Raw genomic sequence first — 56,526 nt, 5'->3', positions numbered from 1 at the left:
GCTGTCGCTGTGCGACACGCTGGCGGTGATCAACGAGGGGCGGCTGTCGCGACCGATAGAGGTCGCCGGCGCCGATATCGAGGAGATCGGCCTGCTGATGGGCGGCATCCACGGCGAGGCGCCGACCACCCCGACTGTTGAACTGGAGCTGGCCGATGCGCATTAAGCTAGAAAAGCGCCAGGAGCCGAGCAAACTGATGCAGGTGGTGACGCCCATCGCCTCGGTGCTGCTCACCATGTTGGTCGGCGTCGTGGTGTTCGACCTGCTCGGTATCGACGGGCAGCGGGCGGTGATCGATATCTTCCTGACGCCGCTGCTCGCCTCCTACAAATGGCAGGACGTGGCGGTGAAGGCCGCGCCGCTGATCATCATCGCGCTTGGCCTGTCCATCGGCAATCGCGCCAATGTCTGGAACATCGGCGCCGAGGGCCAGTACATCATCGGCGCGCTTTGCGCCGCCGGCGTCGGCATCGCCGCCGGCACGGCCGGCGGGCCGATCATCATCGTCACCATGATCCTTGCCGGCATGGTCGGCGGCAGCGCCTGGGCCGCGGTTCCGGCGGCGCTGAGGACGCGCTTCGGGGTCAACGAAATTCTCTCGAGCCTGATGCTCACCTATGTTGCGCTGCAGGTGTTGAGCTACCTGGTCGGCGGCCCCTGGAAGGACCCGAACGGCCGCAATTTTCCGGCCACGGCGCCGCTGCAGCCGGACCAGACGCTACCGATCCTCTTCTCCGGAACCACGGTTCACCTCGGTGTCGCCATCGCCGTCGTGCTGCCCTTCGTGTTCTGGCTGCTGATGTCGCGCTCGGTGTTCGGCTACCAGATCCGTGTCGTCGGCTCGGCGCCCAACGCGGCGCGCCATGGCGGGTTCGACGGCAACCAGACGGTCTGGCTCGCCATGCTGATCGGCGGCGGCATGGCCGGGCTCGCCGGCGCACTGGAGTTCGCCGGGTCGCTGAAGGCGATCAATCTCGGCTTTCCCTCCGGCTACGGCTTCACGGCGATTATCGTGTCGTTCCTCGGCCGGCTGCATCCCATCGGCTGCCTGATCGCCGGCATCGTGCTCGCCGTCACCTATGTGGGCGGGCAGGTGGCGCAGACCACGGTGCATATCCCTAACGCCACCGCCGGCATCTTCCAGGCGATGATGCTGTTCTTCATCCTCGCGAGCGACATTTTCGTGCGCTATCGCGTGCGCTTCATCCGGTCGGCCAAGGCCGTCGTGCAGCCGGCACCGGGGGAGTAGGCCATGGATTTCCTCATCGCCGCCATCATCACCATCGTCGGCATCTCCACCCCGATCCTGTTGGCCGGGCTTGGCGAGCTGGTGGTCGAGAAGTCCGGCGTGCTAAACCTCGGCGTCGAAGGCATGATGCTGGTCGGCGCCATTGCCGGCTTTGCCGCTACCGTCCTCACCGGTAACCCGTGGCTGGGGGTGATCGGCGCCGCCGTTGCCGGCGCGCTCGCCGCGTCGCTGTTCGGGTTTTTCGTCCTGACGCTCAATTCGAACCAGGTGGCGACCGGGCTGGCGCTGACCATTTTCGGCACCGGGCTCAGCTCGTTGATCGGGCTCAGCTTCGTCGGCCGGATCGTGCCGCAGTTCGGCTCGGTGTTTCCGCCCGAGCTGGCGCGCGACCCGCTCCTCAAGGTGCTCTTCGGCTATTCGCCGGTGGTGTATTTCGCGCTGATCATGGTGTTCGCGGTCGGCTGGTTCCTCAAGTCGACCCGCGCCGGGCTGATCCTCAGGGCCGTCGGCGAGAACGACCTCAGCGCCCATTCGATCGGCTATTCGGTGATCGGGGTGCGCTACGCCGCCGTGGCCTTCGGTGGGGCCATGGCAGGGATCGGCGGGGCCTATTTCTCCATGGTGATCACCCCGATGTGGGCTGAGCGGATGACCGCCGGGCGGGGCTGGATCGCGCTGGCGCTGGTGGTGTTCGCCGGCTGGCGGGCCGGACGGCTGCTGGTCGGCGCGATCTTTTTCGGCGTGCTGATGTGGATGGAGCTCAACGCCAAGGCCGGCGGGCTGTCGTTCCTGTCGTTCGCCCAGTACATCCCGTCGCAATTCTGGGCGGCCATGCCCTACCTGATGACCGTTGTGGTGCTGACGCTGATCTCCATGCGGGATCGGGTCGGCCTCAACGCGCCTGCTTGCCTCGGCAAGCCCTTTCTTCCCGCAACGTAGAAACGCCAACAACGTAACAGGAGACGTCCATGGCAAATCTCAATCGCCGCCACTTCATTGCCGCAGCAGGTGCCGCCGCCGCGGCCGTGCCGCTCGCCGGCAGCGCTGCCTTCGCGCAGGAAAAGATCAAGATCGGCTTCATCTTCCTCGGGCCGATCGGCGACTATGGCTGGACCTGGGCCCATAACAAGGGCCGCGAGGCGGTCGACGCGGCGCTCGGTGACAAGGTCGAGACGATCTATGTCGAGAACGTCGCCGAGGACGCTTCGGCCATTCCGCTGATCCGCGACCTGGCCCAGCAGGGCTGCAAGCTGATCTTCACCACCTCGTACGGCTATATGGACCAGACCATCACGGTGGCGGCCGAGTTCCCGGATGTGAAGTTCGAGCACTGCACGGGCTTCAAGCGCGCCGACAATGTCGCGACCTACAACTCCAAGTTCCACGAAGGCCGGGCCGTGCTCGGCACCATCTCGGGCAAGATGAGCAAGTCGGGCACGCTCGGCTATCTCGGCTCGTACAAAGTGCCGGAAGTGGTGCTGGGCGTGAACTCGTTCCTGCTCTCGGCGCAGAAGCAGAACCCCGATGCCAAGCTGAAGCTGGTGTTCATCGACAGCTGGTTCGATCCGCCGAAGGAGGCCGCGGCCACCGAGACGCTGATCAACCTCGGCTGCGATATCGTCACCACCCACACCGACAGCCCGGCGGCGCTGCAGATTCTCGAGCAGAAGGGCCTCTACGGTTTCGGCCAGGGCGCCGACATGTCGTCGTTCGCGCCGAACGCCCACCTCACGGCGATCGAGGACATCTGGGGGCCGTATTATGTCGAGCGCGTGCAGGCGATCGTCGACGGCACCTGGGCATCGGCCGACACGTGGGACGGCATGAAAGAAGGCACCGTGGTGATCTCGCCCTACAACAAGGCGGTTCCCGCCGACGTCGTGGCGCTCGCCGATGGCGTGCAGGCCGGCTACAAGGACGGCACTTTCGACATCTTCACCGGCCCGATCTACGACCAGGACGGCAACCTCAAGGTCGAGGAAGGCAAGGTCATGACCATGGCCGAACTCGCCGTCATCGACTGGTTCGTCAAGGGCGTCGAAAGCGCCGCCTGATATTGTCGTGAGCTGACAGGAGGCGGGCGCGAGTCCGCCTCTTTTGACGGCTGGTGTGCTTGGCGCCCCTCACCCGTCCCTCTCCCCCCCGGGGGCGCCTATTGCGCCCCCTAGGAGGGGCGAGGGGGCGTTGTGGCACTGCCGGTGCAAAAGTGCGTCTCCTCGCCCCTCCTGGGGGAGCGCGAAAGCGCCCCCGAGGGGAGAGGGCCAGGGTGAGGGGCGCCAAGCGAGTGGCGTGACCGGAAGGACGGACGAGCTTTCCCGCGACGCCAGTCGCGTGTCGAGCGAAGTTAAGTTAAGGACGACCAAAGCGATGACCGACTACGCAATCTTCTGGGAGTGGCTGAGTTTCGCGGTGCGCTGGACGCATGTGATCACCGCCATCGCCTGGATCGGCTCCAGCTTCTACTTCATCGCGCTGGACCTGGGGTTGCGCAAGACACCGAGCCTGCCGCCCTTGGCGCATGGCGAGGAGTGGCAGGTGCATGGCGGCGGCTTCTACCACATCCAGAAGTACCTGGTGGCGCCGGATTTCCTCCCCGAGCACCTGACCTGGTTCAAGTGGGAGAGCTATTTCACCTGGATTTCCGGGTTCATGCTGCTGGTGGTCGTCTACTATTTCGGCGCCGACCTGTTCCTCGTCGACCGGCATGTGCTGGATCTGCAGGCCTGGCAGGCGATCCTGATTTCGCTCGGCTCGATCGTTCTCGGTTGGGTGCTCTACGACACGCTCTGCAAATCGCCGATCGGCAACTCGACCGGCGGGCTGATGGTGGTGCTGTTCGCCATCCTCACGGCGATGAGCTGGGCCTATACGCAGGTGTTCACCGGCCGCGCCGCCATGCTGCATATGGGCGCCTTCACCGCGACCATCATGGCGGCCAATGTCGCGATGATCATCATCCCCAACCAGAAGATCGTCGTGGCGGATCTCAAGGCCGGCCGGGTGCCGGACGCCAAATACGGCAAGATCGCCAAGCAGCGCTCGCTGCACAACAATTACCTCACCCTGCCGGTGATCTTCTTCATGCTGTCGAGCCATTACCCGCTGGCCTTCGCCACGCCGTGGAACTGGCTGATCGCTTCGCTGATCTTCCTCGAGGGCGTGCTGATCCGGCACTTCTTCAACACAAGACATGGCCGCAAGGGCAACCCGACCTGGGTGTGGCCGCTGGTGATCGTGATTTTCCTGCTCTGCGCCTGGCTGTCGAGCGGGCCGAAGCTGCCGTCCGGGGCCGAGACCGTGGCGTCGCCGCAGGCAACGCTCTTGATGCAGTCGCCGCATTTCAAGGCGGCGTCCGAGGTGGTGCAGGGCCGCTGCAGCATGTGCCACACCGCTGAGCCGGTCTGGGAGGGCATTGCCGAGGCGCCCAAGAACGTCATTCTCGACAATGACATTGCCATCGCCAACCACGCCGAACAGGTGGCGATCCAGGCCGGCTATTCTCACGCCATGCCGCCGGGCAATGTCACCGACATGACCGACGACGAGCGGGCGCTGCTGGTGGCGTGGTTCCGCGGGGACGGGCAGTGAAGATCACTATCCTCCGTGGGCGCGTACTGAGCTTCGTTGCGGAGCCGCAGGGCCGCGACGACCACAGCTCCTATCGCTACCTCGAAGACGGCGCGGTGGTGATCGGCGACGGCAAGATCCTGATGGTCGGGGAGTGGAACGAGCGCGCCGCGTCGCACCACGACGCCGCCCAGATCATCGATCACCGCCCGAACCTGATCCTGCCCGGGTTCATCGACCCGCATATCCATTTCCCGCAGATGCAGGTGATCGGCGCCTATGCGGCGGCGCTGCTCGAGTGGCTCAACACCTACACCTTCGTCGAGGAGCAGCGGTTCGGCGACGATGCGCATGCGACCCGCATCGCCTCGCGCTTCTTCGACGAACTGGTCCGGCACGGCACCACCACGGCGGCGGTTTATTGCTCGGTGCATCCGCAATCGGTTGATGCGTTTTTCGGCGAGGCCGAAAAGCGCAACATGCTGATGGTGGGCGGCAAGGTGATGATGGACCGCAACGCGCCGCCCGGGCTGCTCGATACGCCGCAATCCGGCTACGACGACACCAAGGCCGGGATCGCCAAGTGGCATGGGCGGGGCAGGGCGCACTATGCCATCACGCCGCGCTTCGCCATCACCTCGACGCATGAGCAGATGGCGATGGCCGAGGCGCTGGCGCGGGAGTTTCCCGACCTCCACATCCAGACGCATGTCTCGGAGAACCTCGCCGAGATCGCCTATGCCAACGAGCTGTTCCCGAACTATGGTGACTATGTCGGGATCTACGAGAAGTTCCACCTGCTCGGGCCGAAAACCCTGCTCGGCCACTGCATTCACCTGAGCCATCGCGAAACCGAGGTGATTTCCGAGACCCGTTCGGTGGCGGTGTTCTGCCCGACCTCGAACCTGTTTATCGGTTCGGGCCTGTTCGACTATGAGCGCCAGCATGAGCGCGGCGTGCGCATCGCCACCGCCACCGATGTCGGCGGTGGCAGCTCCTATTCGATGCTCCGCACCATGGACGAAGGCTATAAAGTGATGCAGCTGCGCGGCCAGCGGCTGACCCCGTTCCGCTCGTTCTTCCACATGACGCTGGGCAATGCCCGGGCGATGAGCCTCGAGGGCCGCGTCGGCTCGCTCGAGCCGGGCAAGGAAGCCGATATCGTGGTGCTCAACTCCAGCGCCACGCCGCAGATGGCGCTCCGCATGGAGACCTGCGGCTCGCTCGAGCAAGAGTTGTTCCTCCTGCAGACCTGCGGCGACGACCGGGCGGTGGTCGAAACCTACGTGATGGGCAAGCCGATGAAATCGGCACTCGCCGCTTGATCCGAAGGTGACGCCGATTGCGCTGTTTGGGGGATTGCGCTGGGGTGCTGCGGTGGGCATGACGGTTACCCGGATGCGAGCCGACCCCCACCCCTGTCCCCTCCCCCTAAGAATGGGGAGGGAGACGCTCACACCGGCGTCAGTGTTTTGGTCTCCCTCCCCCCTTGCGGGGAGGGGTGGGGGTCGACGCGCGCTGGCGCGGCGGTATATCCCACTGGTTCCCGCCTGCGCGGGGAATGAACGAAGGAACTGACATGGCTGACTACATCGAGAAATCCGGCCTGAAGGTCGATCGGCTGCTGGTGGATTTCGTCGAGCAGGAAGCCATTCCCGGCACCGCCGTATCGGCCGAGCAGTTCTGGGCTGGGCTCGCCGGGTTGGTGCGGGATTTCGCGCCGCGCAACCGCGAGCTCTTGGCGATCCGCGACCGGATCCAGACCGAGGTTGATGACTGGCACAAGGCCAACGGGCCGGTCGGCGCTGACCCGGCGAAATACCAGGCGTTCCTCAAGCAGATCGGCTACCTCGTTGCCGAACCGGCCGATTTCACCATCGAGACCAGCGGGCTCGACCCGGAGATTTCCTCGATCTGCGGCCCGCAACTGGTGGTGCCGGTGTCGAACGCGCGCTATGCGCTGAACGCCGCCAATGCCCGCTGGGGCAGCCTCTATGACGCGCTCTACGGCACCGATGCGATCTCGCGCGAGGGCGAGCTGGCGCCCGGTAAGGGGCTGAACCCGGCGCGTGCTGCAGCGGTGGTGGCGCGGGCGGCCGAGTTCCTCGATGCCTCATTCCCGCTGGCTTCGGCCAGCCATAGCGACGTCACCGGCTATCATGTGGTCAAGGACGGCGAGCGTCGCGTGTTCGTCGTCGATACCGCGGCCGGCCGTGTGAACCTCAAAGACCCCGCGCAATTCGTCGGCTATGGCGGGACGCAGGAGCGCGGCGAGCTGGTGCTGCGCCACCATGGCCTGCACGTCATCCTGATTATCGATCCCAAGAGCCCGATCGGGGCGACGCACAAGGCGGGCCTGAGCGACCTGATCGTCGAGTCTGCGCTGACCACCATCCAGGACTGCGAGGATTCGGTGGCGGCGGTGGATGCCGAGGACAAGGTCGGGGTCTATCGCAACTGGCTCGGGCTGATGAACGGTACGCTGAGCGAGACCTTCGAAAAGGGCGGCAAACCGCTCACCCGCAAGCTCAATGCCGACCGGCAGTACAAGGATGTCAGCGGCCAGCCGCTCACGCTGAAGGGCAGGGCGCTGCTGCTGGTGCGCAATGTCGGGCACCTGATGACCACCAAAGCCGTGCTCGACCCTCAGGGACAGCCGATCGGCGAAGGGCTGATGGATGCGGCGATCACCGCGCTCTGCGCGCTCAGTGACAAGGTCAACTCAACCACCGGCGCCATCTATGTGGTGAAGCCCAAGATGCACGGGCCGGACGAGGTCGCCTTCGCCTGCGAGATATTCGGTGCGGTCGAGAAGGTGTTGGGGCTGAAGCCCGAGACCATCAAGATCGGCATCATGGACGAGGAGCGCCGCACCTCGGCTAACCTCAAGGCCGCCATCCATGCCGCCCGCAAGCGGGTGTTCTTCATCAATACCGGCTTCCTCGATCGCACCGGCGATGAGATCCACACCTCGATGCTGGCTGGCCCCGTTCTCCGCAAGGACGACGTCAAGGCCGAGAAGTGGATCCAGTCCTATGAGGATCGCAACGTGCTGATCGGGCTTGCCGCCGGCTTCTCCGGCAAGGCGCAGATCGGCAAGGGCATGTGGGCGCGGCCCGACGACATGGCGGCGATGCTGGCGAGTAAGGCCGCGCACCCCAATGCCGGCGCCAACACCGCCTGGGTGCCGTCGCCGACCGCGGCGACGCTGCATGCGCTGCACTACCACCAGATCGATGTGTTCGAGGCGCAGAAGCGCCGGCACAACCAGGCGACACCCGGCCTTGGCGAGTTGTTCTCGATGCCGGTGCTGGATGCCTCGACGCTCGACAAGGCAGCGGTGCTGCGCGAGCTCGGCAATAATGCGCAGGGCATTCTGGGCTATGTGGTGCGCTGGGTCGACCAGGGCGTCGGCTGCTCCAAGGTGCCCGATATCAACAATGTCGGGCTGATGGAGGATCGCGCCACCTGCCGCATCTCCTCGCAGGCCGTGGCCAACTGGCTGAAGCACGGGCTGGTCAGCGAAGCCGAGGTGCGCGCCTCCTTCGAGAAGATGGCAGCGGTGGTCGATGGCCAGAACGCCGGCGACCCGCTGTACCAGCCGATGGCTGGGCATTTTGGCACGTCGATAGCCTATCAGGCGGCGCTCGACCTGGCGCTCGAGGGCGCGGTGCAGCCGTCGGGGTATACCGAGCCGATCCTCCATGCAGCGCGGGAGCGGGTTAAGGCGGGGGTGTAGTTTCGGCTACCTCTACCTCTGAGAAGAGGCTGATGGCCCACCGCCGTTTCATCACACTCGGTGTCATCCCAGCGAAAGCTGGGACCCATTCATCCACTTGCGCTGCGGCGAGTTGGGTCCCAGCTTTCGCTGGGATGACAGCCGGTGGGTGTGGGGAGTTTGGTGGTTGAACCCACTTCCCTTCTCCCCTCAGGGGAGAAGGTGGCGCGAAGCGCCGGTTGAGGGGTGAAGCGGCTCAACAAGCGCTCTCTGAAAAGCTGAACCCCTCACCCAAGTTCCGCTACGGACCTTCGGTCCTAGCTCCACTACCCTCTCCCCTCAGGGGCGAGGGGTCTGACTGCGGGCCTTAGCGACCTAAACCCGATCCAACTCCACCACCGGCAGATGAATGGCGCTCGGGTGCGCCGGGTCGTGAAATATCTCGATATCCGCTGAGGCGAGGTGGGAGGCTTCGCCGAGCGCCTCGTCGGTGCCGGTGTTGCGGGCGTAGCGGGGGTGGGCGCCGCTGGCGACGATGACGCGCAGCCGGTGGTTGCGGTTGAAGCGGTGGGCGGCGGCGTGCATGCGGAAGTTCAGCTTCCAGATATCGTCGGCGACCGCCGGATCGGCCGAGGTCTTGCGGATGATGCCGTCGCAGATATTGGTCGACAGGCCCTTTTCGTCGACATCGCAGAGCCGCACGAAGAAATCGGTGTTGGGGAGGGTCGAGCGCGCATGGAGCGCGATCCGCACCTGGCCGAGGATGGTGATCGGGTTGAACAGCGGCTCGGAGGTATAGACCAGCACGTCGTCGCGCTTTTCGAGCGGCGCGTTGTCGACCGGCCCGGCGCCGTTGAAGGCGAACATGGCGCCGCCGACCGACGGGGTCGGATGGGCGGGATCATAGGTGTAGGTATCGGGCGCCGAGGCGCGGACCGGGCGCTGCGACAGCACTTTTTCGGGGTGGATGTGCCAGATCTGGTTGTCCGCCTGCACCGGCGGGTAGCTGTCGAACTCGCGCCATTCGCCGAGCCCGGAAATGTAGAGCCGCACCGGCTTGGCGCGGAGGCTCGTGGCGTCGCCGAGCAGCTTGGCGTTCATCCACTCGAGCGTCTGCTTGACGCTCTCCATCTGCAGGTCCGGGCTGACGTGGAACCAGGGGCCAACCGTCAGCTGCGGGGTGTGGCCGGCATCGACGAGCGTGGCGTAATCGCGCAGCAGTTGGTCGAGCATGAAATCGTACCAGCCCGAGGTAAAGCTCACCGGCGGGGTGCGGGCGCCGATGCGGTGGGTGTGGTCGAGCGGCTGCCAGAAGGCGTCGTTGCCGATCGCCTCGTCCATCCAGCGGCGCCAGAACGGCACCTCGCGGCCGGTGACGCGCTTATCGGCATCGCGCAACGGCAGCTTCATGGTGGCGCGGAGCGTGGTGCGTTCGATGCCGCCGGTGAACATGCGCTGCGCGGTGCGCATGGGGTTGCCGCGGAGGCCCTCGACCGTCTGGATCCAGCTCAGCCACAGCCCGACCGCCAACCCGCCGCCGGGAAAGACGATGGAGCGGAATTCGGCGCTGGTGACCTTGATCGCCATGGCGGATTGCTTGGGCAGCGCGTCGCAGATCGCCCATTGCGCATAGCCGAGATAGCTCGGGCCAGAGGTGCCGAGGCGGCCATCGAACCAGGGCTGCGCCTTGATCCAGTCGATGGTGGCGAGCCCGTCGTCGCGCTCGTGCCCGAACGGGTCGAACTGGCCTTCCGACTTGTCGGTGCCGCGGCAGGCCTGCAGCACGACATGGAAGCCGCGCTCGGCATAGACTTCGCCGATGGTGGCAAAGCCGGAGAGCCCATAGGGCTCGCGCATCAGGATGGTGGGGTGCTTGCCGGGCAGCTTGGGCGCGAAATGCTCGGTCGCCAGCGCCACGCCGTCATACATCGGCACCCGGATGTTGCGGGTGCGGACGATGCCGCATTTGCGCCTGGGCAGCTTATAGAGGTCGGCAAGAAACCGGCTGGCAAAGCTCATTTGACGAAGTCGAACTTGTCCACGTCGAACAGCCCCCGGTCGGTCATCTTCAGATGCGGGATCACCGGCAGGGCGAGGAAGGCCACCTGCAGGAACGGCTCGGGCAGGGTGCAGCCGAGGTCGTAGGCGGCCTGGCGCAGGTGATGCAGCTTATCGGCCACCGTCTCGAAGTTGAGCAGACTCATCAGCCCGGCAATCGGCAGCGCCAGCTCGGCGGTGACGCGGCCGCCATCGGCGACGGCGAAACCGCCGCCCAGCTCGATCAGCCGGTTCACCGCCACGGCCATGTCTTCGTCATCGGCGCCGACCACGGTGATGTTGTGGCTGTCGTGGCCGACCGACGAGGCAATGGCGCCGCGCTTCAGCCCGAACCCCTTGGTGAAGCTCAGCGCCACGTTGCCGTTGATGCCGTGCCGTTCGATCACGCCGATTTTGATCACGTCGTTCTCGATGTCGGGCAGGGTGCCCTTGTCGGAGACTTCCAGCGTCGCCGTCTCGCGATAGGTGAGGATCAGCCCCGGCCGCACCGCGATAACCGGGGTTTCGTTCTGCCGCGGATTGGGCGGCACGATGAAGGTCGAGGGGCCGACCCGCTGCGCCTTCATCGAGGCGAGGCCGACCGGCGGCACCGGCTGGCGAGCCTCGAACAGCGCGGGGCGCACCAGCCGCCCGGCGGTGATCACCTCGGCGACCCGGCAGCCCTCGAGATCGTCGAGCAGCGCGATATCGGCGCGATAGCCGGGGGCGACGAGGCCGCGGTCTTTCAGTCCGAAGATGCGGGCGGCCGAATGCGAGGCAGCGCGATAGACGTGATGCAGCGGTCGGCCGCGGCCGATCAGCCGGCGGATCGAGGAATCGAGATGGCCTTCTTCGAGCGTATCGAGCGGGTTGCGATCATCGGTGCAGAGCGCGACATAGGCCGAGGTATTGGCATCGAGGATTTCGGCCAGGGCTTCGAGGTCCTTCGAGACCGAGCCCTCGCGGATCAGGATCGCCATGCCTTTGCTGAGCTTCTCGCGCGCCTCCACGGCGGTGGTCGACTCGTGGTCGGTGCGGATGCCGGCGGCGAGGTAGCCGTTGAGCGCGAGGTCGGTGACCAGCGGGGCGTGGCCATCGATATGCTCACCCTGGAACGCCACGAGCTTGGCGATGATCCCCGGATCGGCCGCGAGGACTCCCGGATAGTTCATCATCTCGGCGAGGCCGATGACCTGGCGGTGGTGGCGGAACTTCTCGAGGTCGGCGATTTCGAGCCGCGCCCCTGAGGTTTCGTGCGGCGTTGCCGGCACGCAGGAGCTGAGGTTGACCCGGATATCCATCACGGTGCGCTCGGCGCACTCGAGGAAATAGCGGATGCCATCGGCGCCGAGCACGTTGGCGATCTCGTGCGGATCGCAGATCACCGTGGTGACGCCATGCGGCAAGACGCAGCGATCGAACTCGAACGGCGTCACCAGCGAGGATTCGATGTGCAGGTGCGTATCGATGAAGCCGGGCACCGCGAAGCGGTTCTCGCCCTCGATCAGCGTCTTGCCGTTGTAATAGCCGTAAGTGCCGACGATGCGGTCGGCGACGATGGCGATGTCGGTGTGGGTGACCGAACCGGAGATCACGTCGAGGAGCCGGACGTTCTTGATCACCACATCGGCCGGAATCTCGCCGGCTCCCGCCTTGATCATGCGGGTGAGAAGTTCGGGGGAAATGGTCATGACGCGGCCGTGATCTGCATGTCCCAACGTCTGCGCTCAGCCCGTCACGGTCAAGTGGGGACGGAACGGCTGTGCTCGCGACGCGTTGATTTTCACATTCATCTGCAAGCGAGTAGCGCGATGCGAACCTATGATGCACATAAATCCACGAATGAAGTTCGCCAGGGCAGCGGGCGGCTGATGAATTTCCGCGTGCTGATCTGGTCGATCCTCGGCATTGTCCTCGCCTTCGGCCTGATCTACCTGGTGTTCTACGTCATGGCCCCGCCGCCCAACACCACGACGGGCGTGTAAGCGGACCGTGGTGCGACTGAAGCGGGTCAGCCGCGACGAGCTGACGATCCGCCGCCGGCGGCATGGCCGCAGCTTCGGCTATATCGACGAGACCGGTGAGTTGATCCGCGACGCCGATATTCGCGAACGCGTCCGTGGTCTGGGTATTCCACCGGCCTGGACGGAAGTGCGGATCGCCGCCAACCCGCGGGCCCATATCCAGGCGTTCGGCACCGATGCCGCGGGGCGGCTGCAGTACATCTATCACCCGGATTGGGAGGCACGCCGCGTCCGGCACAAGCAGCAGCAGCTGGGCCTGCTCACTGCGGCCTTGCCGCGCATCCGGCGACGGGTGCGCGACGACCTCGAGGCCGAGGCGGGCAGCAAGCAACTGGCCCTGGGGCTCGGCGTGGCGCTGATCGACCGCACGGCGATGCGGGTCGGGCGCGAACGCTATCTCGATGCGCACGGCACGCGCGGCGCCGGCACGCTCTACAGCCGCGACGTGGTTGTCGCGGGCGACGAGGTGCAGGTGAGGTTTCCTGCCAAGAGCGGCAAGCGGGCGAGCTACAGTTTCGCCGATGCACGGCTCGCGGCGGCGATCGACAAGGTGAAGTCGATCCCCGGGCGCCGGCTGCTGATGTATCGCGACGAGGACGGCAAGCCGAAGGCGCTGCGCACCGACGACCTCAACCGCTACCTGCGCGAGGTGGCGGGCGTGACGGTGACGGCCAAGGATTTTCGCACCCTCCATGCCAGCGCCATGGCGGCGGAAGCCCTGGCCAAGCTGGAGCCGGGGGAATCGGTGACGGCGCGAAAGCGCCAGATGGCCGAGGTGACGAGGCAAGTCGCGGCGTTCCTGCAGAACACGCCGGCGATCAGCCGGGCGAGCTATGTGGCGCCGTGCCTTTACGCGCTGTTCGACAAGGGGCGGCTGGCAGCGCTGTGGGCCGCCGGCGGCGACGGCGCCAACGGCGTCCGGCAGCGTGAGGTGCGGCTGGCGGCAGTGCTGGAGGCGGCGGGGTAGGGTTTCATCGGAGCTGGAGTTCTTGGGTCCCCTCTCCCCTAGGAGGGGCGAGGGGGCGGTGTGGCGCTGCCCGTGGTCCCCAGCCCGCTGCCCGCTCAAGCCACCCTTGGCAACGGCTCGGCGAAGCGGGCGTTGATGTCGTCCAGCGCCAGCGGCTGCGAGAACAGGTAGCCCTGGAAGGTGTTGCAGCCCATGCGGATGAGCGCCCGGAACTGCTCCTCGGTCTCGACGCCCTCGGCGGTGACCTCGATATCCAGCGCATGGGCCAGCGTCACCATGGCCTGGACGATGGCGTCCGACGCATTGGCGGTCGACAACTGGGCGATGAAGGAGCGGTCGATCTTGATGCGATCGACCGGATAGCGCTTCAAATAGCTGAGCGAGGAATAGCCGGTGCCGAAATCGTCGAGCGCGATGCGGATCCCCGCGGTGCGGAAGCTGCGGATGGTGTTGGCGGCAGTCGACTCGTCGTCGAGCAGGATGCCCTCGGTGATCTCGATCTCGAGATCGGCCGGCCGCATGCCGGTTTCGGCCAGCAGCGTGAAGACGCGCTCGGCAAAGGTCGGGTTACGCAGCTGCGCCGGCGAGATATTGACCGCAATGGTGCGGCCGGGCCAGCGCGCGCCGAACTCGGCGGCGCGGCGCAGCACGAACTCGCCCAACTGCTCGATCAGCCCGGTGCTCTCGGCAATGGCGATGAAGCGCGACGGTGGGATCATGCCGATCTGCGGATGGGTCCAGCGCAGCAAGGCCTCGGCGCCGACGATCTCCTCGGCATCGCCGCAGAGCGGCTGGAACGCCACCCAGAGCTGACCGGGGTTGCTCAGCGCCTCGCGCAATTCGGCTTCGATGACGTGCCGGTTCTGCACCTGCTCGTCCATCGCCTCCTCGTAGAAGGCGGCACGGTTGCGCCCGGCGGATTTGGCTTCGTAGAGCGCAATGTCGGCTTTACGGCTCAGCTCGTGGCTGTCGCGCTGGCCTGATGTGGCCACCACGATGCCGATCGAAACCCCGACAAAGGCGTCGCTGCCCTGCACCCGGAACGGTTTGGCGATGGTGTCGACGATGCGCTGCGCCAGCGCCGCGACCTCGACCGTGCCGGCATAGCAGGTGTGGAGAATGGCGAACTCGTCGCCGCCCAGCCGCGCCAGCACGTCGGTGGGGCCGAGTACGGCACGCAGGCGGTCGGCCACGGCGCGGATCAGCTCGTCGCCGGCATGATGCCCCAGCGTATCGTTGACCTGCTTGAAGCGGTCGAGGTCGAGCATCAGCAGCGCCGTCGGCGGATCGCGCAGCTTGATGGCGTCGAGCCGGCCGTTGAACTGGCGGTCGAAGCTCAACCGGTTGGGCAGCCCGGTCAGTGCGTCCTCGGTGGCCTGCCGTTCGGCGTCGATGCGCTTGAACTCGAGGGCCCTGAGCGCCCGCCGCAGCCGATAGAGCAGCAGCGAGACCAGGAGCGAGACGAAGACGAAGGCCAGGATCAGCACCGGCGCGGTGCGCTGCAGCAGCTCCTGGCCCGGCCGATAGGGCAGCCATTCGAAGAAGGCGACGATCCGGCCGGCACGATTGGTGACCGGGAAGGCCTCGATATCGGCGGCCGCAGAGGTGACGGTGGTGAAGCGGCCCACCTCGGTCATGTAGCGGTCGATCATCCTGAGCTCGAAATCGATGTCGAGCCTGACGATGGTGATGAGAACCGCCTCGCGACCGGCCGACTGCGCCAGGTTGCCGGAATCGGAGACCAGCGGCATGACGCTGGCGATGGCCGGGCGGCCATCGACCAGTACGTAGTCGGCGACATGCGGCGGCACATCCAGGTAGCCGGCGGCAGTGAGTTTTCGCAGGTCGTCGACCAGCGGCTGCAACGCGGCGCGCCGGCTGTCGAAGCTGGCGGTGCCACGGGTCCGCCCATCGATCGCGGCATAGATCGGAGCGTCGTCCGGGGCGAGCACATAGCTCTCGTCGTGGCCGAAATACTCGAACATCCACTTGCCGATATTGCTCTCAAGCCAGTTTTCGTCGTGGTCGCGCGCGGCGAGCACCGCGTCGTCCCAGATCGCAACGCTCTGCTGTTCGCGGGGCGTGAAGGTGCGCTGCGCCTGGACTGCGTGGATGACGCGCTGCGCCTGGCGGCTGACGGCGTTGTCGTCGATCTCGGCGGCCGACCACAAGAGGAAGCCGCCCAGCAGCGTCGCGGCAATGGCGAAAACCACGACGAACGCGGCCAGCACCAGCATCGAGAATGTGCGTCTGAACTTGGCGCGACGAGTATTGAGCATCGGGTCTTGCGGGGCAGGGACTATGTCACTGTGCCCGGCAAGCTTTTCGAACTCGTTACCCGTTTGACGTCGCGGCGAGATTTGATCGGATCAAGTCACCGCCGGCTTCGCTATTTCAAGCATTGTCCTTGAACAGCACTTCACGATCCTGGGTGAAGTTGGCGAGTAACGGCAGCGAGGCGCCGCCCATGGCGCGCGCCGCATTGCCGATGCTGCCCGGCAGCAGGCGGAACGGCGACAGGCCCTGCCGGTTGATCCGGCCCACAGCCGCCTCGGTGCGGGCGATGATGCGGCTGCGCACATGAGTGGGGAAGGCGCCATCGATCAGCACGGTTTCGACGTCGATCACCGCGATGGCGGCGACGATCGAATAGGCAAGGCTTTCGGCCACCTCGTCGATCCAGCGGTCCAGCGCCTCGCCCAGATCGTCGCCCCAATCATCGGGCGATTGCCAGAGGATCTCGGGGTTGCGGCCGATGGCCAGCAGCTCGCGCTCCAGCACGTAGATCGAGGCGACGTTCATCAGCTGTGGGGTGCGTCCCGGCGGCACGACGTGCCCCGGGTCGGGCGCCGGCATCGAGCCGAGCGCTCCGGCATTCTGGGTGCGCCCGGGGAACAGATGCCCGTTCAGCACCAGGCCGCCACCGATGAACGAGCCGATGAAGACATAGAGGTAGTCGATGTGGTCGGCGCCGCTGCCGAACATCAGTTCGGCGGCGCAGGCAGCGGTGATGTCGTTGGCGAAATACACCGGCCAGGGACAGATCTCGGCCATCATGGCGCGCACATCGACCTGTCGCCAGGCATCGATCTCGGGCTTGGGCGCGCCGATCTCCTCGTGCCAGGTCCACATCTCGTAGGGGGCGGCGATGCCGAGGCCGGCGATGCGGGCGGTCAGCGCAGCCGGCAGCCCGCTGAGCAGTTCGTCGATGCCGGCGCGGGCGAACTCGCGAACGCTGTCGGGGGTAGGGTAGGGGTAGGTCTTGTGCAGGAGCTTGAGGATCTGGCCGGTGAAGTTGATCAGGTAGAGATCGACGCTGCGCCGGCCGATCTTCAACCCGAAACTCAGCGCCCCCTCGGGGTTCAGCGAATAGGGCACCAGCGGCTGGCCCACCTTGCCGCGCAGCGGCTTGCCACGCAGCAGCAGCCCGTCGGCTTCGAGCGCATTGGTGATGATCGAGATGGTCTGCGGCGAGAGCCCGGTCATGCGCGCGATGTCGGCCTTGGGCAGGTCGCCGTGGCGACGGATCAGCGACAGCACCAGGCGCTCGTTGTAGAGCCGTACGCCGGTCTGATTGGTGCCGCGACTGGCGGCGCCCGGCTTGCGGGCGGCTTCCCTGCTTGTCGGCCCGGTGACCACGACTCCCGACCTCGCAACTGCATTTGTTGACAATTCGTCCGTTCTCCGTCGTGGGCACAAAAGCCACGCCGGAGCCGAAACGGCAATCGATTACATGGGGTTCTCACCCCCTCCCGAACGAAAGGATTATCCCTCATGCCCCCTCTGTCAATTAATAAATCAAGTGGATTAATTTATTGACAGGCCGCAAAGGTTGCGCTGAATATCGCCTCCGGTTCGGGGAGGAGCGTCTCGCGGAGGCGGCTCGACGACCCTGTTCCAACGGTCCTGAGGAGCGGCGAAACGCCGGTGGACCGGAATGACAATTATCGAACTCTTGGGAGGACTACATGGGACTTAGCTATCTGAAGCTGGCGCTTGCCAGCGCTGTCGTCGCCGGCGGCCTGATGAGCGGCGCCGCGCTGGCTCAGGACGTTACCGTTGGCCTGATCACCAAGACCGAGACCAACCCGTTCTTCGTCAAGATGCGTGAAGGCGCCGAGGCCAAGGCCAAGGAGCTTGGAGTGAAGCTTATCGCCTGCGCGGGCAAGTTCGACGGCGACAATGACGGGCAGGTCGCCTGCATCGAGAACCAGATCTCGGCAGGCTCCAAGGGCTTCGCCATCGTGCCTTCGGATTCGAAGGCCATCGTGCCGACCATCCAGAAGGCGCGTGACGCCGGTCTCAAGGTGATCGTGCTCGATACTCCGCTCGATCCGATGGACGCCGCCGACGCGACGTTCGCCACCGACAACCGTAAGGCCGGCATGCTGATCGGCCAATGGGCCGCCGGAACGCTGGGCGACAAGGCCAAGGATGCAGTGATCGTGGCGCTCGACCTCGCCACCAACCAGCCGACTGTCGACTACCTGCGCGACCAGGGCTTCATGGCCGGCTTCGGCATCGACGTGAAGGACCCCAACAAGTACGGCGACGAGGACGACGCGCGCATTTGCACGCACGAAATCAGCCAGGGCGACCAGGAAAAGGGTCGTACCGCGATGGAGAACGCGCTGCAGAAGTGCCCGAACGTCAACGTCGTCTACACCATCAACGAACCGGCGGCAGCGGGCGCTTACGAAGCGCTCAAGGCAGTTGGCAAGGATGACGGCTCAGTGCTGATCGTCTCGGTCGACGGCGGGTGCCCGGGCGTCGCCAACGTCAAGTCGGGCGTGATCGGCGCCACCAGCCAGCAATATCCGTTGAAGATGGCCTCGATGGCTCTCGACGCGATCGTCAGCGGCACCATTCCGGCGATCGACCCGAATATGGGCTTCCTCGACACCGGCGCGACACTGGTGACCGACAAGCCGGTGGCAGGCGTCGAGTCGATCGACACCACCAAGGGCGCCGAGCTTTGCTGGGGCTGATCGGCCTGGTTTGAAGCAACGGGTTCCCGCACCGGCGTTTGTCGCCGGCGCGGGAACCGACGGTTCCGACAACTTGTCCTTAGGGGAGAGGGGACACGATGAGCGACGACGCCGCCGGCTCGGCAACGGCTGAAACTGGTCTGAAGGGGGGAGCAACCGAAGTTGCGGCCTTCGAGGAAGACCGCAAGGGCATCATCCGGACCATCCAGGGGATACTGCACGAATACCCCACCTTGATCCCACTGATCGTGCTGCTGGTCAGCAGCGTGATCTTCGCCATCGCCGCCCCCGGCAAGTTCCTCTCGCCGCTCAACCTTTCGGTGGTGCTGCAGCAGGTGACCATTGTCGCCATTCTGGGCATGGCGCAGACGCTGGTGATCCTCACGGCGGGCATCGACCTCAGCGTCGGCCTGATCATGATCCTCTGCTCGGTGGTGATGGGCCGCACGGCTGTCTATTTCGGCGTGCCGGTCTGGATCGCCTTTCCGCTCGGCCTCCTCGCCGGCCTCGCCTGCGGCTACCTGAACGGGCTGCTGGTCACGATGCTGAGGCTGCCACCGTTCATCGTGACGCTCGGCACCTGGAGCATTTTCGGGGCGCTCAACACCTTCTATTCGAACAGCGAGACTATCCGCTCGCAGGACATGGAAGCGGCAGCGCCGTTCCTGCTCTGGCTGGGGAAACTATTCAAGCTCTACGATATCGGGCTGTTCTTCGGGCTCGACCTGCCATGGCTGCGCGGCTGGGTGGTCACCTATGGCTCGGTACTGATGATCGTCCTCGCCATCGTGCTCAGCTATATCCTGGGGCGCACCGCCTTCGGCCGGCATGTCTATGCCACCGGCGACGACCCCGACGCGGCGCGCCTCTCCGGTATCAACACCAATCGCGTGCTGCTGGCCGTCTATGCGCTGGCGGGTCTCATCTGCGCCATCGCGGCCTGGGTGCTGATCGGCCGCATCGGCGGCGTCAGCCCGCAGGCCGGGCAGACCGCCAATCTGGACTCGATCACCGCCGTGGTGATCGGCGGCACGAGCCTGTTCGGTGGGCGCGGCTCGATTGTCGGCACGCTGTTCGGCGCGCTGATCGTGGGGGTGTTCCGCAACGGCCTGGCGCTCTCCGGCCTTGCCTTGCTGTGGCAGGATTTCGCGGTTGGCGTCTTGATCATCGTCGCCGTCACCATCGACCAGTGGATCAGGAAGATCTCGGCATGAGCGAATTGACCAGTATGAGCCTGCCGACCGGCAATGCCGGGGATATCGTGCTCGAGGGCAGAGGTCTCAACAAGCGCTATGGCCGGGTGGTGGCGCTCGACAACGCCGATTTCGACCTCCGCCGCAACGAGATCCTGGCGGTGATCGGCGATAACGGCGCCGGCAAATCGACACTGATCAAGGCGCTGTGCGGCGCCGTGATCCCCGATAGCGGCGAGATCCTGCTCGATGGCCAGCCGGTGCATTTCAAATCGCCGATGGACGCCCGCAACTCGGGCATCGAGACCGTCTACCAGAACCTGGCGCTCAGCCCGGCGCTGTCGATCGCCGACAACATGTTCCTTGGCCGCGAGCTGAGGAAACCCGGCTGGACCGGATCGCTGTTCCGGCGGCTCGACCGCACCAGGATGGCGAAAATCGCCCGCGACAAGCTGAGCGAGTTGGGTCTGCTCACCATCCAGAACATCAACCAGTCGGTCGAGACACTCTCGGGCGGCCAGCGCCAGGGCGTGGCAGTGGCGCGCGCCGCGGCGTTCGGCTCGCGCGTGGTGATCATGGACGAGCCGACCGCGGCGCTCGGGGTCAAGGAGAGCCGGCGCGTGCTCGAATTGATGCTCGACGTCAAAAAGCGCGGCTTGCCGATCGTCCTCATCTCGCACAACATGCCGCACGTGTTCGAGGTCGCTGACCGCATCCACATCCACCGGCTCGGCAAGCGCATCGCGATCATCAACCCCAAGCAATTTTCGATGTCGGACGCGGTGGCGATCATGACCGGGGCGATGAAGCCCCCGGTCGAAGGCGCCACCGGCCCGACGCACCACTACAAAGTCGGCGAGGAAGCCTCACAGGTCCAATGACGAAAATGCGTGCACTCGTGCTCGAAAAGCAGCACGAACTGAAACTCCGCGACATCGAGCTCCCCACCGAGGTCGGCCCCGGCGAAGTCAAAATCAAGCTCCACACCGTGGGCGTCTGCGGCTCCGACGTGCACTACTACACCCATGGCCGGATCGGGCCGTTCGTGGTCAACGCGCCGATGGTGCTGGGGCACGAAGCGGCCGGCACGGTGGTCGAAGTCGGGGCAGGGGTCAGCAACCTCAAGGTGGGCGATCGGGTCTGCATGGAGCCGGGGGTCCCCGACCCGAATTCCAAGGCGTCGCGGCTGGGGATGTACAATATCGATCCGGCGGTGACCTTCTGGGCGACGCCGCCGATCCATGGCGTGCTGACGCCGTTCGTGGTGCATCCGGCCAACTATACCTTCAAGCTGCCCGACAATGTCAGCTTCGCCGAGGGCGCGATGGTCGAGCCGTTCGCCGTCGGCATGCAGGCGGCGACCAAGGCGAAGATCACTCCGGGCGATACCGCCATCGTCATGGGCGCCGGCCCGATCGGCACAATGGTCGCCCTGGCGGCGCTGGCCGGCGGCTGCTCGCGGGTGATCATCACCGACCTGGCGCAGCCCAAGCTCGATATTGCCGGACAGTACCAGGGCATCATCCCGGTCAATATCAAGGACAAGAACCTGCTCGACGAGGTCAACCGGCTCACCGAGAACTGGGGCGCCGACGTGGTGTTCGAGTGTTCCGGCAGCCCGCGCGCCTGGAAGGGTATCGTCGACGTGGCCCGTCCCGGCGGCACGATCGTCGTGGTCGGGCTGCCGGTCGAGCCGATCGATTTCGACATCGCCTCGCTGTCGGTGAAGGAAATCACCATCGCCTCGGTGTTCCGCTACGCCCACCAGTACGAGCGCGCCATCGCGCTGATGGCCTCGGGGCGGGTGGATCTGAAGCCACTGATCTCGGCGACGTTCAGCTTCGAGGATTCGATCAAGGCGTTCGACCGGGCGGTGGAAGCGCGGCCGACGGATGTGAAGCTGCAGATTTTGATGGACGCTTAGGGCTCGGAGAAAGGCCCCCTCAGCCGGAGCACTGATGCGCTCCGACCTCTCCCCCAAAGGGAGAGGTGGCGGTTGCGGCACGATGGTGCCTCACGTTCACCTCTCCCTTGGGGGACGCGGCAGCGCCCCGAGGGAGAGGTCGCCGCGCACCGGCGGGTGAGGGGTCTTTTCTATCTTGAATGGGGGAAACACATGGACCTCGGTCTGAAATCCAAACTCGCCGTCATCACCGGCGGCAGTGTCGGCATCGGCCTCGCGGTGGCCGAGGGCTTTGCGGCTGAGGGCGCAAATGTGCTGATCACGGCGCGCGGCTCGGAGCGGCTGCATGCCGAGGCGTCGCGCATCGGGGCGAAGTACCATGTCGAGGCGCATGGGGTGGCGGCCGATGTCGCCACCGCCGAGGGCTGCGCCAAGGTGGTGACGGCGGCAGCCCAGCTCGGCGGCGCCGATATCCTCGTCAACAATGCAGGCACCGGCTCGAACGAGACCATTGCCGAGGCCGACGACGCCAAGTGGCAATATTACTGGGATCTGCATGTGATGGCCGCGGTGCGGCTGGGCCGCGGGCTGGTGCCGCAGATGAAGGCACGGGGCGGTGGCGCCATCCTCCACAATGCCTCGATCTGCGCGGTGCAGCCCTTGTGGTACGAGCCGATCTACAACACCACCAAGGCAGCGCTGATGATGTTCTCCAAGACCCTCGCCAACGAAGTGGTGGGCGACAATATCCGCGTCAACACGGTGAACCCGGGGCTGGTGCGGACGCCCGACTGGGTGAAGACGGCCAAGCAACTGGCTGGCGAGAACGGCTTTGAAGCGCACCTCCAAAGCGTTGCCGACGAAGCCGGCGGCATGAAGCGCTTCGCCACCCCGGAGGAGATGGCGAATTTCTTCGTGTTCCTGTGCTCGGAGAAGGCGAGTTACTCGACCGGGTCGACGTATTTCGTCGATGGGGGCTGGTTGAAGACGGTTTAGGGGCGTTTCACGGATGAGTTCCCCTGGCGGTGGTCGTTACCCACAGGCTAGCCTCCCCACCGGCTGTCATCCCAGCGAAAGCTGGGACCCATCTATCCACTGGTGCGGGCTGCGAGTTGGGTCCCAGCTTTCGCTGGGATGACATCGAGTCGGTGGGACGATCTGCGTGAACCGAAGGGCAAAGCCCTTAATAGTTTTCGCGGTGCCGGTCGATCACGCCCAGCGCGATGATCGCCGACACCGCGAGTCCGACCGGGAGCGCAGGCAGCATCGCGCCCTCGGCCAGTCGGGATGCCGCGGGGCCGGAGCCCGGCGGCAAATTCCTTATTCCGCCGGCTGTGCCGCGGCGGGGAGGCGGGCCTCGGTCCGGGCGATGCTGAAGCCGATCGGCACCACCAGGATCGCGACGATGATGAAGAGGCCATAGAGCCAGTTGGCCGCAGCGATCGGGGTTGGGTTCGCCGCCGCGAGGCCGGCGAGGTTGACGATCAGGCCGCCGAGCGCCGCGCCGAGGCCGGAGGCGAAGAGCTGGATGGTGCTCAGCGCCGCCGAAGTCACGTCATGCTCGCCATCGGGCGCCGCCTGCATCACCCGCGGGGTCAGCTGCGTCCAGGCGGTGCCGATGCCGACGCCCATGATCAGCAGCGACAGCCCGATCGGGATGATGAAGCCGAGGCTCGAGCTCGGGTTCTGGTGGCCGACGAACAGCGCCAGACCGATCGCCGAGATCAGCACCAGCACCGGGCCGAACGCGATGATCATGCGGGCGCGGCCTTCGGTCCAGCCGGCGGTGAGCATCGAGCTCGAGCTCCAGCCGACGGCGACCAGCGCCACCATGTAGCCGGCGGTGAGCGGGCCGAGGCCGTGCAGGGTCTGCATGAACAGCGGGATGAAGATGTCGCTGGTGATCGCCATCTGCAGCAGCACCATGGTGCCGAACAGCGAGGCGAGGAGCGTGCCGAAGCGGAAGGTGCCGGTGGGGAACAGCTTCTGGCTGGCGTTGCGCTCGATCAGCCCGAACACCACCAGCGCCAGGATGGCGAGAGCGGTCAGGCCGCCGGCGACGACGATATCGTGCGACAGCGCGCCGGCGGTGGAGAGCGCCAGGACGGCGACGATCATCAGGCCGATCTGGCGGATCGGCAGACTGGTCATGCCGGCCTCGCTGCTCTTTGCCGGCACCACCTTGACGGCGAGGAGGCCAACCAGAGCCGCGAACGGCACGAGGATGAAGAAGGCCCAGCGCCAGATGCCGAGCTCGGCGAAGACGCCGCCGATCGAGGGACCGACCAGTGTGGCGATGCCCCAGATGCCCGAGGCGAGCGCGAAGGCGCGAGCCCAGAGGTGCTCGGGGAACACCAGACGGACCATCATGAAGGTCAGCGCGGCAAGCAGCCCGCCGCCAAAGCCCTGCAGGGCGCGGCCGAGCAGCAGGATCGGCATCGAGGGCGCCAATCCGCAGATCAGGCTGCCCAGCGCGAACATGGTGGCGGCGATCAGGTAGTTCTGCCGCGGGCCGAGCCCGAACGGCCGCACCGCCGCAAAGATCGAAGCGACGATCGAGGCGACGATGAACACCGTCGTAACCCAGGCGAACAGGTCGAGCCCGCCGATTTCGGCCACCACCGAGGGCATCAGCGTCGAGCCGATATAGACTTCGATGGCGTTCATGCCGATGCCGCCGGCAAACACCGCCACGGGCAGGGCGTTGCCGCCGCTGAATATCTCGCCCCAACCGCTCTTCGTCGCCGCCATCTCGTCCACCACTGCCTTGTCTGTTCTGGTCGCGCCTTCGAACCGGAAAAGTCTGCAACTTTCCTGAAGGCGCTCCTGTCGTGCAGCCTCTGGCCGCATCGGGAGGTCACTGCTACAACCTCAACCTAACTTCAGGTAAAGAGGAAATCGCGATGTCGCGCGAACTTTCTGTGGGGCAGGTGTCAGAGCGCAGCGGTTTTGCCGTGTCGGCCCTGCACTTCTACGAGAAGAAGGGGCTGATCCGCAGCCACCGCACCGCCGGCAACCAGCGACGCTACGATCGCGACGTGCTGCGCCGGCTGGCCATCGTCCGGATGGGCACGGAACTGGGCATCCCGCTCGCCGAAGTGGCCGAGGCCCTGGGGCACGTGCCGGTGGGCCACACCCCTTCGGCGGCAGATTGGCGTTTGATGTCAGAGCTCTGGCACGAAAAGCTCGACAGGAGAATCGTGCTGATGACGCGCATGCGTGACGAGCTAAATGGCTGCATCGGCTGCGGGTGCCTGTCCACCAGCAGTTGCCCGCTGATGAATTCCGGCGATCACCTGGCCGAGGAGGGCAGTGGCCCGCGCCGGCTGATGCGCGAGGGCGGTGAGAGCTACAGGAGCTGACGGAACCGGGGACGAGGCAAGCCGTTGAGGGGGAAGCGTCAACAGGGCCCTCAAACATGGATTTTGTCACCAGTCTCGGCTACGAGCCGACTCACACCCCGCACCACATCATCCTGATCAGGCTGCTGATCGCCTCGGTGCTGGGCGGATTGATTGGCTGGGAGCGCGGCTCGCAGGCCGGCACGGCGGGGTTGCGGACCCATATCCTCGTGGCGCTCGCCGCAGCGTTGTTCACCACGCTGGCGTTCGAGATCTACCAGGAGGCGGTGGAGGGCGGCAGCAACAACTCGGACCCGATCCGCGCCATTGAAGCGGTCACCGCCGGCATCGCCTTTCTCGGCGCCGGTGCGATCTTCCAGCAGCGCGGCAGCGTGCAGGGGCTGACCACGGGCGCCGGGATGTGGCTGGCGGGCGCGGTCGGCGTTTGCGCGGCGCTCGGCTACTATGTGATCGCGGTCGTGGTGGCGGTATTCGCGGTGATCGTCCTCGCCGCGATGCGCGCCTTCTCGCACCGGGTGGTCAGTGCCCAGAACGACAAGATCGGCGAGGGAACGGAGCCGCAAAAGGATCGTTGAGTCTTCCCAACTCAAGGAGGCTCCATTATGCCCGCAACCTCGAAAGCCCAGCAGAAAGCCGCCGGCGCGGCGCTCTCCGCCAAGCGCGGCGACACCAAGGTGAAAGACCTGAAGGGCGCGTCAAAGTCGATGTACAAATCGATGAGCGAGAACCAGCTCGAAGAGTTCGCTGAGACCAAGCGCAGGGGCTTGCCCGAGCACAAGGGCAAGACGAAGCACTAGCGGGCTTGCACAGAGGCCGGTGCGGGCTGACCCCCACCCCTGTCCCCTCCCCCTAAGAAAGGGGAGGGAGACCAAAACACTAATGTAGGTGCGAGCGTCTCCCTCCCCCTACTTCAGGGGGAGGGGACAGGGGTGGGGGTTGGCTTGCGCCGGCCAAGCTGTCGCGCTGTTACTCGATCGCCGTGGGCGGCGGCGGCAGTTGTGGGTCGGCGCCTTCGCCGAAGACCTGCTGACCTTCGTTGTCCCAGATACGGACCACTTCGCAGCTCAAGAGGAAATCCTTGGCGCACTCGGTCTTGACGATGGCTTCGAGGCTCACCTGATCGTTCTGATCGCAGACGAACTTGTGCCAGTGCGGGCCTTCGTTGTGCTGCATGAAGATATCGGCCACCCAGCCGTGCGGATAGCACCAGAGGTTGGGTGAACACTCCTCGGGGCTGAGCCCGCTTTGCTGGACGCACTGGGCCACGGCGCAATCCATCGCGTCGGCGGCGAACGGGCCGAAGCAGACGCCGAGGCCGGCCTCCGGAGCCTGTGACACGGCGATGCCGTTGAAGGCCGGCAGCACGAAGCTGTCGACGGCTTCCTCACCGTCGACGGCCTCTTGGGCGAGCACCGGAGTGCTCAGCAGGCCAAGCACGGCCGCCGCAAACATCGACATTCTGAGCATCGGGGTGGCCTCCGGTCTGGAAGGCGCGACAGTGCGGTGATCCGGGCGAGGCGGTCAAGGCTGCAGGCTTGGAAGGCCGACCCCGGGGTGGCAGGGGGCGGTGAAGGCCGCCAGGTACAGGAGAAGCGCGGTTGCGGTGGGAGAAGTATCCGCAACCGCGCCTTCGCCTGCTGGCCCCAGTGGCCCGCCGCAACTGGGTTACACACCGAATGGTCTCAGCACACCGGGAACCGGCGCGAGACCGAGAAACGGGAAGGCGGGGCAGCGTCAGGAGGTCGCGCCCCGTCTTTCCGTCGTCGTATGGCGGCCGCCGCGTGAGGGAACGCGACGGACCGCCGGTTTGGGTCGGAGCTTGGGGTCTCCGGCCCAGGGCCGCCCGGGTCGCCGCAGGGATATCGGCGGTCGGGCGGTAGCTCAGTCATGAGAACCAACTAGCCTCATGGAAAAGGAAGAGACGGAGAGCGCATTTGGGAATGCAATCGGCAGTGGCCTGCCTCAATGCAACGCGCTCCCCGCCCGGCACGTAACCTGTGGACGCAGTGATTACGTGCCAACCGCATCGAGGTGCTGATTGCGCACCCAGAAACTGACGATGGCCGCCGCTTCGCGACGGTAGGAATTGATATCGGCGTGCCGCTCGAACACAGCGTCGGCGCCGGCGGAAATAAGGGCCTCTCGCGGCTCGCGGTCGAGCGTCGGGGCAATCGCGGCAATCAGCAGCGAATGGCCGTCGCGCATGGCGCGGAGCTTCACGATAAAGTCCAGGGTGGCACTGGACGAGGCTTTGAGATCGACGATCACCAGACCCGGAATGGTCGCGAGGTCATCCTCGAGCAACTGGTGGATCTCGGCAGTCGCCCAGGCTTCGCCGTTGAGCCAGCTCACGGACGGCGCGCCATGAGCGAGCAGCATCCGGATCATCAGCCGGGCGGAATGTGAGTCGTCGTCGACCAGTGCCATAAAGGGCTGGCCGGTACCAATAGCGTCCATAATGGTTCCTTCTTGCCGCGTCGCCGCGGCAATGGCCGAAAACTCTATACGTAGTCGGTAACCCGTCGGTGGGGCCGGAGCGCCGGGGGAGCTTCGTTGCGTCCCCTTACCGCCACAAGACATGCTCGCGGCGACTGCGTTATGCAGCGACAGGCCGGGATATGATGGTTTGATGACCGTGCGCATAGGCAAAGGCATGTAACAACGCCGTAACGAGGCTTGCGATTAACATGTAAATCGCCCAGATACGCAGGGGGAGGTACTCGCGTGGGCGAACCGTTGTCGCAGACAATGCCGCCCCGAGCGGAGGTCGAGGCTGCCCTGGCGCGGATCCAGGAGTGGCCCGGGCTGGCGCGTTCGCCACAACTTGCCAAGTTTCTCAACTACATAGTCGGCGCACGGCTCGATGGAAACGAGGCTGGCATCAAGGCCTATTCGATCGCGGTGGACGTATTCGGGCGGCCGCAGAGCTTCGATCCGCAGAACGATCCGATCGTGCGCGTGCAGGCCCGGCGGCTGCGTGCGGTGCTGGAGGAATACTATGCCGGCGAGGGGGCCTACGAACCCGTCATATTTTACCTGCCGGTGGGACGTTACATCCCGGAATTTCGCACTCCATCGGGCGAACCGACCCCGGCGGCGGCTGAATCACCTGTAACCGGTTTCACGCGGCCGATTGCTCAGGTCGCTGCTGAGAGGTCGTGGCTGGCGCGGCTCGACGACATCGTGCTGCTGGTGGTGCTGGTGTTCGTCGCGCTTGGCATCGCCCTGGTGCTGACGCAGGTGCTGGCGCCGCGCCAGGTGCGGATCGCAGTGCCGCAGCCGCCTGTGGTTTCGGTCACCGAGTTCACCTCGGTGGCGGGCCAGGCGCCTGCTGCCAGCGTCGCCGGCCTCGCGGTCGAATTGGTGACCGACCTCGGGCTGTTCCCGTTCATCGATGCCGTCTACCTGCAGCGCACCGGGCCGGCGGCGCAGCAGGCGACAGCAGCAACTTTCGAGTTGTCGGGCATCGCGCGTACCGAGGGCACCGAAATGCAGGTCACCGCCAGCCTCAAGCGTGTTGGCTCCGATGCGGCGGTATGGAGCATGACCGAGAAGGTGGCGACGGCCGAGTTTCCCACCTCGATCGATCGGCTGTCGCAGGGCTTTGCTGACCAGCTGGGCGCGGTCGACGGGCCGCTGCACACCGATGCGATGCAGTGGCTGGCCACCAATACCGATCTTGCCGGCAACGAGACCGACTACCTCTGCGGCCTGCTGTTCACCCGCTATCGCGGCAGCGCCAGGCTGGACGATGGCGAGCGAGCCCGTGCCTGCGTCAGTGGCCTGCTGCGCAGCCAGCCAGGCTCGGCGGTAGGCCTCGCCATGAGCGGCACGCTGCTGCTCGACCGCACGCTGCGCATGCAGCCGCCATCAGCGCGTGACCCCGAGCCGATTGCCGAGGCGGAGCGACAGATCGACGAGGCGCTGGCGTTGGCGCCGACCTCGAGCCCGATCTGGCGCGAATATGCCTTCTTCCTCGAATCCGTCGGCCGGTTCGGCGAGGCCGAGGCGGCGTTCACCTCGGCGCTGCAGCTCAACCCCTCGAACCTCGACGCCTATGCAGGCTACGCGCGGCTGCTGTCGCTGCGCGGCAAATCCGAGAAGGGGAAGGCCATGGCCGCCGATGCACTGCGCCGGGCCGTAACGCCACCCTACTGGTACCACGAGGCCGCTGCGGTGAACGCGCTGCGCGAGGGGAACAATGCCGAGGCGCTGCTGCAGGCAGAGGCGCTGGCGGTCGGCGATGCCGAGCTGGCTTCGGCCATCGCCGTGACGGCGGCATACCGGCTGAAGTCGGAAGATGCACTCAACCGGTCGATTGCGCAGTTGCTTGAGGTGACGCGCTTCCGTCGCTTCGGTATTCTGCCGGTGCTTCGCCAGCGGCTGGGCGATCCCGAATTGCGTGCCGAGATCGGCAACGAACTGGCCGCGGCGGGCATTGATCAGGCGGCTCTCAACGGGCCGTACTGATCGTAGAGGCAGTTGGTTCTGGAGTTTTCATGTCTTTTCGCGCCCTGGTCACCGAGCGGCTGGCTGACGGTGAATTGCGCAGCAGTCTCAAGGAGATCACCGATCAGCAGCTGCCGGCCGGAGAGGTGCTGGTGGCGATCGAGTGGGCCGGGCTGAACTACAAGGATGCGCTGTGCCTCATGGGGCAGGGCGGGCTGGTCAGAACCTATCCGCATGTCGCCGGCATCGATTTTGCCGGGCGCGTGGTGGAGAGCAGCGATGCCCGCTACCACCCCGGCCAGGCGGTGATCCTCACCGGTTGGCGGGTGGGCGAGCTCCATTGGGGTGGCTATGCGCAGCGGGCGCGGGTGAAAGCTGATTGGCTGGTGCCGCTGCCGAAGCGGTTTTCGACCCGCACTGCGATGATGATCGGCACGGCCGGGCTCGCGGCCATGCTGGCGGTCAACCGGCTGCAGGCCGAGGGGATCCGGGCCGGCGAGGGCGAGGTGCTGGTCACCGGCGCCGGCGGCGGGGTCGGCAGCATCGCCGTGCTGCTGCTGAGCCGACTCGGTTACGACGTTGCCGCGGTGACCGGGCGAGCCGAGCTCGCCGAACGGCTGACCAAGCTGGGGGCCAGCCGCATCGTCTCGCGCGACGAGGTGCTGAAGCCGACCGGCAAGGTGCTCGACAAGGAACAATGGTCGGGCGCCATCGACTCGGTCGGCGGCCCGCTGCTCGGCGAAGTGCTGAAGAAGATCCGCTATGGCGGGGCGGTGGCGGCGATCGGCAATGCCGGCGGCCGCGGCTGGGACGCCAGCGTCATCCCGTTCATCCTGCGCAACATTTCGCTCTGCGGCATCGACACGGTGATGCAGCCCTTCGAAGCGCGCCGCTCGGCCTGGGACCGGCTGACCACGCTGTTCGTGCCGGCAGCGTTCGAGCCGATGCTGACCGAAGCGCGGCTCGAGGATCTGCCGGGGTTGGCGGCTCAGCTGCTGGAAGGCAAGATTGCCGGGCGCGTGGTGGTGAACCCGCGGGACCCGCCGACTTGAAGCTGGTGTAGGATGCGCGGCAGGTTGGTGTCAGCCACTGCAGGCTCCTCCAACTCGGTGTCATCCCAGCGAAAGCTGGGACCCATCTCGCCGCCAGTGCCAGCCGATAGTTGGATCCCAGCTTTCGCTGGGATGACACCGGTGGGGCGGTAAGTCTGTGCCTTCCAGCAACGTATCGCCCTTCCTTCCAGGGGAACCGTTCAGTGCACGGCCGTCTTCGAGAACAGGTTGATGACGATCACCCCGGCCATGATCAGGCCCATGCCGATCAGGGCCGGCAGGTCGAGCAGCTGTTTGTAGATCAGCCAGCCGGCCAGCGAGATCAGCACGATGCCGACGCCCGACCAGATGGCGTAGGCGATGCCGACCGGCATGCTGCGTAGCGTCAGCGACAGGAAGTAGAAGGCGACGACGTAGCCGACGATCGAGATCAGCGACGGCCAGAGCTGGGTGAAGCCGTCGGCAGCGCGGAGCGCGGTGGTGGCAATCACTTCAGCGACGATGGCGACCGCCAGGTAAGCATAGGCGATCGTCATGCGTCGACTGCGTTCGCAGCCACCCACAGGGTCATCCCCGCGAAGGCGGGAACCTCCGTTTGCGGTGGTGCCGCCGCCAAGAAAGCAGAGGTTCCCGCTTTCGCGGGAATGACACCGAGTGGGGGGTGAGTGGCGTGCCTCACGCCTTGGCCCCGAAATAGGTGCCGGCGAGCCGGACGAAAGCGGCGCCGCGTTCCTCGAAATTCTTGAACACCTTGCCCGCGGTTTCGAGCTGGCCATAGCTCGGCGCGCCCGGCGAGAGGATCACCGTCTCGAACTTCGACTGCCGTCCGGCCAGCGCCTTGACGGCATCTTCGAGCGTCCCGGCTTCGATCACCTCGATCTCGGGGGCTGCGGCATAGGTGAGGGTGGCGAGGCGGTCGCCGGTCACCGGCAGGCAGACCAGCACGGTGACGCCGCGCGGCGCGAGGAGCTGCGAGAGCTCGGAATAATCCTGGTGGCGCTCGTGACCGCCGGCGATCAGCGCGATGCGGCTGCCTTCATAGGCGGCGAGCGCCGCCTTGGTGGCTTCCGGCGTGGTCGAGATCGAGTCGTTGACGAAGGTCACGTCGCCGACCTGGTGCTCTTCGAGCCGGTGCGGCAGCGGGGTGAATTTGGCGATGCCGCGGACTACGCCCTCGAGGTCGGCGCCGGCCTTCATGGCGATGGCCGCGGCGAGCAGAGCGTTGTTCAGGTTGTGCTCGCCCTTGAGGCGGGAGCGGGCAGCGGCGCCGGCGATGCGGTCGTGAATGAACGGCGCCAGCGGCGGGATCAGCCGTTTCGGGTCGCGCAGCGCTTCCATCACCAGCGGGTTGCCCAGTGCGCCGACGCCCAGCGCTACCGGGAAAGGCGCGTCGCGGTCGATCAGGTTGAGCTTGTCCTGGTAATAGCGCTCGACGCTGCGGTGCCAGTCGGTGTGTTCGGGCGAGAGGTTGGTGATCGCCGCGATATCGGGAGTGAACGCCATGTCGGCGGTCTGGTAGCTCGAGAGCTCGAACACCACGATCGGGTGCTTGTCGGCGATTTCCAGGGGCGCGAGGCCGACATTGCCGGCGAGCCCGGCATCGAGGCCGGATTCAACCAGCATCAGGTGCACCAGGGTGGCGGTGGTCGATTTGCCCTTGGTGCCGGAAATGGCAATGACCTTGCGCCCGTCGCGATAGGCCTCGCCCCAGAGGTTGAGGTTGGAGGTGACGGCAATGCCGGCTTCGCGCGCCATGGCGAACACCGGGCGGTAGCGCGACACACCGGGGCTCTTGACGATGGTCGCAAACAGCCGCGCTTCGATGGCCTGCGTCAGGTCGGCGGGCGCGATGAAGGTGGCATCCTCGATATCGGCTTGGCCGCTGTCGACGGTGACGTACACCTTGGTGTGCGGCGAGCGGGCCTCAATGAAGGCGCGGGTGGAGCGGGCCTCGCGGCCGGCGCCGTAGAGCAGCACGGGTTCGTCAAAGCGCATGCGGGGCGACTCGCTCGAAGATGGCCTTCGGGATGAGGTGTTCTGGGCTATCGATCATGAGTTCGGCAAGAGCGTCTTCGAGGCGCTGGCTGCCATACTGAGTCAACAGATCCGGCTTCAGCATTGAAACGATTGGCTCTTCTGCCCATTCCGGCAGCTTGGTCAGGGCCCAGAGGCAGGCTGCCGCTTCCTCGATTTCGCCGACGCATTCCCACGGCTTCTGGCCCGCGAGGCCAGTGAGCTCGCGGAACGAGCGCTCGTGGGAAGGCTGGCTCAGGAGGTTCTGGCCGAAGATGCCGACCAAACGTTGCTTCTCCATGACTGGGGCGAAGATCAGGAACACGAAGTGGCACTTGGGGCACTTGCCGCACCAGAGCGGGCCGTCGTGGCCAGCGAGCTTGAAGTTCTCGTTGCAGCTCGAAAACACGTGATCGAAGCGGCTCACCCGGGCGAACAGCGTGGCGATCTTCGCCTCGGAGTACGGCCGCAACAGCGAGAAATAGCTGATGCTACCGCCGGTGGCGTGCTCGAGCACTTTGGCGATCAGGTTCTCGAAATCGATCGACTTGGAATGCTGGTGGTTGGCCTCGCGCCCATCGAACTCGACATTGCCCTCGCTGGCCGAGCGCTCGTTGGAGAGAACGATCCGGTTGTAGGAGAACAGCAGCGCAGTCAGCGCCGCGATCATCGAGTTGATGGCGGTCGAGGGCACGTGGCCGTTGTAATAGCCGGGCTCCTTGCCGAGCCGGATCATCTCGGGGTCGAGCTTGCGCGCCACATAGAGCGGGGTGCGGCCGACCTTGTCGACGCTGCCGATGATCGGTCCCTTGGGGTTGACGGCGAAGGGGGTGAAATCCAGCTCCGCGGCCTCGAACAGCTGCACGCTGACCAGCGAGTCCTTGCCGCCGCCGATCGGCAGCAGGGCGCGATCGCGCAAGACAGGCGCGGTGGGGGCAGGGCCGTGATCCTCGGGATCGTCGATCTCGATCTCGCCGAAGCGCTTCAGGTTATTGCGGGCATAGAACTCGCCGAGGCCGTTCTCATAGACGTCGAGGGCGAAATCGTGCTCGCGCACGGTCAGCGGGAACGGGATGACGATGCGATAGGGGGCGCGCAGCTTGAAGTAGCTGACGCCGAGGACGACGGCGGTCAGTTGCAGCAGTTTGAGAAAAGCTGGCGTCGCTGCGACACTGCTATCGCTGCCGGAGGGGAAAGTCAGGACTTCAGAAAAGCTCAGCTCGCCGAGCGTGTAGCGGAACGTCGCCACACCCGTCACGGCGTCGAAGGCGGGCGGCTCGATGGTGAAGGCTTCGGTCACGTTCAGTAGATCCTGAGGCTCAGTCTCAGCACTATATCGGTCGAAAGGCGCTGAAAGCCAAACTCGCGCAAGGTGCACTGCCAGGAGGTGCCGAGGCGCTGGATCGAGAACAGGTTGTAGCGGGCCGGATCGTGCCCGCCGGTATCGCCCTGCGCGGCGCCCGCCGCCGCGACGCCGACCACCGGCACATCGCCGTGCGGGCCGGGAATGGCGTAGATCGAGGATTGATGGGTGTGCCCGTGCAGCACCAACTCGGCGCCGTGCTCGGCGATGACGCGGCGAAAGGACTTGGCGCCATAGAGCCCGAGGCGCGGATGCGCCTGCTCCTGGTTCGGCGGATGGTGGATCAGGACGACGCGGAAATAGCCGCCGTCACCGAGGAGCTTCAGGCAGCGAGCGAGGCGCGCCGCCTGGTCTTCCTCGAAGCGGCCGGCAGCGATCCAGGGGGCGGTGGGCACGGCGCTGTTGCACGAGACCACGGCGACGTCGCCGACGCGACGCACGAACGGGAAGGCGTTATCGTCGATGGTTTCGCCCATGACGTAGCCGTCCCAGCGATCCATCGCCTTCTGCAACGCGCCCTTGAGATAGGCATCGTGGTTGCCGGGCGAGATGCAGACCTGCTCGGGCGGGCCGAGGGTCTCGAGCCAGTTATAGGCGGTGTTGATCTCGGCATCGAGCGCCAGGTTCACCAGGTCGCCGGTGACGACGGTGAAATCCGGGTTCTGCTCGCGCATGTGGCGCACCAGCTTGGTCAGCCCGTCGCCGGCCATGGTGTGCTCGCGCTTGATCTTCCAGTTGAGGAAGCCGGTGATCCGCTTGTTCATCAGGTCGCGCGCCCGGACGGGCGGCAGCGGGGCCAGGTGAACGTCGGACAGATGGGCGAGCGTGATCATTGCCCGGCGTAATGCCATGCGGCGCGTGGCAAGAAAATGCCCTAAATGGCTCCGGCGCCAATTGAACGTCAGCGGGAGCATCCCCATGAGCCGAACCACCAGCAGAACCATGAGCCGCTGGCAGCGCGTCAGAACCTCGGCGCACCTGTTCATCGTCGGGGTGCGCCGGCGCATGGTGCTGGGCACCAGGGCGGTGTTGCTCGATGGCGACCGGGTGCTGCTGCTGAGGCACACCTACATGCCGGGCTGGCATTTTCCGGGCGGCGGGGTCGAGCCGGGCGAAACCGCCGAGGAGGCGGCGCGACGCGAAGCCGAAGAAGAAACCGGCCTTCGCGTCGAGGGCCCGATGCGGCTGCTCGGGCTCTATCTGCAAAAGCACGAGGCGACCAACCGCGACCACGTTGCGGTCTATGTCGGGCGCAGCTTCAGCGAGGTGAAGCCGTTCCGGCCGAACAGCGAGATCGCCGAGATCGGCTGGTTCGAAATGGACGCGCTGCCCGAGGGGATGAACCCCGGCACAGCCCGGCGCATCGCCGAGATCGCAGCAGGGACGGAGGAACTGCCGGGGCTGTGGTAGGGGGCGGCGGGGTTGTGCTCAACCTAAATAGCCGGGGCAGGGGCACCCAAAGTTGCCCCACGCACGGTGTGGAGAGATCGGGGCTAGAACATCATGAGCCTGCCACCTCGGGCAGCGGCGCGGCCTGGCCCGGGGATTTCGCGTAGCCCAGCGCCTCGACGATCCGGCCGTCGCGCACCCGCATGACGTTGACGCCGCGGACCGAGCCGCCGTTGCCGAAGTTGAAGCGCCAGCGGATGGTGGCGTTGTCGCCCATGACGACGGTGTCCTCGACATCGAACCAGGCCACCGGGTCAGTGGCGATGGCCTGCCAGAAGGCGAGGCAGGCGTCGTAGCCCTCGTAACGCGTGCCGTTGGGCGCCGGCTGGATCGACTCCATGACGCAATCGGGGGCGATGAGGTCTTCAAGGAGTTTCGGCTGGTGCTCGAGGAACGCCTGATTGAAGCGGCGCATGATTTCGGCGGTTTCGGTCGACGGCATTTCGCTCTCCGTACAGACAGGTCTGTCTATGTGTTGAACCATACAGACCTGTCTGGTAGTGTCAAGCCATGGCGAAGAGCGATTCCTCCACTGACCCCGCGTCCGCGCCGCTGCCGGCGCGGCGGCGGCTGCTCGATACGGCGACGCGGCTGTTTTATGCGCTGGGCATCCATGCGGTGGGCATCGACCGCATCATCGCGGAAGCCGGTGTGGCCAAGGCGACGTTCTACAGCCACTTTCCGTCCAAGGACGACTTGGTGGTCGCCTATCTCGAGGAGCAGGACCGGATCGGCCGCGCCGCCGTTGCCGCGCTGCCGAAGCTACCACCGCGCCGGATGCTCTCGGCAATCCTCGGGCGCATCAGCACTGCCGGCATGGCCGGGGATTTTCGCGGCTGCCCATTCCTCAATGCGGCAGCCGAATACACCGACCCGGTCAGCCCGGTGCGCCGGGCGATCGATGCCCGCCGCGCCTGGTATCACGGCGTGCTGCGCGACCTGCTGGCGGCGGATGGTGATCCGGCGCCGGAGGTGACGGCTTCGCTGCTGGTGGCGCTGTCGGATGGGTTGCTGGAAATCGCCTATCTCGATGATCCCAGGAGCGTGCCGGCGCTGATCGAGGCAGGGTTGGCGAGGCTGTTGGTGGCACGCTGAGGCAATGGGGCCACCCCATGGTGGAGCAATAGCCACCACTCGCTCCACCCACTCGGTGTCATCCCAGCGAATGCTGGGACCCATCTAACCGCTTGCACTGTGGCGAGTTGGGTCCCAGCTTTCGCTGGGATGACAGCCGGTGGGGGTGGAGGCAGGCAGTCCGCCAGCGAGCAGCCGCTAATCAAACACCGACCAGCAGATGGCGTTGCGTTGCTGCTGGTCGTCGAGCACCAACGCGCGGATTGCGTCGGGCAGCTGCGCGCGCTGCCACGCGCACTCCTCGCGCCGGGCCTGCTCCCGCTCGGCCTCCGGTGCTGCGGCCTCAGCGGCGCGGATGGCATAGGCGGCCGCACCCAGATCATGTGCCGCGACATGCGCCACGGCGACGGCCTGGCCGGCCGACAGTGCCGCGAATTTGGCGGCTCCGGTGAGTTCACGCCCGGCGGCGTTGGCGACGAAGGCCATGCTGTGCGCCTGTTTCATCGCCACTTCGCCGCGGATCCAGGCGTGGGTCAGCTCGATCGCCCGGCGGGGCCGGTCGTCGCCGGGGCAGGCGGCTTCGAAGTGGTGCAGCACATGGGTGGCGCAGTCCGCCGCCCAGCGGGCGAGCAAGTGGTGACCGGCATCAGTCAGCGTGCCGCCGCGCCGGATGGTGACGAGCCGCGGATCGCGTTCTTTGCTGAGGATCATCCGTCTGCCTTTGTCTCGCGCTGATGGAGCCAAGCGGCGCTGCCTGGCGTTAGCCCGGCATCATGGATAACCGGGAAAGGAGTTTGAAGATGACACCCCCAACTCGTCAACGGCTTCGCCTCAAGGGAGGCACCGAGCTGTCGTTCCTCACCGCCGGCGAGCCGTCAAAGCCAGCCGTGGTGCTGGTACACGGCTTTCCCAACGCGGCGCGGATGTTCGAAACAGTGATGACCGAGCTCTCGGGTGAGGCCTACCTGATTGCGCCGGACCTGCCGGGCTATGGCGAATCCGAGCCGCTGGCGTCACCATCGCTCAGCGGCTTTGGCGATGCGATCGCCGAACTGCTCGACCGGCTCGATGTCGGGCCGCGCTATCTCTACGTGCATGATTTCGGCGCGGCGGCGACGTTGCACATGGCGATGCAGGCGCCCGAACTGGTACGCGGGCTGATTATCCAGAACGCCAATGCGCACCGCACCGGGTTCGGCCCGCTCTGGGCGAACTCGCTGGAGTTCTGGGCCCATCCGACGCCGGAAAATACCGCCGAGGTGATGTCGGTGCTCAGCCTCAAGGGGATGCGCGACCAGTATGTCATGGGCGTGCCGCCGGAAGTTGCGGCGCAGATCCCGGCAGCCGAATGGGAAGAGGATTGGCGGGTGATGAACCTGCCCGGGCGGATGGACACCCAGCGAGTGCTGCTGCGAGATTACGGCCGCTATGCCGAGCGCTTCGACGAGATCGCCGAGTACCTCAAGAGCTACCAGCCGCCGGCGCTGATGCTGTGGGGGCGGCATGATGCGTTCTTCGATATCGCCGAAACGCTGTCCTGGATGCAGGACCTGCCGCGGATGGAGGCCCACATTTTCGATGGCGGGCACTTGCTGCTGGAAACCCACGCGGACGTCGCGACGCCGCTGATCGGCGCGTTCATCCGGCGCACCGAGCAGCAGCTCGGCAGCAGCAAGCAGCAGCTCGGCAGCAGCAAGCAGAACGTACACTCAGCGCTCGGGCAGTCCGAGCTCCACCAGCACGGACATCACCCGGGCTGACGCTTCGAGGAAAGCCGGGCTGACATTGCGCGCCGGCGGCTCGACATTGGCGGCGGTGGAGCCGGGCCGCAACAGCATGCCGGCCGCGAACGCCGCCCTGGCGTCGGCGGTGCGGCCGAGGCGCTGATAGGCGGTGGCGAGCATCAGGTGCGTGCGGCCGGAGGCGGGCGTGACGGCGATCGAGCGCTTAAGCCAGAGTGCCGCTTCGGCGTCCCGACCGAGCAGCACATTGACCCAGCCGATGCCCAGCAGCCAGGTCCAGCGCGACACTGTCGGCGTGTCGTAACGATAAGCTTGTTCAAAGCTCATGAGCGCATCCTCGAAGCGTCCGAGAAACACCTGCGCGAGGCCTGTCTGGTAGAGAGCCGAGCCATTCCAGGGGTCGAAGCTGGTGGCGCGGGCGCAGGCAATCAGGCTTTCGACGAACTCGTTGGTGGCCGCGAGGAACCGGCACTGCGCTTCAAGCACGGCGATGGAGCGTGGGCGCAGCGCTATGGCGCGCCTGAGCATCGCCTCACCGTTCGCCCGCGCCGCGGCGGCTTCGGCTTCGTCGTACCAGACCATCTGGATGCCCCGGGTCTGCAGGCCCGCAAGCGCCACCTGCAGGTCGACATTGTCGGGCGCCGTGGCGAGGGCGGTCTTCAGCATCAGTTGCGCTACGGCGAAGCGCTCGCGCGAGGTCTGGTTGATCGAGGCCGAAGCCTGCTCGATGGCAACTCGGACGCCTGGCGGCGGCTCGGCTGCGCCGGCAGTGCCGCCCTCCAGCACCTCGTTGAGCCAGCGGGCCAGCCGGTCGCCAGCGCCGGCGGCGAGGCGGATCTCCTGCAGCTCGGGCTCGAGCGCAGTATCGACGCTCGCGGTGGCGACGGACTCGACCACACCGGTCGCCGTGCGAACGGCACGGAGCTTCAGCGTCCAGGCGCTGGCGGTCCTGAGCAGTTCGCCGCGCACCTCGAACTGGGCGGGGGTGCCGGCGCCAGGCGCCAGCACCTGCAGGTTGTCGATGCGGGCGAGGCCATCGACCAACTCGTCGGTCACCCCGGCCGCCAATGCGCCGCCGTCGCCGGCGGCGCTGGCATCGAGGATCGGCACCACGGCAATGGTCGGGGGTGGCGGCGCCATCAGGGTCGCCAGGGCAAATCCCGCGATGCCGATGACGGCAGCGACGGCCGTGATCAGCACAAGGCCGCCGCTTGACGGCTGGGCGCGTCGCGCGAAGGGCTGAGGTGTCGGCGTTGAGCCTTCCTCCAGCGCCGGCACGAACAGGTAGCCGCGACCGGAGACCAGCTTGATGATCTGGCGCTGCTCGTCGCCGAGTGCGGCGCGAATCTCGCGGATGCACTGGAACAGCCCGTCCTCGCCGACATGGACGTTCGGCCAGACCGCTTCCATCAGTTCCTGCTTGCTCAATACGCGGCCGGCGTTGGCGACGAACAGGCGAAGCATCTCGAAGGTCTTGGGACGCAGCCGGACCAGTGCGCCATCGGGACCGCGCAGCTCGGCACGCTCCTCGTCCAGCTCAAATCCGGCAAACCGGGTCGTCGCCATGCCCCAAACTCCCGGCGCACTCGATGCCTTGCCGGTCCTGCTATTGCAAGCGCCCCGAGCAAAAGACGCGAATTTCAGAAAAATTTCAGAATGCCGCGTCTGCGCTTTCAGGACTCGGTTCGGAGGCAATGAGAAGAGGAGGCGCGGCTCTATTTTCGGGCTGGCGCAGGGGGCAGTCATGTTCAACCAATGGTCGGCGAACACAGGGGCGGTGCGTGCGTTGCGGCGCGCGTGCAGCCTGTCAGCGCTGCTTTTGGCGGCGACGGCGCTCAGCGCGTCGCCGGCGAGGGCCGTGGACCCTAGCGCCGCGCAGTGGGTCAATCCCGACTCGGGCGACTGGCTGGACCCAGATAACTGGGATCTCGGCAGTGTTCCGACTTCGGTTCATAGCTCGTATATCCACGGTGGTGGCACCGCCCAGGTTACGGGTGGCGCCAACGCTTTGAGCGGCCAAGTGATCATAGGCACGGGCCTCGGTAGCGGCGTCGTCGAGGTGAGCGGCTCCGGGTCCACTCTCACAACCGTGGACAATATCTATCTGGCTGTCTTTGGTTCCGGCACGCTTGCCATCAGCGATGGCGGCGAGGTGAGCATCGGCGGCACCGCTTATGTCGGCCAAGGTTATGACAGCACCACGGGCGGTATCGGCCTCGTCATGGTGGCCGGCCCGGGGTCGGTCCTGAGTGCCAACGACCTCAAGGTAGGCTTCAACGGCAAGGGCACGGTCGAGGTCAGCAAGGGGGGCACGCTAAGCGCGGCAAGCTCCGAGGTGGGTTCCCTGGCTGAAGGGGACGGCAAAATCGTGATCGATGGCCCCGGCTCGAGGCTGCAAACCGAGTTCCTCCGGGTCGCCGTTGACGGCGACGGCGCCGTCGAGATCAGGGGCGGCGGTACCCTCAGCAGCACGTGGGCCTCGGTCGCCAGCGGCGCAGGAACGATCGGCCAGGTGGTGGTCGACGGCCCGGGTTCGAGCTGGACCAATACCGGCAGCCTCGACCTCGGCGGCATGGGACAGGCGGACCTCACCATCAGCAATGGCGGGCGGTTCAGTGCGGACAACATCAATATCGGTACGGCGGGCAAGCTCAACATCGGCGCGGCCGCGACCAGCGCGCCCGTCGCCGCCGGGACGCTCAAGGCCGGCAGCATCTCGCTGACCGACGGGGAAGCGAGACTCATCTTCAACCACAGCAGCGCGAACTATGAACTGGACACCGACATCTCCGGCATCGGAGTCATCGAGCTGCTGGGCCCCGGCAAGACGGTGCTGACCGGCAACAGCCGTGACTTCACCGGCGAAATCAGCGTCGTCGGCGGCGAACTGATGGTCGATGGCTGGCTCGGCGGCGACATGACCTCGAAGGGCCGGTTGAGCGGCGAAGGCGTCGTCCGCAATGTCAGCGTGGTCGGAGGCGGGGTGATCGCCCCGGGCAAAGATCGGATCGGCACGCTGGCGGTGGAGGGCAACCTCTACATGGCCCCGGGCTCGACCTATGAGGTGGAGATCGACTCCGGTTCCAGCGACCTGATCCAGGTGATGGGGATCGCCTATGTCGAGGGGGCGGACATCGCCATCAAGCGTGGCGTGGGGCCGCTGGCACTGGGGGGAGGCGGTTACACCATCCTCAGCGCTGACGGCGGCTTCTATGACGGCTTCGGCGACATCATCTCAGACTATGCCTTCGTTACGCCGTCGATCGCCGTCACCCGTGTAGGCAGCTCCGACCTGGTTGGGCTCAAGTTCACCCGCAACGATCTGGCTTTCACCGAGGTCGCGAAAACGGCGAACCAGTCGCAGGCCGCGGCGGCAGTCCAGGCGCTTGATATCAACAATGCCACCTACAGGACCGTTCTCAGCCTCAACCAAGCCGAAGCGCAGACGATGTTCGATGTGCTCTCGGGTGAGGGGCATGCGACGCTGAAGGGCGTGCTGATGGGCAATGCCGGGCTGGTGTCGGACGCGCTGGTGCAGCGGCTGGATGCAGCGCGGACGCTCGATGGTTCCGGCGCCGTCAGCGGCTATGCCGCGCTACCGGCACTGCCGGAGGCGGGCGGCGGCAACGCGATGTGGGGCGAGTTCTATGGTGGCTTCGGCAAACTCGGCAGCGACGGCAACGCAGCCGAGGCCGAACAGGCCAGCGGCGGGCTGCTGCTGGGGGCCGACGCGGCCGTCGGCGACTGGCAGATCGGCCTCGCGGCGCAGCTGGGACAGACCAACGTCTCGATCGCTGATCGCGCTACCGAGGCGACGACCGCCGACATCGGCGCCGGGTTCTATGCCGGGACGAACTGGGGCGACACCGGGTTCTCGCTCGCCGGCACCGTGACGCAGCACGCCATCTCGACCAGCCGCGAAGTGGGGCTGGGGCTCAACGAAACACTGACGGCCGAGTACGGCGCCACCACTGGCCAGGTGGTCGCCGAGCTCGAGCATGAGTTCGATCTCGGCGCCGCGAGCCTGACGCCGTTTGCGCGGCTGGGCCATGTCGTCCAGGCGACCGAGGCCTTCCAAGAGACCGGCAATGGCGGCGGCGCAGCCCTGTCGGGTGAAGCCGACGTGGTCAACCAATCCTTCGCCACGCTGGGTCTGCGTGGCGCGTATCAATTCGTGGTGGGCCAGGGTGGTCTTGCGACATTCAGCGGTGGCATCGGCTGGCGTCGTGGTTTTGGTGAGGCGCCCACCGCGCATCTTGGGTTCAACGGCGGCTCGCCATTCGTTATCGCAGCCACCCCCGCCGCCGCGGACTCGTTACTGCTCGAGGCGGGGTTCGACCTCGACCTGGCCGAGGGGCTGGATGTTTCCGCGAGCTATACCGGCGATCTCACGGTCGACGGCCAGTCGCATGCTCTGAGGGCCGGGCTGGGCGGGCAGTTCTGAGGCTAGGTACTGCCGATGCCCTCGACGACGAGGCGGATGATGCGGCGGATATCCGCCTCGCTGAACCTGCCGGTGGCGAGCGCGGTGAGCATGGCCTGCCCGTAAATGCCGAGCAGGACGAGCGCCATGAAGTCGGGACCCTCGTCCCGGCGGATGACGCCCTGCTGCTGGCCAAGGACCAGGATGTCGCGGATGAGGCGCTGGAACGAGGGACGATCGGGCGGTGGCGCCACCGAGGGGCGCTCGGCGGGGCTCAGCGCCAGGCGGGCGAGCGAAGGGTTGGCAAGGCACCAGCCGGCGCTGTCGAGGAACACTGCGGCCAGCAGTGGCAGGACGTCCTCGTTGGCGGCGATGCGGGCCCGATAGCCGGCGTCGCCGGCTTCGACCCGGGCGATCAGCTGCAGGGCAATCTCATCCTTGGAGCTGAACAGATTGTAGAGCGTCTTGCGGGTCAGCCCGGCCCGCGTCGCGATCTCCTCCATCGAGGTGTTGGCAAAGCCCAGCGCGCGAAACGCCTGGTCGGCAGCCTCGAGGATCAGGGCACGGGAGCGGTCGGTTCGCTTCGGGGTTGTCATAAGTACACAGTAGTGTAATTTTATACGGGTGTGAAGATGCGGGATTATGAGATGTGGGAAGCGTTTGGCCCGGAGATCTGGATTGTCGATGGGCCGGTGGTCACCGCCGCGGCCGGCTTTCACTATCCCACCCGCATGACCATCATCCGGCTCGGCGGCGGCGACCTGGTGATCTGGTCGCCGGTCGCGTTGACGGCGCAACTGCGCGGCGAAGTGGAGGTGCTGGGCAATATCCGTTACCTCGTGGCGCCCAACTCGCTGCATGACAGCTTCATTGCCGACTGGCATCGCGCCTTTCCGGTCGCCCAGGTGCTGGCGGCGCCGGGTGTCCGCGAGAAGCGAGCCGACCTCAGGTTCGGGGCGGATCTCGGCAATACGCCGGTACCCGGCTGGACCGGCGAGATCGAGGTCGTCCTGGTGCGCGGTAACCGGATCACCACCGAGGCGGTAGCCTTCCACCGGCCGAGCGGCACAGTGATCTTTACCGACCTCCTGCAACAGTTCCCGCCCGGCTGGTTCAAGGGCTGGCGCGCCCTGGTGGCGCGGCTTGACCTGATGCTGGCGGACGAGCCCTCGGTGCCGCGGAAATTTCGTGTCGCCTTTTCCGACAAGCGCGCCGCGCGGGCAGCGCTCCGCCGCATCCTCGCCTGGCGCGCCAGCAACGTGCTGATGGCGCATGGCACGCCGGTCAGACGGGACGGCCACGCCTTCCTCAGGCGGGCTTTTGCGTGGCTGGTGAAGTGGTGAGGGAAGGGCCCCGAACTGACCCTCGAATGGTCGTTTCGGCGTCAAACCAGCGACACAAACCCGTCCCTACATGGCTTGACGTTTGTCGCGCTTTCGAACCGGAAAAGTCTGCAACTTTTCCTGAAAGCGCTCCGGTGAACCGGTAGCGCCTGCAAGGCGTTGTGACGCGGGCGGGCAGAATCTGCGGAGGCGGTCTTGAAATTTGACTGCAGGTCCATAATTTTGCGTGGACGCGTTGGCCGACACGATGCTAATGCGCTTTTCAGACGTCAGGAGGCGTCCAGGATGGAGAAGGCTTTTCAGGTGACCCGACGACCGTAATCGGTCGGCAGCCGGCTTAAGTGGGCCGGTACGTTTGTCCTCGTCTTGTTTGTTCCTGGACCAGTCACATGATCGCGCCTTCCGTCTCCGTCGCTGCTGAAGCAGCGCCTCCGCAACTCGGCCTGCCCACCATTCGCTTTGCTACTCCTGCCGACGATCAGTTCGTCGAGGATCTGCAGGCGCTTGCCTTCGGCCCGGGCCGCTTTGCCCGGACGGCGTTCCGGGTGCGCGAGCGCTTCCCGATCGACACGACGCTCAGCCTCATCGCCGAAGTGAACGGGCAGGCCTGCGGTTCGGTGTGGATGACCCCGATCAGCGTCGGCGGCATTGACGGCTACATGCTTGGCCCACTAGCGACGCACCCGGATTTCCGCAAACGCGGCGCCGGCAAGCTGCTCGCCAAGGAAGTCTCCCGCATCGCGCTGGAGCGCGGCAAAGGCAGCTTCGTGCTGCTGGTCGGCGACCGCGACTATTATTGCCCGCTCGGCTGGGTGCCGACGCAACTGGGCGCCATCGAGTTCCCCGGACCGGTCGATCCGAGCCGGGTGCTGGTCTACTCCAACGACCCGACGATGGCCGTGCGGCTCGCCGGCCCGATCAAGGCGTTCGGCGCCGGCAAGCGCTCGTAGCAAGGGGAACGGCTGGCCCTTCGGGGTCGGCTGCCGCTTGAACGAGGCCGTCAGCAACGGTTCATTTCAATCGAGCTAGGTCGCCGCATCGCAACGGCGCAACGCCGGACAACCGGCCCGCCTTCCTCATTTGAAAGAACTGCAATGATCCGTGCATCTCTTGTTCTCGCTGCCCTGCTGCTCGCGTTCTCGGCGAGTGTTCCGGCTCATGCCGGCATTGCCGACAATGGCACCACCATCAACGGCATTGACCCGAACGGCATCGACCCGAATGGCATTGACCCGAATGGCATTGACCCGAATGGCATTGACCCGAACGGCATCGACCCGAATGGCATCGATCCGAATGGCATCGACCCCAACGGCGCCAACACCACGGGTGCGTTGGTCAAGCCGATGAAGCTGATCGCGGTCGAACTGGCCAACTGATCGACGACGCCGGGGACGAACGGTCGTCCCCGGCGAACACCATCGCTCCCCCGAACGCGAAGCCCCCCTTTCATGTCCCTGACATCGCTCTGTGCGCTGCTCTGCACCCTGCTGTCCATTGGACCTGCCACCGCACAGACGCCGCCCGCGCCGACCGTTACCGCGATCGAGGCCGCGGCGGGCAGTTTTCGGGCGACCCTGTCGGATGGAACGACGCGGCAGGGGACGGAACTGATCGGCATGGTGCTGACCTATTCGGATGGCGACACCACCATCCGGGTCAAACTGAAGGGCGTACGCCCCGACCCGCGGGACGCCACCGGCAGGCTGCAGCTCAACGACCTGCGCTATGCCGATACCGACAAGCCCTATTGCCTGCCATCTGCCGACGGGCTGCGCGAGGGCTACGCCATCGCCGGACGTGCCGCCGACGATGGCACCATCCACCCGGCCGAGCCGGGCGAGTTCGTGCTCGCCTGCACCTCGGGCGCACAGGGCAAGTGCCTGCGCTTCGGCTATCGGCCATGGGAGGTCGGGCCGGACGGTGTCTCTAACGCGGATCGCTACAACGCCTGCATCCACATGATTCGCGCGGACTATTGCGGCGACGGTACGGCGACCACCAATGACGGCACGCTCATCGACATGTTCGACGATGCCGGCATCCAGCAGGCGGAGCGGAAGCCCGGCTTCAGCTTCGAGGCGGCGTGGACGCCGGAAGGCGCGGCCTGTGTGGCGCATGTGCGGATTCGTGAGAACATCTCGCTCGCGGATCTGGCTCGGACCTGTCCGCGCCTCGCCGGCAAGCTCGGCCCCGAAGCCTGCAGCGAGGGCGCTGTTTCGGCAGACGTCTACAACCTGTCGAAGTAGGCCGCGGGCGGGCGGCCGCCGCCACGGTTGTTGATTTGTCGCATGACCTTAGCGGAAAAGTCTGCCAGTTACCGGGGGAGACGTTCTGGAGTGCCGGCCCTGATTGACGACGCGCTGATCACGAGAATCGCCGGCCGGCTGCTGCGCGAACCGGAAGCGTTCGACGCGGCGGCCGGCATGCTGCCCGATTGGGTGCCTGATACGCCGCCCGGCCGCCCGCCGGTGCCGGCGGCGGTGCTGATCGCGCTGGTCAGGCGCCCCGAGGGGTTGTCGATCCTTTATACCGAGCGCTCGCCCGAGCTCCGCTCGCATTCGGGGCAGATCGCTTTCCCGGGTGGCAAGGTGGATCCGACTGACAAGGACGCGGCCGATGCGGCGCTGCGCGAGGCCTGGGAAGAGGTGCAGCTCGACCGCGGCGAGGCCAAGGTGCTGGGCTTCATGCCGCTCTACTATACCGGCACCAATTACCTGATCACTCCGGTGGTGGCAGTGGTGGAGCCGAGCCGGCCCTTCATCCCCAATCCGGGCGAAGTCCGCTCGGTGTTCGAGGTGCCGCTCGATTACCTGATGACGCCGGGCAGCTACACGACCTTCCACATCAAGCGCGGTGGCCGCGAGCACTCGACCTGGCAAATCGAGCATAGCGGGCTTGTCATCTGGGGCATAACAGCGAACCTTACGCGACGCTTCCACGATCTGGCCTTAAGCCCTGAAAGGGATTGGAGCCCAGAGCAGGACCTGAGCCCGGAGGGCGGTTGAACAAGCTGGGGGACATCGACGAACGCCTCAAGCGCGCCGACTGGCTGATGCGGCCGGAAACGCAGCGCATGATGGCTTTGCTCGATGGCGCGGAGGGCCGGACCCGGGTGGTGGGCGGCATCGTGCGCGATACGCTGCTGGAGCTGCCGCGCGCCAACTCCGACATCGACATGGCCACCGAGCTGAGGCCCGAGGAGGTGATCCTCAGGGCCGAGCGGGCGCGGCTTTCAGCCTATCCGACCGGCATCGAGCACGGCACGGTGACGCTGCGGCTCGATCGGCTCACTGCCGAAGTGACGACGTTGCGCGAAGATGTCGAGACCGACGGACGGCACGCCGTGGTGCGCTTCGGCACCGATTGGCGGCAGGATGCGCTGAGGCGCGATTTCACCCTCAATGCCCTTTATGCCGGCATGGACGGTACGCTGTTCGATCCGCTGCACGGGGTGGAGGACTGCCTTGCCCGCAAGGTGCGGTTCATCGGCAAGCCGGCCGAGCGGATCGCCGAGGACCGGCTGCGGGTCTATCGCTTCTTCCGCTTTTCGGCGAGCCATGCCGGCGAGCAGTTCGACCCGGACGGGCTCGCCGCCTGTGCCGCGGCGGCGGGGACGCTGGGACGGCTGGCGGCAGAGCGGGTCGGCGCCGAGATGCGCCGCATGCTGGCGCTGCCGCGCATCGCCAATACGCTGAAGGCGATGCGCGAAGCGCAAATCCTGCCGTTGCCCGAGGCAATGATCAGGCTGCTCTACGGCTACGAGCGGCGGGCGCGGAAGCCGGAATACACGGCGCGACTGGCGATCCTGATGTCGGAAATCGGCGCGGAGCGGTTGCAGGCGATGTGGCGGCTGTCGAACGACGATATCGGCACCGCCGAGGCGATCCTTTCGGCGGCGCGGCTGATCGCCGAGTTCAAGCTGAACGAGGCGGCCTACCGGCATCCCGGCGCACTGGCAGACGGCATCGACGTCGCGGCGACGCTGTCGAACTGGGGCGAGGCCGGCAAGCTCGCCGTTCTCGAGCAGCTGCAGCGACTCGACGTGCCGCACTTCCCGATCCGCGGCAGCGACCTCCTCAACCTCGGCATGTCACCTGGGCGGGAGCTCGGCGAAGCGCTCGAGCGGCTCGAACGGGCCTGGATCGAGAGCGGTTTTGTGCTCGATCGCGCGGCGCTGCTGGGGATGGTGAGGCGGGGGTAGGGCTTCCGTTCTCCAGGGCCGGTGTGCTTGGCGCTCCTCACCCTGGCCCTCTCCCCAAACGGGCGAGGGGACGCGAGGTGAACCGGCGGTGCCACACCGCCCCCTCGCCCCTTTGGGGAGAGGGTTGGGGTGAGGGGTAGCCAAGCGCGCAGCCCTCAGGAACTACCCGCCCTAGTGTACCGCCTCGCCCTTTTCGTGCACGCGGGCCTTGATCTCGTCGACCATGTTGGGGCGGATCAGCTCTTCGCCATGCGCGCTGCGCAGGTGCTCGGCGGCGCGGCGGACGATTTCCGCGGTGTCCTCGGCCTGGGTGTGCCAGGTGCAGCCGGGAACCAGGGTGCCACATTCGAACGATTTCATGATCATGCTCCATCGTTGGTGGCAGGACATAAGGCGCCAGGAATGCGGCAGCGGCAGGGCCACGGTTTACATGGCGATCCGCGGTCAATTGCATTCAAAGATTCACGAAACATCTACGAATGTACGGCGTGATGATCGCGACCAGCCAAGATTATCGCCGACGATGGGCAAAGTGCCGCAAATAGCAGAGCCAGCAGCAACGTCAGAGCCGAAGGGCCTGGGCACGGTGGTGTTCGTGTGCGATCCGCATTGGGAGGGGCACGGCAAGGCCATGGCGGGACAGCTCGGCGCGCCGGTGCGTCTGCTTTCGGAGCTGACCCACCGCGACCTCGCCGATGCCGAGCAGGTGGTGGTCGATGCGGACCTGCGCGACATGGATTCGGTGGGCAGGCTCAAGCATGCGCTCGACCGGGTGCCGGCGATCAAAGCGCGGACGTTCCTGATCGATGAGGGCGGCAGCGAGCGCTTGCTGCGGGTGCAGGCCAATGCCCTGGGGGCGACGCGCCACATGGTGCGGAAGTTTGCCCTGGCGGAGCTCCGCCGCGAGTATTCGGTGACCGGCCGGGCGCGCCGCTCCGCGGCGGCGGAGGCAGCGCTCAGGGCCGACACGGGTGGCGTGTCGATCGCCGACGCCGAACGCTCGCTCGAGGTGCTGTTCGAGGGCATACTCAGCGACGCGCCGATGTCCATGGAAGCCGTGTCACAGGCCGCGGCAGGCGTCCTGGCCAGCGTCAAGGCGGTTGGCGCCGATGCCTGGCTCGCCTCGGTGCGCCGGCACCATGAGGGGACGTTCCAGCATTGCCTGTTGGTCACCGGCGTCGCCGCGGGGTTCGCCAAGGGAGCGAAGCTCGGCGGTGGGCAGGCGGCGGCGCTGATGAATGCTGCGCTGCTGCACGATGTCGGCAAGGCGGTGATCCCGCGCCACATCCTCGATAAGCCCGGCAAGCTCACCCCGGAAGAGTTCGAGGCGGTGAAACTGCATCCCGGCGCCGGGTTCGACTATCTGAGCAAGCACGGCACGGTGTCGCCGCTGGTGCTCGACGCGGTGCGGCACCATCACGAAGCGCTCGACGGCAGTGGTTATCCGGACCAATTGCGCGGCGCTGAGATCGGGCCGCTGACGCGTATTCTCACCGTCTGCGATATCTTTGCGGCGCTGATCGAGACCCGGCCCTACAAAGAGACGCGGACGCCGCACGAGGCGATCAGCATGCTGGTCGACATGAGCATCAGCAGCAAGGTCGACTATGCGGCGGTGCGGACGCTCGGCGATAGTTTTGGGATCTCGCTGCCGGCGCAGTTCGGCGACGTGGTGCGCGGCTTCGCCGTCACCCGGCCGCGCGGCTGATCACTCATCATCGAACACGCCGAGCGCGCTGAGGCCGCGGATGGCGGTGCCATCCTCGGTGCGGATCACTTCGCGCGGCACGATGCCGCTCTCCTCGGCAATGGCGTCGGCGAGCGGCTGCGAATGGGTGACGACCCAGATCTGCGCGCGCTCGGCGGCCTTGACGATGGTGCGGGCCAGCGCCGGCAAGAGGCTCGGATGGAGGCTCGCTTCGGGCTCGTTGAGGGCGATGAAGGGCGGCAGCCGGTAAGAGAGCAGGGCGCCCATCAGGGCGAGGAACTGCAGCGTGCCGTCCGAGAGTTCGTGCGCCCAGAAGGTGCGCTTGGGCGTTTCGGGGAAGATCATGCCGAAGCGCGCGAACTCTTCGGGCGGTGGCACGACCAGTTCGGCGCCGGGGAAAGCGGCACCGATCGTCGCATCGAGGTCAATGGTTTCGCCCCTGACATGGCGGAGGGTCGCCAGCACCGATGCGAGGTTTCCGCCGCTGGACGCCAGCATCGGTGAAGTGATGGCGCGCGACGGCCGCCGCAGCGCCGAGTCGGGATCGGTGCGGAAGCCGTGGAAGAAGCGCCAGTTGCTCAGCTCCTGTCGCACCACGGCGATCTCCGGGTAGCCGCCGCGCACGGTCGAAAGCGCCGTCTCGCTGGCCAGCGCCCGCTCGTCGATCAGCTCGCGCTGACCGCCGGCGGCGCGGGCGAATACCGCGTTGTTCTTCCGTTCGAGCAGGGCGACGGGGCGCTTGCCCTGCCGCAGCTCGACGGTTTCCTCCTTGATCTGCGCTTCGGTTGGAAAGGCGGCGGAATCGGGGGTGGGGAAACCCAGCTCGATCCGGTAGGTGGGCAGAAACTCGTCGAGCTCCAGCCGAGCTTCCAGCGTCAGGCGGTTACGACCCTCGTGGGCGCGATACCCGTCGGTGCGGTACATCGGATCGAAGCTGCCATCGGCGGAGAGGTTCCTGCCGCCGGCCCAGAAGATCGAGCCGAGGCCACCTTCGCGGGCGATTTCGTCGGCCAGGGTGCCCCTCGCGGCGGCGTGCAGCAGCTCGAGCGAGCGGTAGAGGTTGGTCTTACCGACGCCGTTGCCGCCGGTGAGGACGGTGAGCTGGCGCAACGGCAGGCGCAGCTTGCGGACCGAGCGAAAACCCTTGATCTCGACATCGGTCAGCGTCATCGGCCCGGCTTCGCTCCTCTCGCGTGGCAGAGGTGTAGCGCGGCCAGCGAAGGGATAGAAGCGGTGCGCGGGTCAGGGCCCGCGCACCGCTTGTGGCCTCATGAAACGTAGAGCTGCACCGCGCCATTGCCGGCGGGAGCGATGTCGACGACCTGGTTGACTGCGATGTGGTTGCGGGCCAGGAGCTGCATCGCCGCTGGATCGGCCTTCAACGCCTCACGCAGCAGGTGGATCGACTGGTCGCTGGCGTTGAGCGCGTCGAACGCCTTCGTGGCATCGCCACCATCATTCCAGGCGGTATCGAACTTCACCACCGATACGGACCTGGCGTGCAGCAGGTCGGCAATGTTCTGGCGGTTGAACACCTGGACCTGCGGATCGAAGCTATCGACCGACATGCCGCTATTGGGCTTGGCGAGGGAGAATGCCGGGGCGGAAGCGAAGGCCGGGGCGGCGGCGATCAGGATTGCCGCGGCGGCAGCCGTGGCTCCCAAGCCCTTGAGAATATTGCCCTTGAGAACGTTGTTCATTTTTGAACTCCACAAGCAGCGAAGCTGAAGCGCGGTTCCGTTGCGCTGGCTGGAACCGTTCGAGGGTGCGATTTTGCACCGGCCCCTAGCATCTAGGAGCAGCCCGGGACCGCCGGTAGTTTCCGGCGGCTTAAGCTTCGGCAAGGTTGGTAAGGGTGGGGTCATGCGCAAATCTCTCCATGATCCTCCCCCGCGTGGCGGGGGAGGGACGAGGCCAGAGGCCTCACCCCGGGGGGACCAGCGAAGCTGGTGGAGGGGGGGAGCCCAAGCCGGAGAGTCTTGCCGCCCCCTCCACCGCCTTCGGCGGTCCCCCTCCCCCGCCACGCGGGGGAGGATCAAGGAGAGGTCGGTGTCTTTACGGCCAGCGCACTTCCGGGGGCATGGAGGAGAGAATCGAGGTGACATTGCCGCCGGTCTTCAGCCCGAAGGTAGTGCCGCGGTCGTAGAGCAGGTTGAACTCGACATAGCGGCCGCGGCGGATCAACTGCTCGTGGCGCTCGGCCTCGGTCCAGGGCGTCTCGAAATTGCGGCGAACCAGGGCGGGGTAGACGCTGTCGAAAGCGCGGCCGACGTCCTGGGTGAAGGCGAAGTCGGCGTCCCAGTTCCCCGAATTGTGCTGGTCGTAGAAGATGCCGCCGATGCCGCGCGGCTCCTTGCGATGCGGCAGGTAGAAATACTCGTCGCACCATTTCTTGTAGGCGGCGTAATCGACGCCATGCGCCTCGCAGGCGGCCTTGTAGGCCAGGTGGAAATCGATGCTGTCAGGGTCGTCCTGGGTGCGCCGGCGATCCAGGACGGGAGTGAGGTCGCCACCGCCGCCGAACCACCATTTGCCGGTGACGATCATGCGGGTGTTCATGTGCGCGGCGGGAACATGCGGGTTCCAGGGGTGGATGATCACCGAGACGCCGGCGCTCCAGAACTCAGCGCCTGCCTCGGTATGCGGCATCTGGCGGGCGAACTCCTCGGAGAAGTGGCCGTGGACGGTGGAGATATGGACGCCGGCCTTCTCGAACACCCGGCCGTGCAGCAGGCCCATCTCGCCGCCGCCACCGGCTTCGCGACTCCACGGTTCGATCTCGAACTTGCCGGCAGGCCGGTCGGCATGCGGCCCCTTCACCTCGGCTTCGACGGCCTCGAGGCTCTGGCAGAGCTGATCGCGGAAACTCCGGAACCAGGCCGCGGCCACTTGCTTTTTTGAGTCAATGTCGGCGGGTAATGTCATGAGAGAGCTGCAAAACCGTTGGTCTGTCGCAGCGCCTCACCTAGCACGAGGCTGCCGGCCACGGCCACGTTGAGCGAGCGCATATCTTGTCGCATGGGAATGCGGACGCGCAGCTCAGCGTCATCAGCCACCGCATCCGGCACCCCGGCCGACTCACGGCCGAGCAGCAGGATGTCGTGGGGTTGATAGGCCACGGCATAGGCCGAGACGCTTGCCTTGGTGGTGAGGAGCGCCAGCCGGCGCCCGGCCGAGCGGCGCCAATCATTGAAATGGGTGTAGCTGTCGTGCTCGGTGAACTGGGCGTGCTCGAGGTAGTCGAGCGCCCCGCGGCGGATCGAACGCGGCGAGAACTGAAAGCCGGTCGGATGGATGATGTGCACCATGACGCCGAGGCAGGCGCCGAGGCGGAGCAGGGTGCCGGTGTTCTGCGCGATATCGGGTTGGTAGAGGGCCAGATCGATCATTGGAATTCTTGAGTGTAGAGGTTAGGTTTTAGGCGGTTGCTATAGTGTCGCATCGGGGGAAAGTCACCCTGACTCCGGCTGGACAAGCCCCATTCATAGTGTCAAAAGAACGCCCAAATCACGCGCTGTTGAGGGCGGGGGTTGGCTCTGGCTATGTGGCCCTATGCCAACGGGCACCGAGGCGCTGATCAAGACACAACAGACGGAAGCTTACCTTGGCGACGCAATCCAATCTGGCACATCAGGACGACCCTAAACCGGGTCGGCGCGATTTCCTCTATATCGCGGCGGGCGCCGTAGGCGCGGTGGGCGTTGCCGGGGTGACCTGGCCGCTGATCAACCAGCTGAACCCCGATGCGTCCGTGCTGGCGCTGGCCAGCATCGAGTTCGACCTTTCCGGCATCGAAGTAGGCCAGTCGGTCACCATCAAGTGGCGCGGCTTGCCGGTGTTCGTGCGCAACCGCACGCCCGAAGAGATCGCCGAGGCCAAGGCCGTTCCGATGTCGGACCTCAAGGATCCGGCGACCGACGAACAGCGCACCAAGCCGGGCCACGAGCAGTGGCTGATCATGATCGCCAACTGCACGCACCTGGGCTGCATCCCGGTCGGCGATTCCGGCGATTACAACGGCTGGGCCTGCCCCTGCCACGGCTCGCAGTTCGATACTGCCGGTCGTATCCGCAAGGGCCCCGCGCCGACCAATCTGGTGCTGCCGCCTTACGAATTCATTTCCGATACGCTCGTGAAGATCGGTTAAGGGGACTCGACCAGATGGCTCACGAATCCAGCTACGTCCCCGGTAACGTCGTCGAGAAATGGATCGACGACCGCCTGCCGATCATCCGGTGGTCCAAAGAACACCTGATGGACTACCCCACGCCGAAGAACCTCAACTACTGGTGGACCTTCGGCGCCATCCTCGCCTTCATGCTCGGCGTGCAGATCGTGACGGGCATCATCCTCGCCATGCACTACACCCCGCATGTCAGCCTCGCCTTCGACTCGGTGGAGCATATCCGCCGCGACGTGAATGGCGGCCGCATCATCCAGGCCGTGCATGCCACGGGCGCCTCGATGTTCTTTGCGGCGGTTTATATCCACATGTTCCGCGGGCTGTATTTCGGCTCGTACAAGGCGCCGCGCGAGATCCTGTGGATCCTGGGCGTGCTGCTGTTCGTGCTGATGGTGACCACTGCCTTCATGGGCTACGTGCTGCCGTGGGGCCAGATGAGCTTCTGGGCCGCCACCGTGATCACCAATATCCTGGGCGCCATTCCAGTGCTCGGCACCCCGATCCTCGAATTGCTGCGCGGCGGTTTCGCCGTCGATAACGCGACGCTCAACCGCTTCTTCTCGCTGCACTACCTCTTGCCGTTCATCATCGCGGCGGTGGTGGCGCTCCATATCTGGGCGCTGCACGTGCCGGGCAACAACAACCCGATCGGCGTGGAAGTGAAGTCGAGCCGCGAGACGGTGCCGTTCCACCCGTATTACACGATGAAGGACCTGTTCGCGGTCATCGTGTTCTGCATCCCGTTCGCCTGGTTCGTGTTCTTTGCGCCCGATATCCTGGGCCACCCCGACAACTACATCATGGCGAACAGCCAGGTGACGCCGGCTCACATCGTGCCCGAATGGTACTTCCTGCCGTTCTACGCGATCCTGCGCGCCATCGACTTCAACATCCTGTTCATCGATTCGAAGCTGGGCGGCGTGATCTTCTTCGCCGGCGCGATCCTGGTGCTGTTCTTCGTGCCGTGGCTCGATACGTCCAAGGTCCGCTCGGGCACCTTCCGCCCGATCTTCAAGTGGTTCTACTGGCTGTTCGTGGCGAACTTCGTGTTCCTGACCTGGCTCGGTTCGGCGCCGGCCGAGGGCATCTACGTGCTGCTCTCCAAGATCGCCACGGCCTACTACTTCATCTACTTCATCATCGTGCTTCCGCTGCTCGGACGCTTTGAGACGCCGCGGCCCCTGCCGACGTCGATCACTGAGTCCGTGCTGGCCAAGCACAAGGCGCCGGCGGCCGCTCAGCCTGCCGCTGCGTCGACGTCGCACTGACCCGGGGCCCAACGCCAATGATCAAGACCAAAAGCATTATCGGCGCCCTGCTGGTGAGCATGCTGTTCGCGGCGGTTCCCGCCGTGGCGCAGGACCACGGCACCCCGGAGATCAAGAAGGAAGCCTGGAGCTTCGCGGGTCCGTTCGGCACCTATGATCGCAACCAGCTGCAGCGCGGCTTCCAGGTGTTCAAGGAAGTCTGCTCGAGCTGTCACTCGGCGCGGCTCATCGCGTTCCGCAACCTCTCCGAGCCGGGTGGTCCCGAGTTCACCGAGGGCCAGGTGAAGGCGCTGGCGGCCGAGTACGAGATCAACGATCCCGAGGCCGAGGGCGGCAAGCGCCCGGGCATCGCAGCCGATCGCTGGCCGTCGCCGTTTGCCAACGAGCAGGAAGCCCGTGACGCCAATGGTGGCGCGCTGCCGCCGGACTTCTCGGTGCTGGCCAAGGCCCGCGGCACGACGCAGCCGTTCCCGTGGTGGATCTTCAACTACTTCACTGCCTACTCGGAAGGCGGCCCGGACTATATCCACGCGCTGCTCAACGGCTATGTCGACCCGCCGCCGCATGGCGCCGAGGTGCCGGAAGGCAAGCACTATAACACCTACTTCCCGGGCCACGCGCTCGGCATGGCGCCGCCGCTCAGCGACGGTCTCATCACCTATGAGGCAGGCGAGACCGGCAGCGTGCCGCTGACCGTCGACCAGTACTCGCGCGACGTCGCCTCGTACATGATGTGGATGGCCGAGCCGCACCTGGTGGCGCGCAAGGAAGCCGGCTTCCAGGTGATCGCGTTCCTCCTGGTGTTCGCCGGGTTGATGTACCTGGTGAAGCAAAAGCTCTGGTCGCGCGTCGAGCATTAAGCCGACGCTGCAATGAACAACGCAAAGGGCCCTGTGGGGCCCTTTGTCGTTTCTGCGCCCCTTGCGATCCGGGGCGGCATCGTCGATATTCTCGGGCGAAGCAGTTCCTGGCGAAGCATCCGGAGGCCCACATGTCGATCATTCGCGGCGCCATCACGGCCGCAGCCCTGGCCCGGACCATGATCGCCCATCCGATGGTGCGTGCCGGCATTGCTGCGGCGCCGCTGCTGCTGACGCCCAAGGTCAAGGCCGCCGCCAAGGACGCGACGCTCAACACCGCCTACAAAGCTGGCCAGCTGGCGCGCAAGATCGTCAACAGCACCAAGCGCTAACCCCGCGCTGATCTCCTTCATCGTTTCCCAACAGCCGAAGCACACTCATGCTCG

The 56,526-nt window shown here is 66.0% G+C and carries 55 protein-coding genes (2 of these 55 running past the window's edge); 35 read left to right on the top strand and 20 right to left on the bottom strand.

The window, feature by feature from the left end; all coding sequences use genetic code 11:
- From ASC68_RS15310 to ASC68_RS15280, 7 genes are all read left to right on the top strand, one after another.
- On the top strand, positions 1-166 hold the final stretch of the coding sequence (locus ASC68_RS15310; RefSeq protein ID WP_248310549.1) for an ABC transporter ATP-binding protein. It extends 1,400 nt beyond the left edge of the window; the window shows 166 of its 1,566 coding nt (coding positions 1,401-1,566); its start codon lies beyond the left edge, outside the window; the stop codon is at positions 164-166.
- Positions 156-1,250 carry an ABC transporter permease gene (locus ASC68_RS15305; protein WP_055880888.1) on the top strand — a complete coding sequence of 365 codons (1,095 nt, stop codon included), beginning with the start codon at positions 156-158 and terminating at the stop codon, positions 1,248-1,250. Before ASC68_RS15310 ends, ASC68_RS15305 begins: the two co-directional genes overlap by 11 nt.
- Positions 1,251-1,253: 3 nt before the next feature.
- On the top strand, positions 1,254-2,189 hold the full coding sequence (locus ASC68_RS15300) for an ABC transporter permease (protein WP_055880886.1): 936 nt from the start codon (positions 1,254-1,256) through the stop codon (positions 2,187-2,189).
- A gap of 29 nt (positions 2,190-2,218) precedes the next feature.
- Positions 2,219-3,304, top strand: coding sequence for a BMP family ABC transporter substrate-binding protein (locus ASC68_RS15295; protein ID WP_055880883.1), 1,086 nt, complete (start codon positions 2,219-2,221; stop codon positions 3,302-3,304).
- A 313-nt stretch (positions 3,305-3,617) separates the two neighbouring features.
- The gene (locus ASC68_RS15290) at positions 3,618-4,838 is read left to right on the top strand and encodes a urate hydroxylase PuuD (RefSeq protein WP_055880880.1); all 1,221 of its coding nucleotides are present in this window, start codon (positions 3,618-3,620) and stop codon (positions 4,836-4,838) included.
- Positions 4,835-6,142, top strand: a complete 1,308-nt coding sequence (gene guaD / locus ASC68_RS15285) for a guanine deaminase (protein ID WP_055880877.1) — start codon at positions 4,835-4,837, stop codon at positions 6,140-6,142. The genes ASC68_RS15290 and guaD overlap by 4 nt, the downstream gene beginning before the upstream one ends.
- A 254-nt stretch (positions 6,143-6,396) precedes the next feature.
- Complete coding sequence (locus ASC68_RS15280; protein WP_055880874.1) at positions 6,397-8,556, top strand: malate synthase G; 2,160 nt, start codon at positions 6,397-6,399, stop codon at positions 8,554-8,556.
- A gap of 354 nt (positions 8,557-8,910) precedes the next feature.
- Here the strand turns inward: ASC68_RS15280 and ASC68_RS15275 are convergent, their stop codons facing one another.
- A complete protein-coding gene (locus ASC68_RS15275; protein ID WP_055880871.1) occupies positions 8,911-10,554 on the bottom strand; it encodes a CocE/NonD family hydrolase in 1,644 nt (547 codons plus the stop codon).
- Entirely contained in the window at positions 10,551-12,263 is a 1,713-nt protein-coding gene (ade, locus tag ASC68_RS15270) for an adenine deaminase (protein WP_055880869.1), read from the bottom strand. The genes ASC68_RS15275 and ade overlap by 4 nt, the downstream gene beginning before the upstream one ends.
- A gap of 120 nt (positions 12,264-12,383) precedes the next feature.
- Here ade and ASC68_RS28695 point away from each other — a divergent pair, with 120 nt between their 5' ends.
- Both ASC68_RS28695 and ASC68_RS15265 read left to right on the top strand, forming a co-directional pair.
- Positions 12,384-12,557, top strand: coding sequence for a hypothetical protein (locus tag ASC68_RS28695; protein ID WP_156387347.1), 174 nt, complete (start codon positions 12,384-12,386; stop codon positions 12,555-12,557).
- Between the two features lie 7 nt (positions 12,558-12,564).
- Positions 12,565-13,563 (top strand): DNA topoisomerase IB, encoded by a 999-nt coding sequence (locus ASC68_RS15265; RefSeq protein WP_055880866.1) that lies wholly within the window; start codon positions 12,565-12,567, stop codon positions 13,561-13,563.
- 95 nt (positions 13,564-13,658) lie between these two features.
- Here the strand turns inward: ASC68_RS15265 and ASC68_RS15260 are convergent, their stop codons facing one another.
- Both ASC68_RS15260 and ASC68_RS15255 read right to left on the bottom strand, forming a co-directional pair.
- Positions 13,659-15,842, bottom strand: coding sequence for an EAL domain-containing protein (locus tag ASC68_RS15260; protein ID WP_082528198.1), 2,184 nt, complete (start codon positions 15,840-15,842; stop codon positions 13,659-13,661).
- A gap of 115 nt (positions 15,843-15,957) precedes the next feature.
- Positions 15,958-17,202, bottom strand: a complete 1,245-nt coding sequence (locus tag ASC68_RS15255; protein ID WP_055880864.1) for an ROK family transcriptional regulator — start codon at positions 17,200-17,202, stop codon at positions 15,958-15,960.
- Between the two features lie 386 nt (positions 17,203-17,588).
- Between ASC68_RS15255 and ASC68_RS15250 the strand changes: the two genes are divergently transcribed.
- From ASC68_RS15250 to ASC68_RS15230, 5 genes are all read left to right on the top strand, one after another.
- Entirely contained in the window at positions 17,589-18,551 is a 963-nt protein-coding gene (locus tag ASC68_RS15250) for a substrate-binding domain-containing protein (RefSeq protein ID WP_244488519.1), read from the top strand.
- 98 nt (positions 18,552-18,649) lie between these two features.
- Positions 18,650-19,765: an ABC transporter permease gene (locus ASC68_RS15245; RefSeq protein WP_055880860.1), complete on the top strand. Its 1,116-nt coding sequence runs from the start codon at positions 18,650-18,652 to the stop codon at positions 19,763-19,765.
- Complete coding sequence (locus ASC68_RS15240; RefSeq protein WP_082528197.1) at positions 19,762-20,625, top strand: ATP-binding cassette domain-containing protein; 864 nt, start codon at positions 19,762-19,764, stop codon at positions 20,623-20,625. Before ASC68_RS15245 ends, ASC68_RS15240 begins: the two co-directional genes overlap by 4 nt.
- Entirely contained in the window at positions 20,622-21,668 is a 1,047-nt protein-coding gene (locus ASC68_RS15235; protein ID WP_055880857.1) for an NAD(P)-dependent alcohol dehydrogenase, read from the top strand. The genes ASC68_RS15240 and ASC68_RS15235 overlap by 4 nt, the downstream gene beginning before the upstream one ends.
- A gap of 192 nt (positions 21,669-21,860) precedes the next feature.
- Positions 21,861-22,643, top strand: coding sequence for an SDR family oxidoreductase (locus tag ASC68_RS15230; protein WP_055880855.1), 783 nt, complete (start codon positions 21,861-21,863; stop codon positions 22,641-22,643).
- 324 nt (positions 22,644-22,967) lie between these two features.
- Here the strand turns inward: ASC68_RS15230 and ASC68_RS15225 are convergent, their stop codons facing one another.
- On the bottom strand, positions 22,968-24,398 hold the full coding sequence (locus ASC68_RS15225; RefSeq protein WP_055880853.1) for an MFS transporter: 1,431 nt from the start codon (positions 24,396-24,398) through the stop codon (positions 22,968-22,970).
- A 146-nt stretch (positions 24,399-24,544) separates the two neighbouring features.
- Here ASC68_RS15225 and soxR point away from each other — a divergent pair, with 146 nt between their 5' ends.
- From soxR to ASC68_RS15210, 3 genes are read left to right on the top strand one after another with little or no spacing between them, the layout of a single operon-like run.
- Positions 24,545-25,009 carry a redox-sensitive transcriptional activator SoxR gene (gene soxR, locus ASC68_RS15220; protein WP_055881297.1) on the top strand — a complete coding sequence of 155 codons (465 nt, stop codon included), beginning with the start codon at positions 24,545-24,547 and terminating at the stop codon, positions 25,007-25,009.
- Positions 25,010-25,065: 56 nt separating this feature from the next.
- A complete protein-coding gene (locus ASC68_RS15215) occupies positions 25,066-25,584 on the top strand; it encodes an MgtC/SapB family protein (RefSeq protein ID WP_055880850.1) in 519 nt (172 codons plus the stop codon).
- Positions 25,585-25,611: 27 nt separating this feature from the next.
- The gene (locus ASC68_RS15210) at positions 25,612-25,806 is read left to right on the top strand and encodes a DUF3008 family protein (protein ID WP_055880847.1); all 195 of its coding nucleotides are present in this window, start codon (positions 25,612-25,614) and stop codon (positions 25,804-25,806) included.
- Between the two features lie 169 nt (positions 25,807-25,975).
- On the opposite strand, the gene ASC68_RS15205 is transcribed toward ASC68_RS15210, so the two are convergent.
- Complete coding sequence (locus ASC68_RS15205; RefSeq protein WP_156387346.1) at positions 25,976-26,476, bottom strand: hypothetical protein; 501 nt, start codon at positions 26,474-26,476, stop codon at positions 25,976-25,978.
- Between the two features lie 543 nt (positions 26,477-27,019).
- Positions 27,020-27,436: a response regulator gene (locus tag ASC68_RS15200; RefSeq protein ID WP_055880843.1), complete on the bottom strand. Its 417-nt coding sequence runs from the start codon at positions 27,434-27,436 to the stop codon at positions 27,020-27,022.
- A 297-nt stretch (positions 27,437-27,733) separates the two neighbouring features.
- On the opposite strand from ASC68_RS15200, the gene ASC68_RS15195 reads away from it, so the two are divergent.
- Positions 27,734-29,479, top strand: coding sequence for a tetratricopeptide repeat protein (locus ASC68_RS15195; RefSeq protein ID WP_156387345.1), 1,746 nt, complete (start codon positions 27,734-27,736; stop codon positions 29,477-29,479).
- Between the two features lie 29 nt (positions 29,480-29,508).
- The gene (locus tag ASC68_RS15190; protein ID WP_055880839.1) at positions 29,509-30,510 is read left to right on the top strand and encodes an MDR family oxidoreductase; all 1,002 of its coding nucleotides are present in this window, start codon (positions 29,509-29,511) and stop codon (positions 30,508-30,510) included.
- A gap of 200 nt (positions 30,511-30,710) precedes the next feature.
- Here ASC68_RS15190 and ASC68_RS15185 read toward each other — a convergent pair whose 3' ends face one another.
- From ASC68_RS15185 to ASC68_RS15170, 4 genes are all read right to left on the bottom strand, one after another.
- Positions 30,711-31,046 (bottom strand): SMR family transporter, encoded by a 336-nt coding sequence (locus tag ASC68_RS15185; RefSeq protein ID WP_055880836.1) that lies wholly within the window; start codon positions 31,044-31,046, stop codon positions 30,711-30,713.
- A 139-nt stretch (positions 31,047-31,185) separates the two neighbouring features.
- The gene (locus ASC68_RS15180; RefSeq protein WP_055880833.1) at positions 31,186-32,505 is read right to left on the bottom strand and encodes a Mur ligase family protein; all 1,320 of its coding nucleotides are present in this window, start codon (positions 32,503-32,505) and stop codon (positions 31,186-31,188) included.
- Positions 32,495-33,823 (bottom strand): hypothetical protein, encoded by a 1,329-nt coding sequence (locus tag ASC68_RS15175; RefSeq protein WP_055880830.1) that lies wholly within the window; start codon positions 33,821-33,823, stop codon positions 32,495-32,497. The genes ASC68_RS15180 and ASC68_RS15175 overlap by 11 nt, the downstream gene beginning before the upstream one ends.
- Before the next feature lie 2 nt (positions 33,824-33,825).
- A complete protein-coding gene (locus ASC68_RS15170; RefSeq protein ID WP_055880829.1) occupies positions 33,826-34,719 on the bottom strand; it encodes a metallophosphoesterase in 894 nt (297 codons plus the stop codon).
- Between the two features lie 85 nt (positions 34,720-34,804).
- On the opposite strand from ASC68_RS15170, the gene ASC68_RS15165 reads away from it, so the two are divergent.
- Positions 34,805-35,296 (top strand): NUDIX domain-containing protein, encoded by a 492-nt coding sequence (locus ASC68_RS15165; RefSeq protein ID WP_244488508.1) that lies wholly within the window; start codon positions 34,805-34,807, stop codon positions 35,294-35,296.
- Positions 35,297-35,387: 91 nt separating this feature from the next.
- Here the strand turns inward: ASC68_RS15165 and ASC68_RS15160 are convergent, their stop codons facing one another.
- The gene (locus ASC68_RS15160; RefSeq protein WP_055880823.1) at positions 35,388-35,777 is read right to left on the bottom strand and encodes a nuclear transport factor 2 family protein; all 390 of its coding nucleotides are present in this window, start codon (positions 35,775-35,777) and stop codon (positions 35,388-35,390) included.
- Positions 35,778-35,845: 68 nt separating this feature from the next.
- On the opposite strand from ASC68_RS15160, the gene ASC68_RS15155 reads away from it, so the two are divergent.
- Positions 35,846-36,430, top strand: a complete 585-nt coding sequence (locus tag ASC68_RS15155; RefSeq protein WP_055880822.1) for a TetR/AcrR family transcriptional regulator — start codon at positions 35,846-35,848, stop codon at positions 36,428-36,430.
- A gap of 177 nt (positions 36,431-36,607) precedes the next feature.
- On the opposite strand, the gene ASC68_RS15150 is transcribed toward ASC68_RS15155, so the two are convergent.
- Positions 36,608-37,120 (bottom strand): putative immunity protein, encoded by a 513-nt coding sequence (locus ASC68_RS15150; RefSeq protein WP_055880819.1) that lies wholly within the window; start codon positions 37,118-37,120, stop codon positions 36,608-36,610.
- An 89-nt stretch (positions 37,121-37,209) separates the two neighbouring features.
- Here ASC68_RS15150 and ASC68_RS15145 point away from each other — a divergent pair, with 89 nt between their 5' ends.
- Positions 37,210-38,169, top strand: coding sequence for an alpha/beta hydrolase (locus ASC68_RS15145; RefSeq protein ID WP_082528217.1), 960 nt, complete (start codon positions 37,210-37,212; stop codon positions 38,167-38,169).
- Here ASC68_RS15145 and ASC68_RS15140 read toward each other — a convergent pair.
- Positions 38,119-39,717: a winged helix-turn-helix domain-containing protein gene (locus ASC68_RS15140; RefSeq protein WP_055880816.1), complete on the bottom strand. Its 1,599-nt coding sequence runs from the start codon at positions 39,715-39,717 to the stop codon at positions 38,119-38,121. The genes ASC68_RS15145 and ASC68_RS15140 overlap by 51 nt on opposite strands.
- A gap of 454 nt (positions 39,718-40,171) precedes the next feature.
- Between ASC68_RS15140 and ASC68_RS15135 the strand changes: the two genes are divergently transcribed.
- Positions 40,172-42,595, top strand: a complete 2,424-nt coding sequence (locus tag ASC68_RS15135; protein WP_197421233.1) for an autotransporter domain-containing protein — start codon at positions 40,172-40,174, stop codon at positions 42,593-42,595.
- Positions 42,596-42,597: 2 nt separating this feature from the next.
- Here ASC68_RS15135 and ASC68_RS15130 read toward each other — a convergent pair whose 3' ends face one another.
- On the bottom strand, positions 42,598-43,170 hold the full coding sequence (locus tag ASC68_RS15130) for a TetR/AcrR family transcriptional regulator (protein WP_082528194.1): 573 nt from the start codon (positions 43,168-43,170) through the stop codon (positions 42,598-42,600).
- Between the two features lie 51 nt (positions 43,171-43,221).
- On the opposite strand from ASC68_RS15130, the gene ASC68_RS15125 reads away from it, so the two are divergent.
- The 6 genes from ASC68_RS15125 to ASC68_RS15100 all read left to right on the top strand — a co-directional run bounded on the left by ASC68_RS15125 (position 43,222) and on the right by ASC68_RS15100 (position 48,121).
- The gene (locus ASC68_RS15125; protein WP_055880811.1) at positions 43,222-43,917 is read left to right on the top strand and encodes a DUF4336 domain-containing protein; all 696 of its coding nucleotides are present in this window, start codon (positions 43,222-43,224) and stop codon (positions 43,915-43,917) included.
- Between the two features lie 389 nt (positions 43,918-44,306).
- Positions 44,307-44,867, top strand: a complete 561-nt coding sequence (locus ASC68_RS15120; protein ID WP_055880808.1) for an N-acetyltransferase — start codon at positions 44,307-44,309, stop codon at positions 44,865-44,867.
- A 144-nt stretch (positions 44,868-45,011) separates the two neighbouring features.
- Positions 45,012-45,296, top strand: a complete 285-nt coding sequence (locus tag ASC68_RS15115) for a hypothetical protein (protein WP_055880805.1) — start codon at positions 45,012-45,014, stop codon at positions 45,294-45,296.
- 72 nt (positions 45,297-45,368) lie between these two features.
- Positions 45,369-46,166 (top strand): ADYC domain-containing protein, encoded by a 798-nt coding sequence (locus ASC68_RS15110; protein ID WP_055880803.1) that lies wholly within the window; start codon positions 45,369-45,371, stop codon positions 46,164-46,166.
- Positions 46,167-46,256: 90 nt separating this feature from the next.
- Positions 46,257-46,925 (top strand): CoA pyrophosphatase, encoded by a 669-nt coding sequence (locus ASC68_RS15105; protein ID WP_055880800.1) that lies wholly within the window; start codon positions 46,257-46,259, stop codon positions 46,923-46,925.
- Complete coding sequence (locus ASC68_RS15100; protein ID WP_055880797.1) at positions 46,922-48,121, top strand: CCA tRNA nucleotidyltransferase; 1,200 nt, start codon at positions 46,922-46,924, stop codon at positions 48,119-48,121. Before ASC68_RS15105 ends, ASC68_RS15100 begins: the two co-directional genes overlap by 4 nt.
- A 171-nt stretch (positions 48,122-48,292) precedes the next feature.
- Here ASC68_RS15100 and ASC68_RS15095 read toward each other — a convergent pair whose 3' ends face one another.
- Entirely contained in the window at positions 48,293-48,481 is a 189-nt protein-coding gene (locus ASC68_RS15095; RefSeq protein WP_055880795.1) for a DUF1059 domain-containing protein, read from the bottom strand.
- 172 nt (positions 48,482-48,653) lie between these two features.
- On the opposite strand from ASC68_RS15095, the gene ASC68_RS15090 reads away from it, so the two are divergent.
- Entirely contained in the window at positions 48,654-49,829 is a 1,176-nt protein-coding gene (locus ASC68_RS15090) for an HD domain-containing phosphohydrolase (RefSeq protein ID WP_162247972.1), read from the top strand.
- On the opposite strand, the gene ASC68_RS15085 is transcribed toward ASC68_RS15090, so the two are convergent.
- From ASC68_RS15085 to ASC68_RS15070, 4 genes are all read right to left on the bottom strand, one after another.
- Positions 49,830-50,999 carry an AAA family ATPase gene (locus tag ASC68_RS15085; protein ID WP_055880789.1) on the bottom strand — a complete coding sequence of 390 codons (1,170 nt, stop codon included), beginning with the start codon at positions 50,997-50,999 and terminating at the stop codon, positions 49,830-49,832.
- Between the two features lie 98 nt (positions 51,000-51,097).
- Positions 51,098-51,529: a hypothetical protein gene (locus tag ASC68_RS15080; protein ID WP_055880787.1), complete on the bottom strand. Its 432-nt coding sequence runs from the start codon at positions 51,527-51,529 to the stop codon at positions 51,098-51,100.
- Positions 51,530-51,884: 355 nt separating this feature from the next.
- Positions 51,885-52,754: an oxygen-dependent coproporphyrinogen oxidase gene (gene hemF / locus ASC68_RS15075; RefSeq protein WP_055880784.1), complete on the bottom strand. Its 870-nt coding sequence runs from the start codon at positions 52,752-52,754 to the stop codon at positions 51,885-51,887.
- Positions 52,751-53,215, bottom strand: a complete 465-nt coding sequence (locus ASC68_RS15070) for a tRNA (cytidine(34)-2'-O)-methyltransferase (protein ID WP_197421246.1) — start codon at positions 53,213-53,215, stop codon at positions 52,751-52,753. Before ASC68_RS15070 ends, hemF begins: the two co-directional genes overlap by 4 nt.
- A 236-nt stretch (positions 53,216-53,451) precedes the next feature.
- On the opposite strand from ASC68_RS15070, the gene petA reads away from it, so the two are divergent.
- The 5 genes from petA to ASC68_RS15045 all read left to right on the top strand — a co-directional run.
- Complete coding sequence (gene petA, locus ASC68_RS15065) at positions 53,452-53,976, top strand: ubiquinol-cytochrome c reductase iron-sulfur subunit (RefSeq protein WP_055881291.1); 525 nt, start codon at positions 53,452-53,454, stop codon at positions 53,974-53,976.
- Positions 53,977-53,990: 14 nt separating this feature from the next.
- Complete coding sequence (locus ASC68_RS15060; RefSeq protein WP_055880780.1) at positions 53,991-55,280, top strand: cytochrome b N-terminal domain-containing protein; 1,290 nt, start codon at positions 53,991-53,993, stop codon at positions 55,278-55,280.
- Positions 55,281-55,297: 17 nt separating this feature from the next.
- Entirely contained in the window at positions 55,298-56,140 is an 843-nt protein-coding gene (locus ASC68_RS15055) for a cytochrome c1 (RefSeq protein WP_055880777.1), read from the top strand.
- A gap of 131 nt (positions 56,141-56,271) precedes the next feature.
- Positions 56,272-56,472: a hypothetical protein gene (locus ASC68_RS15050; protein WP_055880775.1), complete on the top strand. Its 201-nt coding sequence runs from the start codon at positions 56,272-56,274 to the stop codon at positions 56,470-56,472.
- 47 nt (positions 56,473-56,519) lie between these two features.
- A protein-coding gene (locus ASC68_RS15045) for an adenine phosphoribosyltransferase (protein WP_055880773.1) crosses the window boundary here: on the top strand, positions 56,520-56,526 show its 5' end (the start). Its footprint extends 524 nt past the window's final position; only the first 7 of its 531 coding nucleotides appear in the window; it begins with the start codon at positions 56,520-56,522; its stop codon lies off the right edge, out of view.

The sequence above is a fragment of the Devosia sp. Root105 genome (assembly GCF_001424865.1).
In the GTDB taxonomy this organism is placed as follows: Bacteria; Pseudomonadota; Alphaproteobacteria; order Rhizobiales; family Devosiaceae; genus Devosia_A.
Note: the sequence above shows the minus strand (reverse complement) of the source record. Positions and strands in the feature narration are given on the sequence as shown.

Excerpts from the sequence above, each read along its gene's own strand:
- ASC68_RS15165 (WP_244488508.1), top strand. The coding sequence starts at position 34,805 with ATGAGCCGAACCACCAGCAGAACCATGAGCCGCTGGCAGCGCGTCAGA.
- ade (WP_055880869.1), bottom strand. The coding sequence starts at position 12,263 with ATGACCATTTCCCCCGAACTTCTCACCCGCATGATCAAGGCGGGAGCC.
- ASC68_RS15145 (WP_082528217.1), top strand. The coding sequence starts at position 37,210 with ATGACACCCCCAACTCGTCAACGGCTTCGCCTCAAGGGAGGCACCGAG.
- ASC68_RS15205 (WP_156387346.1), bottom strand. The coding sequence starts at position 26,476 with ATGCTCAGAATGTCGATGTTTGCGGCGGCCGTGCTTGGCCTGCTGAGC.
- ASC68_RS15305 (WP_055880888.1), top strand. The coding sequence starts at position 156 with ATGCGCATTAAGCTAGAAAAGCGCCAGGAGCCGAGCAAACTGATGCAG.
- ASC68_RS15295 (WP_055880883.1), top strand. The coding sequence starts at position 2,219 with ATGGCAAATCTCAATCGCCGCCACTTCATTGCCGCAGCAGGTGCCGCC.
- ASC68_RS15190 (WP_055880839.1), top strand. The coding sequence starts at position 29,509 with ATGTCTTTTCGCGCCCTGGTCACCGAGCGGCTGGCTGACGGTGAATTG.
- ASC68_RS15120 (WP_055880808.1), top strand. The coding sequence starts at position 44,307 with ATGATCGCGCCTTCCGTCTCCGTCGCTGCTGAAGCAGCGCCTCCGCAA.
- ASC68_RS15210 (WP_055880847.1), top strand. The coding sequence starts at position 25,612 with ATGCCCGCAACCTCGAAAGCCCAGCAGAAAGCCGCCGGCGCGGCGCTC.
- ASC68_RS15180 (WP_055880833.1), bottom strand. The coding sequence starts at position 32,505 with ATGCGCTTTGACGAACCCGTGCTGCTCTACGGCGCCGGCCGCGAGGCC.
- ASC68_RS15115 (WP_055880805.1), top strand. The coding sequence starts at position 45,012 with ATGATCCGTGCATCTCTTGTTCTCGCTGCCCTGCTGCTCGCGTTCTCG.
- ASC68_RS15160 (WP_055880823.1), bottom strand. The coding sequence starts at position 35,777 with ATGCCGTCGACCGAAACCGCCGAAATCATGCGCCGCTTCAATCAGGCG.
- ASC68_RS15275 (WP_055880871.1), bottom strand. The coding sequence starts at position 10,554 with ATGAGCTTTGCCAGCCGGTTTCTTGCCGACCTCTATAAGCTGCCCAGG.
- ASC68_RS15185 (WP_055880836.1), bottom strand. The coding sequence starts at position 31,046 with ATGACGATCGCCTATGCTTACCTGGCGGTCGCCATCGTCGCTGAAGTG.
- ASC68_RS15280 (WP_055880874.1), top strand. The coding sequence starts at position 6,397 with ATGGCTGACTACATCGAGAAATCCGGCCTGAAGGTCGATCGGCTGCTG.
- hemF (WP_055880784.1), bottom strand. The coding sequence starts at position 52,754 with ATGACATTACCCGCCGACATTGACTCAAAAAAGCAAGTGGCCGCGGCC.
- ASC68_RS15095 (WP_055880795.1), bottom strand. The coding sequence starts at position 48,481 with ATGAAATCGTTCGAATGTGGCACCCTGGTTCCCGGCTGCACCTGGCAC.
- ASC68_RS15150 (WP_055880819.1), bottom strand. The coding sequence starts at position 37,120 with ATGATCCTCAGCAAAGAACGCGATCCGCGGCTCGTCACCATCCGGCGC.
- ASC68_RS15240 (WP_082528197.1), top strand. The coding sequence starts at position 19,762 with ATGAGCGAATTGACCAGTATGAGCCTGCCGACCGGCAATGCCGGGGAT.
- ASC68_RS15245 (WP_055880860.1), top strand. The coding sequence starts at position 18,650 with ATGAGCGACGACGCCGCCGGCTCGGCAACGGCTGAAACTGGTCTGAAG.
- ASC68_RS15215 (WP_055880850.1), top strand. The coding sequence starts at position 25,066 with ATGGATTTTGTCACCAGTCTCGGCTACGAGCCGACTCACACCCCGCAC.
- ASC68_RS28695 (WP_156387347.1), top strand. The coding sequence starts at position 12,384 with ATGCGAACCTATGATGCACATAAATCCACGAATGAAGTTCGCCAGGGC.
- ASC68_RS15260 (WP_082528198.1), bottom strand. The coding sequence starts at position 15,842 with ATGCTCAATACTCGTCGCGCCAAGTTCAGACGCACATTCTCGATGCTG.
- ASC68_RS15200 (WP_055880843.1), bottom strand. The coding sequence starts at position 27,436 with ATGGCACTGGTCGACGACGACTCACATTCCGCCCGGCTGATGATCCGG.
- ASC68_RS15235 (WP_055880857.1), top strand. The coding sequence starts at position 20,622 with ATGACGAAAATGCGTGCACTCGTGCTCGAAAAGCAGCACGAACTGAAA.
- ASC68_RS15050 (WP_055880775.1), top strand. The coding sequence starts at position 56,272 with ATGTCGATCATTCGCGGCGCCATCACGGCCGCAGCCCTGGCCCGGACC.
- ASC68_RS15250 (WP_244488519.1), top strand. The coding sequence starts at position 17,589 with ATGAGCGGCGCCGCGCTGGCTCAGGACGTTACCGTTGGCCTGATCACC.
- ASC68_RS15080 (WP_055880787.1), bottom strand. The coding sequence starts at position 51,529 with ATGAACAACGTTCTCAAGGGCAATATTCTCAAGGGCTTGGGAGCCACG.
- ASC68_RS15230 (WP_055880855.1), top strand. The coding sequence starts at position 21,861 with ATGGACCTCGGTCTGAAATCCAAACTCGCCGTCATCACCGGCGGCAGT.
- ASC68_RS15110 (WP_055880803.1), top strand. The coding sequence starts at position 45,369 with ATGTCCCTGACATCGCTCTGTGCGCTGCTCTGCACCCTGCTGTCCATT.
- ASC68_RS15225 (WP_055880853.1), bottom strand. The coding sequence starts at position 24,398 with ATGGCGGCGACGAAGAGCGGTTGGGGCGAGATATTCAGCGGCGGCAAC.
- ASC68_RS15140 (WP_055880816.1), bottom strand. The coding sequence starts at position 39,717 with ATGGCGACGACCCGGTTTGCCGGATTTGAGCTGGACGAGGAGCGTGCC.
- ASC68_RS15155 (WP_055880822.1), top strand. The coding sequence starts at position 35,846 with ATGGCGAAGAGCGATTCCTCCACTGACCCCGCGTCCGCGCCGCTGCCG.
- ASC68_RS15085 (WP_055880789.1), bottom strand. The coding sequence starts at position 50,999 with ATGACGCTGACCGATGTCGAGATCAAGGGTTTTCGCTCGGTCCGCAAG.
- ASC68_RS15300 (WP_055880886.1), top strand. The coding sequence starts at position 1,254 with ATGGATTTCCTCATCGCCGCCATCATCACCATCGTCGGCATCTCCACC.
- ASC68_RS15290 (WP_055880880.1), top strand. The coding sequence starts at position 3,618 with ATGACCGACTACGCAATCTTCTGGGAGTGGCTGAGTTTCGCGGTGCGC.
- ASC68_RS15130 (WP_082528194.1), bottom strand. The coding sequence starts at position 43,170 with ATGACAACCCCGAAGCGAACCGACCGCTCCCGTGCCCTGATCCTCGAG.
- ASC68_RS15125 (WP_055880811.1), top strand. The coding sequence starts at position 43,222 with ATGTGGGAAGCGTTTGGCCCGGAGATCTGGATTGTCGATGGGCCGGTG.
- ASC68_RS15060 (WP_055880780.1), top strand. The coding sequence starts at position 53,991 with ATGGCTCACGAATCCAGCTACGTCCCCGGTAACGTCGTCGAGAAATGG.
- ASC68_RS15170 (WP_055880829.1), bottom strand. The coding sequence starts at position 34,719 with ATGATCACGCTCGCCCATCTGTCCGACGTTCACCTGGCCCCGCTGCCG.
- ASC68_RS15055 (WP_055880777.1), top strand. The coding sequence starts at position 55,298 with ATGATCAAGACCAAAAGCATTATCGGCGCCCTGCTGGTGAGCATGCTG.